The organism is Acinetobacter albensis, from assembly GCF_900095025.1.
GTDB lineage: Bacteria > Pseudomonadota > Gammaproteobacteria > Pseudomonadales > Moraxellaceae > Acinetobacter > Acinetobacter albensis.
In genome coordinates, this window is record NZ_FMBK01000011.1 from 57,672 (window position 1) to 115,342 (window position 57,671).

The following is a 57,671-nucleotide window of genomic DNA, read 5'->3' on the forward strand; positions in this document are numbered from 1 at the left end:
ACATGGTCAATTGGTTGCAGCTACAGATCAGGTAGATGAAATTATTGATGGTGATGGTAAATGGCTTATGCCAACCATGGTTGATTTGTGCGCACGATTACGTGAACCAGGACAACAACAGCATGGAACCTTGAAGTCTGAAGGAAAAGCGGCACTTGAAAACGGTATTTTGCATGTCTTTACTCCGCCAGATTCAAAACCGATTGTGCAAGACAATGGCGCCCTGATTCATGGCTTGGTTGACAAAGCGATGTTGGATGGCGGTATTTATTTACAAGTGATTGGTGCCCAAACACAAGGTTTGCAAGGTAAACAACCTGCCAATATGGCTGCTTTGAAAAAAGGCGGTTGTACTGCTGTGTCTAATGCTAACGCACCTTTTGCAGATGATGATGTGGTCTTAAGGACTCTAGAGTATGCAGCAGGTTTAGGGATGACGGTTGTGTTTTATGCTGAAGAACCTCAAATTGCAAAAGATGGTTGCGTGCATGAAGGTTTTATTGCATCACGACAGGGTTTACCCATGATTCCAGCTTTGGCAGAAACCGTGGCCATTGCAAAATATTTATTGATGGTCGAAGTGACCAAAGTACGTGCACATTTTGGTTTGTTGTCGTGTGGTGCTGCAGTTGAATTGATTCAAATTGCAAAAGCCAAAGGTCTGCCTGTAACTGCAGATGTGGCAATGCATCAATTACATTTAACTGAAAACTTAATTGATGGTTTTAATGCTTTAGCTCATGTACGCCCACCTTTACGTGCTGAAAAAGACAAACAACTTTTACGTCAAGGTTTAAAAGATGGCATCATTGATGCGATTTGTACGCATCACGAACCACTCAGCAGTTCCGCAAAATTGGCGCCGTTTGCTGAAACTGAGTCAGGTATTACCGCTTTTGATACTTATGTTGCATTTGGTATTCAGCTGGTGAATGAAGGTCTATTTGAGCCATTGGAATGGGTAGAAAAAGTTACGCTTGCACCAGCAAAAGTAGCCAATATGGTTGATCGTTGGGTGAAAGAGTCTGGTTGGGCTTTGGTTGATCCTAAACTAGAATGGTTAGTCACTAAAGAATCGCTTCTTTCTCAGGGTAAAAACACACCGTTGATTCATCAGAAAGTGGTTGGTAAGGTCATTCAAACATTTACAGCTTAATTGAGTTAAGTTTTTATCAAAGTCAGCTTCGGCTGACTTTTTTTATTGAAGAAAAATAATAGTATTCAAGTTATACAATTATTTACATTGTTTAAAAAATCACCCGATAAACTACAAATATCCATGAAAAAAACAGAATAAGAGGAATAATCAATGAATATTAATTTAATCGATTTACTTAAGCAGAAAGTTTCTGCGGTGGTGTTAGAAGGTGAAACCGAACACCTCAGTGAGAAAAGTCAGGCTTTAAGCAGTTTTTACCCGATATTGCTGTCTATTTTTAAATCTAAACCTGAACTAATTAGCAATGTACAAAATCAACTTAATCCCAGATTGTCAGATATTTTTAGCGCCAATCCTGCATTAAAAAATCAATTTTTAGAACAGATTTCAGGAACTGTTCCTACAGCCGTAATTGAATCTACTTTAAACAGATCGATTGCACCAACGCTTGGCGTTTTAGAAGAAGAGGCAGGGTCGAGTGAGCCGAATGCAATTGTTCATTTAATTGAAACGCATTGGAATGATGTGTCTAATGCTTTACCGCATTGGGCACTAGCATTGTTAAGTGCTTTAGGAATCAGCACAGCATCTGGACATTCTCTGCATCAAGCACCTGAAACAGAGCCTTATCCAGTTGTTGAAGAAAAAAAGAAAACTGGCTTTTTACTGCCATTAATTGCTTTAATTATTTTAGCCGCACTACTGGCTTTAATTTTTAGAGCGTGTTCAGATAAAAAAGAAACTGAACCGACAACGATGGCTACCCAAACGGCTGCCAGTGAACCTGCGAAATTACAATTAAGCACGGGTGCAACAGGGGATTTAACCACTTGCCAATTGTATTCGGGTAATGCAAGTTATGTTGATATTTTACAACAAAATATCAAGCAAATCTTTAATCATAATTTAGGCTGTGGTGCAGAAACGACTGCAAATTATCATACGGAATTTATTGATCAAGATGCTATTCCAAGTGTATTAAAACTCGTAAAAGGTGTGCCGAATGCTTCATTAACTTGGATAGGAAATCAACTTTCTATTCAAGCGGCTAATCCTACTGACGCTCAGCAATTGGCGGCAAAAATGCAACCGCTTGTTAGAAATATGACAGTGACTACACCTGCGGCAGATATGGCAGCCAGTATGCCTATGGATAACAATACGGCAATTACCAGTGGAAATAACAATGCTGAAAAAGCCTTAGCTGAAATTAATCCAGATAATATCCGTGCCTTAGATGTAGCAACGGCACTGAATTTACAAATTATTAATTTTGATACCGCCAGTGCTCAGATTCCAGATGCTAATAAAGCAATTTTAGATCAAGCTGCGGGATTAATGAAACGTGCCCCTCAGGTTAAATTAACAGTTAAAGGCCATACAGATGCGGTAGGAAATGCAAACTCAAATAAAACTTTATCGCAAAAACGCGCTCAAGCAGTGGTCGATTATTTGGTACAACAAGGTGTAGATCCTGCACAACTGCAACCAGTGGGTTATGGTCAAGAACAGCCTGTAGCGGATAATGCAACCCCTGAGGGTCAATTTAAAAATCGACGTATAGAGTTTGAGGTTTTAAATACTGAAACCGGTGTGGTCCGTGAAGTCAATGATGAAGGGATCAAGCAACAATAAATAAGAGATTTAAAAAAAACTCTGTTTAATAACAGAGTTTTTTTTAAAATATTACTTATGTTTTACGTTTTAAATTTATTTGTAGATGAATATGAGAATAGAAAACATTTATATTTTAAAGCTGCAAAGTTATTTCTAAATTGAAACAACGATGATTAAGATGCTGCCCTGCTTCAATCAGATGTAAAGAGGCTATACGCTCGTGTTTTAATCAAACGAGAGAAGTGATCAGTATTTAAAAAAGTAAATTATTAAAATAACAAACTTCTCTGATCCCAATGAAAGAATGTTAAAGAAAAGGAAGAATTGATTCGTAGTTTCTTTATTGGCATGCTGTGCTTAATCTGAAAGTGTGAAAACAATATGCATATTAGTTTTATTGGTGCAGGACGAGTTGCGAATCAACTTGCTTGTGCTCTAAATGTCCATCACCAAATTATTCAAATTTGTAGTCGAAGCCTTGAGTCTGCACAGACACTGGCGATTAAAGTAAATGCAACGGCTACGTCGAATATTACAGAACTTAATCCCGAAATTGATTTGCTGATTATTGCTGTGAGTGATTACGCGATTGCTTCGGTGATAGCAGATATAGCTCCACAATTGTCTGACGTTCTGATTGTGCATACATCAGGAAGTACAGATATTGAAATTTTAACCCAAGTGCATGCACGATCAGGTGTATTTTATCCGTTGCAAACTTTTAGTTTAGGGAGAGAGGTAGCTTGGTCCTTAACACCATTATTTATAGAAGCACAGCAGCCAAAGGATTTGATCCTATTACTGGATTTAGCAAATCAATTGAGTCAACGAGTTTATCCATATAATTCTGCACAACGTCTAAGTTTACATTTAGCAGCAGTATTTGCCTGTAATTTTACCAACTATTGTTACGATATGGCCAAGCAAATTGTAGATACTCAACACGTTGATTTTTCATTGCTTTATCCATTGATTTTAGAAACAGCCAATAAAGCACTCAGTAATGATCCTAAGCAAATGCAAACTGGGCCTGCCATGCGTGGTGATCTGAATATTTTGAATATGCATGAACATATGTTGAATGAAGAACAACGAGACGATTTAAAACAGGTTTATACATTGTTGAGTCAACAGATTTTGCAATCACATCAGAAATAATCTGAATTCTCAATTAAATCAAGCAATGTACATTCTGAATTTATCTGGAGAGCAAAATGGCAAAGGATTTTAAGAGTCAATCCGTGGTTGATGGTTATGATTTACATATTCGTAAACTCATTCCAGGTTATGAGGTGGTTCATCAGCAAATTCAAGCTTTATTAAAAACCTATGTGAAAGAACATGCGCATATTTTGATTGTGGGTTGTGGAACGGGCTATGAGCTGGGTTATTTATTGCAACTATTTCCGCACTGGACATTTACTGCGACTGATCTCTCTACAACTATGCTGGAGAAGGCAAAACAATATATTCAGCCCTTAAATGCCTCGCATCGAGCTCAATTCATTTTAAGTGATGTTACCGAGTTAAAAAATGAGCAATCTTATGATGCTGCTCTCTCTATTTTAGTCACACATTTTGTCAGCTTTCAGGATAAGTCAAATTTTTTTGAAGCCATTTATGAAAGTTTAAAATTGCAGGGCATTTTTATTACTTTTGATTTAACTCAAATGCAGTCAGAGCAAGAATTGGAAACGCTAAAAAATGTGGTCGAAATAAATGGCTTGAGTAGCGCGCAATCTACAGCCATGATTCGCCGTTTAACTGATGACTTCTATCCTCTTTCATCTCAGGAAACAAGTGATCAGCTCAATAAAAGCGGTTTCAATTCAATCATGCCGTTTACCCAAATATTGGCCTATCAAGGTTTTATTGCTTTTAAAAACTAAGTTTTTAAAAGCCAAGCAAATAAAAAATGGCTCATATTGAATGAGCCATTTTGATTAATTTTATTTATTTGATTTTCTTAAACAGAAAATCATTAATTTTATGACCTTCCTCTAAGCCACGTCGTTCAAATTTGGTTTGCGGACGCCAATCTGGACGTGGATAGCTATTGCCTTTACCTGCCATATTTTCAAGGTTCGGACGATTATCTAACACATCTAGCATCCATTCAGCATAGGGTTCCCAATCGGTAGCCGCGTGGAATGTACCACCCATTTCTAATTTTTGTTCAACCAGTGGCATACGTTCATGTGAAACAAAACGGCGTTTGAAATGACGTTTTTTTTGCCATGGATCAGGGAAATACAGTTGTACTGCGTTAATGCTGTCATCTGGCATTTCACGTAAGACTTGAATGGCATCGGCATCAAGCAAACGTAAATTGGTTAAATCCGCCATGCTTGCTTCATAAACACACTGGGCGATACCAGGAATATGCACCTCAATACCGAGGTAATTGCGTTCAGGGTTGGCTTTAGCCATCATGACTAATGAACGACCCATACCGAAACCAATTTCCACCGTTAAAGGGCGTTCTGGATGTTCAAAATGTTGGCGTACATCAGCGACAGGATATTCCAAAATTAAGTGAGCGTATTGTTCAAGCGCAGTACGTTGAGAGGTATTGAGCGGAGAAGAACGACGCATGAAAGTAACAATTTCACGATGTTCATTCAGGTTATCCAGCTCGACGACTTGCTGGTCTAATTGATCGTTCGACATAACTTTGGCAAATGTAAAAAATTTCAATGCGGTATTTTAAGTGTTAAGAGGTGTAAGTCAAATTTTTTACTTCACCGAATCGAATTAAATGAAGAAATCAGGGGTTAAAAAAAAGAGCCACGAGAGGCTCTTTTTAAAATCATTAAACTTAATTTGGATTATAACGGTCAATCAAGACATTGCTGGCTTCATTTAAACCAATGATATTCACTGTAATATTTTGATCTGCAAATTTCTTTGTCACATTATTTAGCATATTGACTGATGTAATATCCCAAATATGCGCATGCGTTAAATCAATTTCTACATGAGAAATATTTTCCTTAAAGTCAAAAAAATTAAAAAATTTGTCTGAACTACTAAAGAAAATTTGACCTGAAATCACATAATAACGTGTACTTGGATTTAAAAGGGTAGAGCTAACCTTGACTTCGCTTTCAAGTTTATTGACCAAAAATAGAGCTGAAAGTAAAACGCCTACTAATACGCCGAGTGCAAGATTATGCGTAGTGAGTACCATGATGACGACCGTGAATATGACGATATTACTTTGTTTCGGGTGCTTAGAAAAATTTCGTACTGAATCCCAATTAAAAGTGGTAAATGCCACCATGATCATAATTGCCACTAAAGCCGCCATAGGAATATAAGCCAGCCAGTCTTTCAGAAAAACCACTAAACACAATAAAAATACACCAGCAACCAACGTTGATAAGCGAGTACGTGCACCTGAAGATACATTAATAATCGATTGACCAATCATGGCACACCCTGCCATGCCACCCATAAAGCCACTGACAATATTGGCAAACCCTTGACCACGACATTCTTGATGACGGTCCCCCTCAGTTTCAGTGATTTCATTGACAATGGTTGTCGTCATCATGGTTTCTAATAAACCAACAGTTGCCAACGTTATAGAATAAGGAAAAATAATTTTCAGCGTTTCAAAATTGAGTGGAATTTCAGGAATCAGAAAAATAGGCAAGGTGTCAGGAAATGTGCCTAAGTCACTGACTGTACGCATATCTGAACCGATGAAAAGTGTAATCAGACTTAAAACAATAATACAAATCAGGGGAGAGGGAATCAGTTTGCCAATTTTAGGCACGTGCGGAAATAAATAAATCAGCAACAAGCCTAGAGCAACAAAAAAATAGCCTAAGCTATCCATTTTGCTTAATTCTGGAAGTTGTGCGACAAAAATTAAAATTGCCAGTGCATTTACAAAGCCATACACCACAGACTGAGATACAAAACGCATCAATTTGGCGACTTTAAAATATCCTACTATGACCTGAATGATCCCCGTTAAAACGGTTGCCGCGAGTAAATACTGTAAACCATGGTCTTTAACTAAAGTCACCATCAATAAAGCCATTGCACCCGTCGCAGCAGAAATCATGGCGGTGCGTCCACCAAAGAAAGCAATGCTTACTGCTATACAGAATGACGCATACAGACCAACTTGCGGATCGACCCCAGCTATTGCTGAGAAAGCGATAGACTCAGGAATAAGTGCTAAACCGACCACCAAGCCAGCCAATATATCGGTACGAATATTGGAAAACCATTCTTCTTTTTTCAGACTAATCACGAGATTAATTTTCATCAAACTTTAAAGTTAGGTATGTTAAAACATCTTTAGAGAAAAAAGCAGGGCAGATAGACTTGAAAAAACCTCAATTTTAGACAATATTCAAAAGGTAAATATTTTTTATTCATTGATGCTTTTTTGCAATTTACAGGTTCGATCACTTGAAAGTTTGTTAGAAGAGATTTAAAACAGTTAATAGTTAAATAACAAGGATCAAATATGAAGCTTTATTATGCCCCTGGCGCGTGTTCACTAGCATCACATATTATTTTAAATGAAATTAATGTCGATTTTGATTTAGAGCGTGTAGATTTAAAAACCCATAAAACAGAAAAAGGGGCTGACTATTACGCCATTAATCCCAAGGGCTATGTTCCAGCATTAGAAATTAATCCTGGCTTGATTCTCACCGAAAATGTAGCAATTTTACCCTTTTTGGCACAGCATGATCCTAAACAAGATTTGATTCCACCATCTGGCTTAGGTCGTGCCAAAGTTTTAGAATGGTTAGGGTACTTAAACTCAGAATTACATGATGCATATGCCGTTTTCTTTGGCGCACCGTTGTCTGCTGAAGCAAAAGAAAAAGCCTATGCAGAAATTGATCGTTTACTGACACACATTGATAAAACTATTAATGAATCAAATAACGATTATTTGGTTGATGATAATTTTGGTCCAGCCGATGCTTATCTATTTGTACTCACCAATTGGTCAAATCATATCGAACATGATTTAACACCCTATATTCATATTGTAGCTTTGCGCAATAAAGTTGCAGGGCGTCAATCTGTACAAATTGCAATGCGTGATGAAGGGCTTATTCCTTAATCCAGTTTTGATTGGAAAGCACCTGAGGGTGCTTTTTTATTTGATCTAATAAAAAATATTTGTATCTGCTTTCGGCATCATAATTTTAATTTTCTTCACTTTTTTTTAAATGTCTTTGAAGTTTCATAATCTATAAATTTAATATTATTGATTTTTAATCAATAATATTTTGCATTATTGAGAATTTTTATCAATAAAAAAATTGAGTATATTGACTGTCGAAACCAATTATTCAGAGTAAATCATGCTTAATATCTTGATTATTAATGGCGCAAAAAAATTTGCACATTCAAATGGAGAGTTAAATGACACTTTAACGACCTTAGCTCAACAGGTGTTGGTTGAATTAGGACACATGGTTCAAATTTCACGTGCAGATTCTAACTATGATATTCAAGAAGAAATACAAAAATATATTTGGGCAGATGTTGTCATTTATCAGATGCCGGGCTGGTGGATGGGTGCGCCTTGGACGGTCAAAAAATATATTGATGATATTTTTACGGAAGGACATGGGACTTTATATGCCAGTGATGGTCGATCACGAAGTGATACTTCTAAAAAATATGGTTCAGGTGGACTTATTCACGATAAAAAATACATGCTGTCACTCACGTGGAACGCACCTAAAGAAGCTTTTACCCAAGCCGATCAGTTTTTTGAAGGTGTGGGGGTAGATGGTGTTTATTTACCATTTCATAAGGCCAATCAATTTTTAGGAATGCAAGGTTTAAACACTTTCATTGTGCATGATGTGATTAAAATGCCAAATGTTGAGCAATATGAAAGTGAATATCGTCAACATCTTATAGATCTTTTTGCCTAGCGGATAAGCAATAGAGAATAAATTATGTTGACGATTATTGCTGAAATTCAGATTCGTTCTGGGGCGAAACATTATGAAAATGTATGTCAAGCATTTAAAAAAATAATGCCGATAGTATTGTTAGAGAAGGGGTGTTATGGCTATGAGTTATTGACAGATTATTTAACAGAGGTCGATTTTCAAACCAAAGTGCCTGACTCAATTACCCTGTTAGAGCATTGGGAAAGTATGCAACATTTGAATGCTCATTTAAAAACAGCGCACATGCAAGCTTATCAAGAACAGGTCAAAGGTGATGTGATAGGTGTGAAAATAAGGATTATGCAAAAGGGGTTGCATATATAAATTATTTTAAACACGAATTGAATGCTTAAATAAAAAGGCGAGATTAATCGCCTTTTTTATATTTACTTGAATTTACTTAAAGAAATAACCAGTTTCGGGTGAGCTCGCATTAGCCATGCGTTTACGTGGCATACGACCCGCTAAATAAGCTTCACGTCCAGCTTCAACCGCTTTTTTCATCGCAGATGCCATTAAAATAGGATTTCGTGCAGCAGCAATAGCCGTGTTCATGAGTACGCCGTCACAACCTAACTCCATGGCAATAGCAGCATCGCTAGCCGTTCCTACGCCAGCATCAACCAGTACAGGAACTTTAGCATTTTCTTTAATAATTGAAATGGTATGCGGATTTAATATGCCGAGTCCTGAACCAATTAAACTGCCTAAAGGCATAATTGCGACACAGCCCATGCTTTCTAACTCTTGAGCTACAATTGGATCATCCGACGTATAGACCATAATTTCAAAGCCATCGTCAATTAAAGTGCGTGCTGCTTTTAAGGTTTCGGTAATATTGGGGTAAAGTGTTTTTTCATCTCCCAGCACTTCCAGTTTAACCAAGTTATGACCGTCTAAAAGTTCACGTGCAAGCATGCAAGTACGGACTGCGCTATTGGCATCAAAACAGCCTGCCGTATTCGGTAAAATGGTATATTTTTCAGGGGGTACAACAGAGAGTAAATTCGGTTGATCAGGATGTTGTCCAATATTCACACGGCGTATTGCCACGGTTACAATTTCTGCGCCACTGGCTTGAATGGCTACATCAGTTTCAGTTAAATCTTTATATTTACCTGTACCGACTAGCAAGCGTGAATTAAAAGTACGAGAACCAATGATCAATGGGGTGTCTTGCATAAGAGCTCCGAATTAGCCGCCGCCGACGGCATGAATAATTTCAATATGATCTTCAGCGCAAATGAGAGTCTGTGCCAATTTGCTTTTAGAAATGATCATTTCATTGTGTTCAACTGCAAAGCGTTTTCCATCTAATGCCAATTCTTGAATCAAGTCTAAGAGGGTATGACACGTGGTATTTTTTGACTCTCCATTTAAATAAATATGCATGTGATTCTCCTGTTCCACTTCATTATTTTGCATATTTTAATGCATTCCAAGCCAATAATAACCAAGCTGCGAGCATGAAAGCGCCACCGATCGGTGTGATTGCACCGAGTATTCGAGGTAAACCCAAAGCCATCAGATAGAGTGAGCCACAAAAAAATAAAATGCCCAATTGCATTAAAATAAAACTGGTTTTGATCGGTAACTGCGGAATAATTTTAGCTAAAAGAGCCAGCGCAAATATTCCAAGCGCATGATAGAAAAAATAGTCGGTTGCTGTATGCCACCAACTCAATTGCACCTCAGTTGCATGTGCTTTTAACCCATGTGCTCCAAATGCACCTAATAGCACAGCTACAGCTAAATTAAGAGCGGCAATTGCAATCCACATAAGCAATAATCGTAAGAGTAAATTTGCGACCAACCTTAGCATATTTTAGGTTTTACTCAAAAGACAAAAGCGAACTTTAACTAAAGCTCAAATATTAAAAAAAGGGCACGCAGCCCTTTCTTAAAATGTATTTAAACTATTAATTGGAAGACATAGCGACTTTAATTTTTTCCATCGCATTTTTTTCTAACTGACGAATACGTTCAGCAGAAACATTATATTCAGCAGCTAGTTCGTGCAAGGTAGATTTTTCATCATCTAACCAACGACGTTGTAAAATATTGCGTGACCGATCATCCAGCTGATCCATTGCACTATGAAGTGCAGAGCTACTCTGTTCTTCATAGTCTTCCTCTTCAGCTAAGCGTGCAGGATCATAACGGTTGTCTTCTAAATATAAAGCAGGTGCTAAATGCGTTGAACCTTCATCATCGTCATCACCTTGTGCTTCAAAAGCAGCATCGTATGCAGTTAAACGTCCTTCCATTTCCAAGACTTGTTCTGGCGTGACATTTAAGTCATTGGCAATCGATTTGGCTTCTTCAAGGGTGAGTTTTTTACTCGATTTTTTCAAACTACGCAGATTAAAAAATAATTTACGTTGCGCTTTCGTCGTTGCAATTTTAACAATACGCCAGTTGCGAATGACGTACTCATGAATTTCAGCTTTAATCCAATGCACAGCAAAAGACACTAAACGAACACCCATGTTGGGGTCAAAACGTTTAACGGCTTTCATTAGGCCCAAGTTACCTTCTTGAATTAAATCACCCTGTGGTAAACCATAACCCGCATAACTACGTGCAATATGTGCGACAAAACGTAAATGCGACATCACAAGCATTTTTGCAGCATCTAAATCTTGATCGTAATAATAGCGTTCAGCCAATTCTTTTTCTTGATCAGCCGTTAAAATCGGAATTTGGTTAACAGTACTTATATAAGCACCGAGATTTACCCCTGGCGCCGATAATGACAGGGGCATCAATCGATTGCTGCTGTCACTCATGTGTTCTCCTTGAGAGCTGGATGACATAATCATTTAATTTTATCTTACATCCAATATTTAACTAAATTGAGAAAGATTGGGTATAAAAATGTAATTTTTTTTACAGATTTGAAAAGGATAGTTTAATTGAAAATAATTAAGATTCAATTAAGTAGTGGTATTCAAAATCAGAAATTTTGCTCATATCACATTTAAGTTCATGAATTTGGCAATAGCGTAGAACGTCTTGCTGACTATGGGGGTCGGAAGACTTAAGAAGAAATAAACGCTCTAAGTTGTTCTTGAAGGCTCGTTTCAACATCAATAAAGGCATTGGGCAGGGTTTGCCCATCGCATCAATAATAACTGCTAGCTCTGATCTATTATTCATCGCTTTAAAATCAAAATCATTTAAACAAATGTTAGCAAATTTAATGCCAAACAGAAATAAATTTATTGAATAACAACATAAAGATACTTTTAGAAAAAAAGTGATACTTAAACCAAAAAGGAAGCTGAATTAAAAGGAAAATTAATCAAAAAAAACAGTATGAATTGTCAGAAACCCATGTTAAGCTCGTTGCGTATTCAGATTAAAGACATGACTAAAAACGTCTTAAAAATGAATACTGCAATGGATATAACCGGGATTTTGTTAATAGTAATACAGAATGATTACAAGCTTAGAAATAATAAATATTTTTAAACCTTGTTTACTCTGCTGTTTGCAACACCGGGTGGTCCTTCTATTAAATACAATGAGGATTAACTTATGACAGCTCGTGAACAAGGCGTAGTTAAATGGTTCAACGACACTAAAGGCTTCGGCTTTATTCAACGTAACGGCGGCGATGACGTTTTTGTTCATTTCCGTGCCATCCAAGGTGACGGTCACCGTTCACTTCGTGACGGTCAACGCGTTGAATTCAGCGTAGTTAAAGGTCAAAAAGGCTTCCAAGCTGAAGAAGTACAACCTTTAGACTAATCGCCTGATTATTCATGAGAACGCCCCAATGTAATTTGGGGCGTTTTTGTTTATAATAGACGTCTATTTTAGTGATTATTAAGTTAGAGCATCTTTTATGTCATCTGGTTTTGAAACCTTAAATTTACATCCGAAACTTAAACAAGCTATTGACGCTTTAGGTTTTAAAGAAATGACGCCCATTCAGGAAAAGGTTTTAAAATTCACATTGGCTGGACATGATGCTATTGGTCGTGCTCAAACAGGAACGGGGAAAACTGCTGCATTTTTAGTCAGTGTCATTAATGATTTGCTTAATAATCCAATCAAGGAACAACGTTTTCGCGGTGAAGCACGTGCGCTTATTCTTGCTCCAACACGCGAGTTGGCTTTGCAAATTGAAAATGATGTTAAAGACTTAACCAAATTTACTGACTTGCATTTCGTGACCTTATTAGGTGGCGTGGACTTTGATAAACAAAAGACCCAGCTTAATAAACAATTTGTCGATATTATTGTGGCAACTCCTGGTCGTTTAATCGATTTCGTTGAGCAGAAAGAAGTTTGGTTAGATCAAATCGAATTTTTGGTGATTGACGAAGCAGATCGTTTATTGGATATGGGGTTTATTCCTTCTGTTAAGCGAATCGTGCGTTATTCACCACGCAAAGAACAGCGCCAGACGTTGATGTTTTCTGCAACATTTAGCTACGATGTTTTAAATTTAGCGCAGCAATGGTTATTTGAACCAGTAACAGTGGAAATTGAGCCTGAAAAGAAAACCAATGCAGATGTAGAGCAACGTGTTTATATGGTTGCGAAAACAGATAAATATAAATTGCTACAAGAAATATTGCGTGATGAACCGATTGAAAAAGTCATGATTTTTGCGAATCGTCGTGATCAAGTGCGTAAATTATATGATCATTTAAAAAGAGACGGTTATAAAGTCGTGATGTTATCGGGTGAAATTGCCCAAGATAAACGGACCAAAATGCTAGATCAATTTAAAAATGGTCAGCATAATATTATGATTGCGACCGATGTTGCGGGTCGAGGCATTCATGTCGATGGTGTTTCACATGTGATTAACTTTACATTACCTGAACAATCAGATGATTATGTACATCGTATAGGTCGTACAGGTCGTGCGGGTGCAAGTGGTGTAAGTATTAGTTTCTTATCTGAAGATGATGCATTCTATCTTCCAGAAATTGAAAAAGCGATTGGGCAGAAGTTACCATTGACCCGATTAGATGGTTATTGTTAATTGTCGTTAAAACATACATAGAAACTAAAAAGCCGCTTGGTAATATAAGCGGCTTTTTTGATGATATTTTTAATATTATCGAATATGGATACGATAAAATTAATTCGCTCGACAAGTAAAAGTTAACACAGTCTGGTAGTCTTCATCACGTGCGATGCTGGTGTTTTTGCCTGCTAAAGTACCAATGACGCTTGCTGCAGCTTGAATCATTTGTCCAGTTTGTTCATCCACGACATTTTTCAATGCACCGTTATATTCTGTTTTTTCATCGACCACCACAACCGTTGCTTTTTTCCCACAGGTCGTATTTGCAGCACTGATTGCATTATTTTTAGCAATTAAATTGCTTTTGCCTATACCTGTAACTTCGTACTGGTTATTTTCTTTTTGAATGGCTAAAGAATTGGTCGGATTTGATGCACAAGCAGTAAGTGCTAAGGTCATCGCGACTGTAGAAGAAAGTACAAAAAATTTATTCATTTTTTTCTCTGCTTTGTTTTAAAAAAGATTAAAGAGTATTTGAGCATAACTTTTCAAATGAATTTTGGAAAAGTTGTATGAAATATGCAGTTTTATAATAACGCTTTGTGATTTCAGGATTTCAGGATTTCAGGATTTCAGGATTTCAGGATTTCAGGATTTCAGGATTTCAGGATTTCAGGATTTCAGGATTTCAGGATTTCAGGATTTCAGGATTTCAGGATTTCAGGATTTCAGCATGTAAGATAAAACGGACATTGCTGAAATGCGCTAGAGTATCTAAATCATAATATGCTAATCTTGCTAAAATATTTTTAAGATATACAAGCCAATGACGGATTTAGCGGTAGATATAGTTCATCAAAATATTCATCAACGTCAGTCGATTGGTCATTTAATTGAACCTGCTCCGAGTGCAGCACAACTTGAAAAAGCTTTTCAAGCTGCATTGACTGCACCAGATCACCATCGTATAAAACCCACCCGTTTTTTAGTGGTTTCTGCTGATCAGCGAGAGGCTTTTGGCAACTTGCTTTCAGAGGCCCTGATGGATTTGGGTGAGACAGACCATTTTCAATTAGAACGCGTAAAAAACCATCCATTTCGTGCTCCAATATTGGTGTTGGCTTTAACTTCTTTCCAGCCTCACCCTAAAGTTCCATATTTTGAACAGACTTTAAGTACAGGGGCGTCGATCCAAAATTTTCTTTTATCATTGCAAGCTCAAGGTTTTTCAACCATATGGCGCAGTGGAGCTGTCGTTGAATCCACTTTATTGAAGCAAAATTTGGGTTTAACCAAAGATGATTTAATTTCTGGAATTATTTATATTGGTACAGCAGCAAAAGTGATTTCTGCACGTGCAGAAGTGGCAACAGAAAATTATGTGAGTTACTGGAATCAGTAATTTTTTTGAACAATGAGTTGAGATATAAAAAGAATGTCAGAATTGAAGTTTACAGATCTTGTTGAGTCGGTTCCAGTTGCCGATAAAACAGCATTACGTGTCACAGTTTTAGGTGGTGGAAGTTTTGGTACTGCAATGGCAAATACAGCAGTACGAAATGGTTGCGATACTATTATCTGGATTCGCGATCAGGCAGCTGCAGACGAAATAAATAATACGCATATTAATCAACGCTATTTGCCTGATTTTACTTTGGAGTCAGGTTTAAAGGCAGTTTCTGATTTGGAAGCTGCTGTTTGTAATCGTGATATTATTTTGGTGGCTATTCCAAGCCATTCCTTTCGCGATGTCTTGAAACAGATTAAACCTTTTATTAGCTCGCAAGCCATCGTTTCTTTAACCAAAGGAATTGAAGCGAAAACGTTTAATTTTATGAGCGATATTATTCGTGAGGAATTACCCGAGGTTCCTTATGGTGTACTTTCAGGCCCAAATTTAGCCAAAGAAATTATGGCCGGACAACCTGCGGGTACGGTTATTGCGAGCGAATCAGATTTGGTTCGTTATGCAGTTCAGCAGGCTTTACACAGTGCATTATTTCGTGTATTTGCGAGTGATGATGTGCATGGCGTAGAACTAGGTGGTGCATTAAAAAATATTTATGCTGTGGCGATGGGAATGGCAGCGGCTTATAAAGTTGGTGAAAACACCAAAAGTATGATTTTAACACGTGCTTTAGCAGAAATGAGTCGCTTTGCCGTGAAATTAGGCGCAAATCCTTTAACCTTCTTGGGGTTATCGGGTGTGGGTGATTTATTTGCTACTTGTAGTAGTCCATTAAGCCGTAATTATCAGGTTGGTTTCGCATTGGGTTCAGGCAAAACTTTGGAGCAGGCCACTCAGGAATTGGGTCAGACCGCAGAAGGCATTAATACCATTGTACAAGTGCGAAGTCGTTCTGAGGAGTTAGACGTCTACATGCCGATTACTGCTGCATTATATGATGTGATTTTTGAGGGAGCTCCACCATTAACGATTGCACTTTCATTGATGAAAAATGGTCATCGTAGTGATGTAGAGTTTGTTTTACCCCATCATGAAGTTTAATTTGGATTGAGAGCTGGCACCGATATCATTGTCATAAAGCTTGGTTATACTCACGGCATATCCATTAGTTAGATAGAAAGGAATTTTATGCAACTTACTCTGGTTCGACATGGAGAGGCTTCTCCCGCCATTAATGGGAATGATGACAAGCGTCCATTAACCGAGCGCGGACATCATCAAGCGCAACAAACAGCAGACTATTTAAAAACGCTGATCCAGCCCGATGTGTTTGTCGTGAGTCCTTTGTTACGGGCACAAGAAACTTTGGCCCATATACAACATTATTTTAAAGATGTGCCCGTGATGTTGTGTAATCACATCAAGCCAGAAGATGATGCAAAAGTAGCAGTCGAATGGTTATCACAATTGCCTTATGAGTCGATTGTGGTGGTATGTCATATGAATGTTGTGGCTCATATTTCAGCTTTGTTGACATTAGAACCTTTTCAGCCCTATGCTCTGGCTGAAGTACGTTTGTATGAACAATCTGTCATTGCAGCGGGCTTATCTACAGAATTTAGCAATTTTATTCCAAATATCTAAAAAATTAATTAAAACGGCAGAAAAATATTAATGTTGTACTTATGGATGCCTGAAACCAGTGGGGTTTGGCAGTGGTCAACTGGTGAGAGCTGGTATCAGGCCTCTAGTCTTGAACATTTAATTCAAGAGACACAAATATATCACGGGGAAGAAGCAGTTGTTTTTTTCCCCAGCCGTGATGTGCAAATCCTTCAACAAACCTTAGCCAAGTCGCAATATAAAAAATTGGGTGTGGAAGGGGTTAAATATTTATTAGAAGAATTTGTGGTTTTACCTATAGATTCCATGAAGGTGTTGCATCAATTTCAGCATCCAGATCAATTGTTTATTTTGGGTGTCGCACAGCATAAAGTTGAAACCTTACAACACGCGTTAACCTTGATTCCTGTTAAGGTTATTTCTTTATTACCTGATTTTTTGATTTTACCGATACCCGAAGCTGGTGAAACGGTAATAGCTAATGTTTCGGGGCGTTTATTGGTTCGTGAGAATGAGTTTATAGGAAATTCAGTTGATGACCTTGCGCTATATTTAGATTTTCAGCCGCTCGAACAAGAATATCGAATTAGCAATTTGACTGCTGAGCAAATGCACACTTTAGAAGCGCGAGCAACACATGAACAGATAACATCTTTTCATTATGCATTACCAGCGCTAAAAAAAGCCAAAGCTCATCCTTTTAATATCTTACCTAAAGCTAAAAATAACACTGCAGTTTCAGGTTACTGGAAGGCATGTATGGTTCTATTTTTTGCAGCTCTAATGGTACAGTTTATTTATGATGCAACTCGATGGTACAAATATAAAAAAGTAGCAGATCAGACTGCAATACAAGCAGTAGATCAATATAAATATTGGTTTGGGCAAAGTAGTCGAGTGACTGAGCAAAACTTGAAAAGCCAGTTTGAAAGTCAGATGCGTTTAAATAAAGTTGCCAATACTCAAGCTTTACAGTTAATCAGTCGCGTGGGGCCTGTTTTAATGCAAAATCAGATTGTTGCCCAGCGTATTCAATATGATGCTTCAGTATTAAGTATGGAGCTAAAAGCAAATTCTGCTGCGACTTTACAAAATTTGACAGAACAGTTAAATCAACAAGGATTTAAGGTTGAATTAGGTAATATTCAACCAGATGCTGCGGGTGCAATTGGATTGGTGAAAATACAATAATGAAAACATCAGAAAAAATGCAAAATGTGATTGATCAAAATATTGAAAAAATAACCGACTATTTAGAGCAATTATCTAGCCGTGAACGCTATATGGTTATTTTTACCACGCTCTTTGTGCTGGTGGTTGCTGTGGGTGCTGCGCTGTGGTTTATGCATGCGGCAGCCAATAAACAGCAAAACCGTGTCAATGATCTGAAAGATATGATCGTGTGGATGCAAAGCAATGCAGTGACGATGAAACCTGCCAGTGACTTACAATTAAGTGCAGTAGATAAAGTACAGCATGTGGCCCAGCAACAAGGTTTATCGGTCGTATCACAGCAAGCAGGTGAGCAAATCCAAATTGTGGTTGCACATGAAAATTATGCAATTTTAGCCAACTTTTTAACACAACTTGCACAAATGGGGCTAAGTCTCGAAAAATTAGAATTAAGTTCTGAAGCAGGACAGATCAAATTAACCGCATTAGTGCAATAAAGTAGAAAAATAAAGCATAGTGAAGCATGGTGTTTTCGATAGCCTATGCCTATAATATGGCGACTTAAAAAGCAGTAGACTTTTACAGATATGTTGTATTCTCTTGCACGTCCTTTGTTGTTTTCTTTAGCACCAGAACGTGCACATGAGCTGACATTATCGTTATTGAAATCAGCTCATCGCTTGGGCATGATGCGTCAAAGCATCGCCTCTAAACCTGTTACATGTATGGGTATTGAATTCCCAAACCCTGTAGGTTTGGCCGCAGGTCTGGATAAAAATGGTGCCTATATTGATGCTTTAGCAGGTTTGGGTTTTGGTTTTATAGAAATTGGAACCATTACACCGCGTCCACAGATTGGGAATCCGCATCCACGCTTGTTCCGTTTGCCTGAAGCCAAAGCGATTATCAACCGTATGGGTTTTAATAACGATGGGGTCGATCAGCTGATTGAGAATGTTAAAGCTGCAAAATTTAAAGGGATTTTAGGGATTAATATCGGTAAAAATGCTGATACACCTGTTGAGCAAGCAGTCGATGATTACTTGATCTGTCTTGAAAAAGTCTATAATTATGCTTCTTATATCACGGTCAATATTTCATCTCCAAATACCAAAAATTTACGTAGCTTACAAAGTGGCGATGCTCTGACTGAATTGTTAGAAACTTTGAAAAAGCGTCAACTTGAATTGGCTGAAGAACATCAACATTATGTACCTTTAGTGCTTAAAGTAGCGCCAGATTTAAGTTCTGAAGATGTTCATTTTATAGCAAAACAATTAATTCAATTTAAAATTGACGGCTTAATTGTCACCAATACTACGCTATCACGTGAAGGTGTAGAAAATTTACCTCATGCAGATGAAGCGGGTGGGTTGTCTGGCGCACCAGTATTTGAAAAAAGTACAGCATGTCTTGCTGAATTTTCAAAAGTATTACAAGGTCAAATTCCATTGATTGGTGTTGGGGGGATTTTGGTAGGCGAGCAAGCAGTCGCAAAACAAAATGCGGGTGCAAACCTTGTACAAATTTATAGTGGCCTCATATATACAGGCCCAACACTCATTAAAGATTGTGTTGATGCGTTAAAAACAGCATGAATGTCTTAGATATCTTTATACTGATTATTTTGCTCATTGGAGGGCTCAACGGTTTGCGACAAGGATTTGTTAAAGCCTTTGCGAACTTGGTAGGATGGATTTTTGCACTGATTCTTGGTGCAAAATATGCGACCATTCTGGCACCTTCGATGGTCTCGTTAAGTGAAGATCCGGTCGTACAAAAAATCGCGGCTTTTGCATTTATTGTTTTGTTAATTGTCGTGTTCACATGGATCGTCACTGCTTTCCTGAATAAGATACTCAAAAGTTTAAAACTTGGGCCACTGAATCGATTGGCAGGTGGTGCATTTGGCTCTTTAAAAGGGCTCTTGATTGTATTGATTACTATGCAAGGACTAGGTCCTTGGGTGGAAAGTTCTCCCCACTGGAAACAATCTAAACTGATACATATGCTGATGCCTTACGCACCATGGGCAACACAACTTTCTAAAGATGCTGCGCATGGTGCCCTCGAACATATCAAGTCTGAAGATGCTCAGAAATCTTCAAACTCATCATCTGATCAATCGCGGAAAACAGAAACGCGTACAGATGAATCAACAAATAATCCTTTTTATTAATCCTAGCTTGTTTGCGAGGTTGCTATGTGTGGAGTAGTTGGTATAGCTGGTAAATCACCTGTTAACCAAATGTTGTTTGATGCATTAACGATGTTACAACATCGTGGTCAGGATGCAGCCGGAATAGTGACTAGTCATGAAGGACGCCTGTTTTTGCGCAAAGACAACGGGATGGTGCGAGATGTTTTTCATACGCGACACATGCGTGCATTGCTAGGAAATTATGGTATTGGACATGTCCGTTATCCTACTGCAGGTTCTTCGAGTAGTGCTGAAGCACAGCCATTTTATGTGAATTCACCTTATGGAATTACTTTGGCACATAATGGTAATTTGACCAATGCTGAAGAAATTCATGAAGATTTGTTTAAAACAGATCTTCGTCATATGAATACCGATTCAGACTCTGAAGTCCTTTTAAATGTATTCGCTCATGAAATGCAAAAAAGTGGCAAGTTAAATCCGACACCTGAAGACATTTTTCAGTGTGTATCAAGCGTACATGATCGTTGTAAAGGCGCTTATGGTGTTGTAGCTATGATTACGGGTCATGGTTTGGTGGGTTTTCGTGACCCAAATGGTATTCGTCCACTCATTTATGGTTCGCGTGAAACTGAAAAAGGCATGGAGTATATTATTGCCTCTGAATCTGTTGCAATTACTGCATTGGGATTCAAAGTTGAGCGTGATATTGAGCCAGGTGAAGCAATTTTTATTACTTCTGAAGGCGAATTGTTTAGCAAACAATGTGCGGCTAATCCTGAATATCGTCCATGCATTTTTGAATATGTGTATTTTGCACGTCCAGATGCGACCATTGATGGTATTTCAGTTTATAAAGCACGTTTGAAAATGGGTGAGAAACTTGCCTATAAAATTTCGCGTGAGTGGGGTGAGGAACATGATATTGATGTGGTCATTCCTATTCCAGATACGTCGCGTACCTCTGCTTTAGAGTTGGCAAAAATTTTGGGTGTTAAATTCCGTGAAGGGTTTATGAAGAACCGTTATATCGGACGTACCTTTATTATGCCGGGTCAGAAGCAACGAGAAAAATCGGTTCGTCAAAAACTCAATCCTGTTGAGCTTGAATTTAAAGATAAAAATGTATTGCTGGTGGATGACTCGATTGTTCGTGGCACGACATGTAATGAAATTATTCAAATGGCGCGAGATGCAGGTGCAAAAAAAGTATTTTTTGCTTCAGCTGCACCAATGGTTAAATACCCAAATGTATATGGTATTGATATGCCGGCTAAAGATGAACTGATTGCATCTGGACGTAGTGTTGAAGAAATTCGTGAAATTATTGGTGCTGATCGTTTGATTTTCCAAGATTTGGAAGACTTAAAAGGTGCAGTACGTACCAGTAAAGTTCCTGCGGTACAAGACTTTGATTGCTCAGTTTTTGATGGCGTCTATGTGGCAGGCGGTATCGATGATGCTTATTTAGATGAACTTGAACGCAAGCGTAATGACTCAGCAAAGAAAGCAGTGGGTGGTTATATTGATGTAAATATTGATGCTGCATCAGTAGATTTAACTGGCGTAAGAGAAGAATAAAATTTTCTTTAATGTAAGGAAAAGCGGGTAATTCCCGCTTTTTTAATTTATGATAGTTCAACAAATACAATGTAATAAAGGGTCTTTACATTGAAGAGTGTAAGTTATTCTTTTATTCAAAATAAAAATATGGTCTGGTCTGCGAGCGTGTGTATTCTGGCGGTATTATTCACACTCTTTATTTTAAATATCATCTTAGGCCTCTTGGTTTTTTATATTGATCAGACACAGTCTATTTTTTGGCATGTATTAAGTCCGTATTGTATTTTGCTGATATTAAGTGTCATGTTGACTTCCATCCTTTATGAATTTTACGTGTTCAGGTCAGGTGGACATTCATTAGCAAAACAATTGGGCGCACGCCAGTTAAGTCTAATAGAAAGTATTCCTGAAGAAAGTATTGTCTTAAAAATTACTGAACAATTGGCCAATACTTTTCGAATTGAAACCCCGACTGTTTATGTTCTGCCAGATGAAGTGGGCGTTAATGCATTAACAGCAGGATTTTACCCGCGTGATATTGTAGTTATTCTGACGTGGGGAGCGTTGCAAAACTTAGATGAAATGGAATTATATGGATTATTAAGCCATGAATTCAATAAAATTTTATCAGGTCAAACTGCTGAAAATACGCGCTTAAAAATTCTCTACAGTAGCTTAAGTACATTTAGTCAATGGGGCGGTAAAATTGCTAAGCTCGGGTTTACCAAACACGGGCAAGTACAAAGACATAAATTTGCTACATCGTTTGTAGCGATGGGTGGCGTGATTTGGCTGATTGGCAGTCTTGGAATTTTAATTACTCGTTTCATTAAATACATTACGCTGGGCGGTCGAACTTACAAAAATGATCAGAAGACCAAACGCTTGATACAAAATGATGCCAACATACAGACTTTACTCAGAATTTATGTGCATCACTCTGGTTCACAAATTCATAGTGAATACGCAGAGTCTATTTCACATATGTGCTTTGCCAATTCGTTGAGTCCACAAAATTGGATGAATATTCATCCGAGTATAGAGCAGCGAATTTATGAATTAAACCCGAGTTTAGTCCAAGATTTACAACTTGAAAATTTAAGAAAAATTCAAAATCAGCCACTATTTAGCTTATTTAGATCACTGGATGAGATGAATGGAGAGCTTAATTCTCCTTGGAATTCTCCACAACCATTACCTTTGTTGCGTCTATCACCAATCAGTTTTGCTATAAATGATGCGATAAAACCTTTAAAACCAGAAATTCGAAATAAAATTCCACGTCCAGAATTAATTAAAAGAGCTTTACAAACTTCAACCGGGTCTAGGGAAGTAATGGTGGCGATTTTGATGATTCGCCAATACCGTGAATTTATTCCTGCTGAAGCAGAAGTGAGCCGAGCAATTGTGGATTCATTGCTAAATTTGGATGGCCGTATTCATATTGCAATATTTCATGATGCTTATAAAAATATTGGTTCAATGCCAGCAAGCATAGCACGCCAATTTGTAATGAAATTGGCACGCATTATTCAAGAAGATGGAGAAATTGGACTTCTAGATGCTTTGTTAATTGAATGTGTGAAATTTGAATTAAATTTACTCCCTTTACATGCACCAACTGCTTTAGAAGAAGTGAAACCACAAATTGTGCGCTTGATTGATGCTTTACTGCATGTCCAGCAAATTAATAGTTTGCAACAGATTGATGTCCGTGAAAAAATTCTAAAACGAGTTCTAACGTCTAAAGAAATAGAAATGTATACCGAGATTTCAGATGAACCCATTGATTTGTCTGAAATTTTAAATGATATTGCAGGTCTATTGCTTCGAGATCGCTTAAGTATTTTAAGTGTGGCAGAAATATGTTTATGGAATGATCGGATTATTACTCAAGATGAACTGGACGTACTAGAGTTGCTCTATTGGCGTTTAGGTTTTCAGACGGAAGACATCATTGATGAAATGCAAAAGAAAAATAGTTTAATCATTGTATAGATCCAAAGATAAAAGACAGAGTTGGATGATGATTAAACTAATTCTTTAGAAAAGGTCAGCAAATTATTGGTATTCTCGTTAGAATATGAAATATTCAATTAATGATGAAAAAAGATGATAGGGCATCAGCGTGACATATTGGCTACCTTGGGAATTGATATTTGGATTCCTAAAGATGTAGTGTGTCAAAGTGTGTCCACTCATTCTATTTGGAGAGATCAGGCTGCTTTAGAGGAATATCCAACCGAAATTGTGATTGAGCACAAGCATTCAGCAGTGCCGATTATTTCTCAAATCGACTCTATTCAGGTAGAAGATTTTCATTCACTTAAGTCAGAACAAGGTGTTATTGCACCATCGGTGATTAAAGAAACTCAATCTGAGCCTTTGGCTGCTGTATTATTGGATGATATTCCAGTCGTTCAGATTGCACCCTTTCAGTTTCAGGCTTTGGGGTTGCCAAATTGTGTCATTGTGGCGGATGTAACCGAAATTAGCTCCGGACAACAGCAACTTTGGCATAATATTCAACAAGCATTTCAGTCTGAATATTACGAATTACAATGGCCATTTCCTTTTATAAATTTTCAAGATGGACGCGGTGCTGAAAGTTATATCAAAGGTTTTATAGATACCATTGCGGTAGAGAAAGCGATTATTTGTTTGGGATCTCATGCTTATATGAAGGAGATAGCAATCATTGAACTTTCAAGCCTAGAAGAAATGTTAGAACATCCCTTATTGAAAAAAAATCTTTGGCAAAAAATTGATGAACTTAAAAAAGATATGAGTGGAACATGAAAAAAGTTATTGTTTTTAGTCAACTAGATCAAGATATATTGCAACGTTTGCAGGCTCAATATGAAGTTGTCATGATTAATCCTAAACAGGGTGACGTGAATGAGCAAATACGTGAACAGGTTAAAAATGCCGATGCAATGATTGGCGCAGGACGGTTATTGAATCAAAGTAATTTGGCACCTGCGGAGCAGCTTAAAATTATTTCAAGTGTGAGTGTCGGTTATGATAATTATGACCTTGCCTTTTTAAATCAGAAAAAAATCTGGTTATCAAATACGCCTCATGTGTTGACGGAAACTACCGCTGACTTGGCTTTCACCTTATTAATGAGTGCTGCACGTAAGGTGCCCCACTTAGATCAATGGACAAAACAGGGACAGTGGAAACGCACGGCCAGTGAGGCTCAATTTGGACAAGATATTTTTGGAAAAACTCTAGGAATTATTGGTTTAGGCCATATTGGCGCAGCAGTTGCACGTCGAGGTTTTTATGGTTTTAACATGAATATTCTTTATCATAATCGAACGGAAAAATTAGCCGCGGCCCAACCCTTGAATGCACAATATTGTGGTTTAGATGAGTTATTACAACAATCTGATTTTGTGGTGGTGGCAGTTGATTTAAATGCACAATCTCAAGCCTTAATTGGGCAGCGTGAATTCGAGCAAATGCAGACACATGCTGTTTTTGTGAATATAGCCCGAGGTTCAGTCGTGGATGAGCAAGCCCTAATTGAGGCATTAAAATCAAAGCAAATCTTTGCTGCTGGCTTGGATGTCTACGCGAAAGAGCCGTTGCAGAATTCAGAATTGTTCGATTTAAACAACGTGGTGACTTTGCCACATATCGGCTCGGCAACCGCAGAAACACGTAAAAAAATGGCTGAATTGGCTTATGTTAATTTGGTTGACGCATTAGAAGGACGTACACCAGCTTATTTGGTTAACCCGTTTAATTCTTAAAATTTAATAACACTTCATTGCAAATTCCTTCAATTTTCAATGTTATAGTCTTATAAATTAAACAATTAATTTGAGCATATAGCATTGAAACGTTTATTTTGGGCGAGTAGTATCAGTTTGATTTTATTCATGAATCAGGCACACAGCGCTAATTTAAACACCCCCCAATTTAATGTTCCTGAAATTGGGAGTGGGGTAGGACTGATTGATCAACAAAAAGAAAAAATGATTGGTGAAAAAGTCTTTCGTGAAGTTCAAAAGCAAATGCCTGTATTACAAAACCCATGGTTAGAAGATCAGTTATTTAATGTTTTTTCACATATCTTAAGTCAAACTCAGCTTGGGCAACCGATTGGTTTGGTGATCATCAATGATGCACAAATTAATGCTTTTGCTGTGCCAGGTGGTTTATTTGCGATTAATACAGGTTTAGTGAATTCTGCACGGAATATGGATGAATTGGCGGGGGTGATGGCACATGAGGTCGCGCATGTGTCACAACGTCATTACAGTCGGTCAAATGAAGCTTTCAAAGGCCAAGGATTACTGACTTTAGCAGGATTATTGGTAGGTGCTTTGGTTGCTTCCCAAGCAGATAGTGATGTTGGTACAGCTGTCATGCTGGGTTCACAGGCTGCATTAATCGATAAACAGCTTAATTATAGTCGCAATCAAGAGCGTGAAGCCGACCGAATAGGCATGCAGTATATGTATGCAGCAGGATATAACCCACAAAGTATGGCGGACTTTTTTGAGGTCATGCACCGCGCAACAAGTCGAATCAGCTTTTTACCGGATTTTTGGTTTACGCATCCTTTGACCACAGAGCGGATGAGCGAAGCTCGATTACGAGCAAATCAGCTGCCTAAAGTAAAATCGAACTTATATGATGAGAATTTTGAAATACTCAAATGGTACAGTATGGTCATTTCTCATCAAGCGACTGAACAACAATTAAAAATTTTAGCTGAACGAGGAAGTTTTGCTGGGCAATTGGCTTTATCGAGTTTTTATCTTCAACAAGGGGATTATGTTTTAGCTCAGCAAATTTTAGATCAAGCGAAGGCGAAACAACGTTTGAATAATTTGATGCTTTTAATTCAAACTGATATTTATTTAGGACAAAATAAAACTGAAGAGGCTTATACCGCAATTCAGTCTGCTGTCAGAATTATGCCAGAAAATCGTGCGTTGTCTTTGAAGCTCGCAGAAGTTTTTATACGTCAAAATAAGGCAGCCCAAGCAAATGCATTGATCCAGCGTTTTAACCAGAAAAATCCGCGTGATATTTATGCATGGCGCTTAATGCAGCAAGTCGCCAATCTTGATCGGCAGTCCTCTTTTCGAGCCGTGAATGTATTGCGTTATCGTGCAGAAGTTGAATATTGGTCGGGTTGGGAGGAAAATGCGATTAAATCTTTGTTACATGCACAACGTTTAACTAAAAATAATGAATTACTTTCTGCAAAAATAAAAATACGTCTCAATGAAATGCAGCAGGAACGTCAGTTAAAAATTTAATTTATACATTAAAAATCATAAGAAAAGGAATGATCTATGATAGAAGGGCAATGTTTATGTGGAATAGTTAAGTATCAGTACCACGGAGAAATTGAGAAAACGATCATTTGCTATTGTAAAGATTGTCAAATGGCTCAAGGCTCTTTGTTTGGCTGGAATAGTGCACTACAAAAATCTAAATTCGAAATTCTAAATGGGATTAAATTTTTAAAGGAATATTTTCATAGCTCAAACAAAGCTCGAGTTTTTTGTCAAGAATGTGGTAGTCCTATTTACTCTTATCGCATAGATTTACCAAACGTTATCCGTCTGCGTTTAGGGACGGTTACACATGGAAAGTTACCTAGTCCCGATGAACAGGCATATGTTGAGTATAAGCCTGATTTTTTATTGATAAGACCAGTAAATCTATCCACAGAATGAAGATACTTATGCTAATCTTCATTTGAGATTTGAGTGTTTACCATTAGATATCTTGATTAATTGTATGAAAAAATTATGAAAAAAATAGTATTAAGCCTATTTATTTTGAGTGTTGCTGCATCCATGGAAACTTGGGCAAGTGTCGAGCAATATGTTGCCTCTGTAGAAAAAATTTCGAGTACTTATAAACAAGATACGAGAACTTTTTTTAATCGTTTAGATGCACATCAAACGCGTTTTACGCCTGATCAGCAATTTCAATTTTGCGGAATTGTGAATCGTTATATCGAGCAACTTTATCAAGCTGCTGATCAAAATCGGACGTCACTGGATCAAAAATATAGACAAATGACCAAACAGGATGTGATTCATCAGGTCATGTCATCCAAAGAAATGCTCATTTTGAAAAAGTATGATATTCAATGTGATGTAAAATAAGGCAGGGTTACAGATGAACTGTCTTAGAAAAAGGCAGTTCAACAATAAAGAAAAGATTATTAGATGTTGGGTTTATGCAAGTTTGGCTTTAATTTTTGCTGAAACTTGTGCAGGATCGGCGCGCCCGGCTATGAGCGGACGCAGAGAATTCATCACCTTACCCATATCTTTCATGCTAGTAGCTTCTTGCGCAGTAATTGCCTGTGCAATGATAGAATCAAGCTCTTCCTCAGTCATAGCTTCTGGTAGAAATTGAGATAAAATCTCAAGTTCAGCTTGTTCCTTACTAGCTAAATCATCACGGCCAGCGCCTTCAAAGGCTTTGACCGATTCTTTACGTTGCTTAATTTGCTTTTCAATGACCGCAAGAACCTGAGTATCATCAAGCTCAATGCGTTCATCGATTTCGATTTGCTTAATTGCTGCCTGTAGACCACGAATTACCGTTAACTTCGACATTTCTTTAGCACGCATAGTTGCTTTCAAAACTTCAGTTATTTGGTTCTTTAAAGTAGTCATTTATTTAGTCCAGACAGTCAATCACAAATTAATCTTAGTAAAGGCGAGTAGTACGTACTGATTCACGCGCCAATTTCTTTTGGTAGCGTTTAACAGCAGCAGCTTTTTTACGTTTACGTTCTTGAGTTGGTTTCTCATAGAATTCACGTTTACGAACATCAGCTAAAACACCCGCTTTTTCGCAAGAGCGTTTAAAACGACGGATAGCGACGTCTACTGGCTCGCCTTCTTTCAATTTAACTTGTGGCATGAAGAATCCTCATAAGTTATGGATAAGATCTAAGGCACGATTGCCCGAGATCACAAGTGAAGGACAGTATTTTACTCATTTACATCTCATACCACAAGCCTATAATAGCTTTGGTAATATTTAGATACGGGTAAAAGGCAATTTAATGATCGTTCTTGGCTTAGAAACTTCATGTGATGAAACAGGTTTAGCACTTTATGACAGTGAAGTTGGTTTAAGAGGTCAGGTGTTATATAGCCAAATTAAACTGCATGCTGAGTATGGTGGTGTCGTCCCCGAATTGGCCTCGCGTGACCATGTGCGTAAGTTAATTCCTCTAATGAATCAATTGCTTGAAGAAAGTCAGGTCAAAAAATCTGAGATTGATGCGATTGCTTATACGCGTGGTCCTGGTCTCATGGGTGCACTCATGACTGGGGCATTATTTGGTCGCACATTGGCTTTTTCTTTGAATAAGCCGGCGATTGGGGTGCATCATATGGAAGGTCATATGTTGGCGCCATTATTATCTGAAACACCTCCAGAATTTCCATTTGTCGCCTTGTTGGTTTCAGGTGGCCATACACAATTGATGGCAGCACATGGAATCGGTCAGTACGAATTATTGGGTGAGTCAATTGATGATGCCGCGGGTGAAGCTTTTGATAAAGTGGCGAAAATGATGGGCTTGGCTTATCCTGGTGGACCAAATATTGCCAAGCTTGCGCTACAAGGTGATGCAAAAGCTTTTGATTTTCCACGACCTATGTTACATCAAGGTCTAGACTTTTCATTCAGTGGTTTAAAAACTGCGGTGTCTATTCAACTGAAAAAAGTGGCAGGACAAAAGCGCGAAGCTGATATTGCGGCTTCTTTTCAAGAAGCCTTGGTGGATACGTTAGTCAAAAAGTCAATTAAAGCCTTGAAACAGTCCGGTTTAAAACGCTTAGTGATTGCAGGAGGAGTAAGTGCAAATCACCGTCTACGCGAACGATTAGAAGCCGATTTAGTCAAAATTCAAGCGCAAGTGTATTATGCTGAACCCGCTTTATGTACCGATAATGGCGCAATGATTGCTTTTGCAGGCTATCAGCGTTTGAAAGCTGGGCAATGTGATGGACTATCGGTAACCACTACGCCACGTTGGCCGATGACAGAGCTCACCAACCCTTTAGCGGAATAATGAGATAAAAATTTGGCAAAGGAAGAGGGGTAGAAGCCTCTTTTCTATTTCACCCACAATACAATATAAATATAATGAAAAAATTGAACCGCATGATGGTATTAAAAAAATATGCTTTACAACACCAGATCAATTGATGGATCAAAATCAGAAAAGAGCATCTTGAACAACTGAATATTAAAATTATTTAAAAAGATACGGCTTGATCAAATAAAAATTACGAATTTCTAGCACTTGAATTTTATTTGTTTGAAGCCAACACTATTAAAGTTATGTAACTCAAACATGAAATGAATTGTTCAATCCATGGATGACAAAAATTAAAAAAATAAATAAGAGTAAGGAAATGAAGAAATCTATCCATAAAACCATGTCTTATATTCCTCTTAGGGATGGGGAGAAGATGAATGTCATCTGTATTGGTCAGGGAGAACCAGTGGTGTTGGTACATGGTTTTGGTTCATGTGCTGCACATTGGTTAGCTAATATTCTACCCTTTATTCATCAATATCGTTTTTATCTTCCCGATTTACGTGGTTTTGCAGGTTCACACGCCAGTAAAATTCCACAGGGCAGTGTGTTTGAAACCTATGCACATGACCTAGAAGATTTATTTAATCATTTTCAATTAGAAAATATTAGTTTAGGGGGGATTTCTACGGGTGCTTACACTTGTTTAACCTATAATCAAATTTATGGTTTTGATCGAATTAAAAAGTATTTAAATATTGAACATGGGCCTGACAGTAAAAATTCTTTGGGTAAATCGGATGGATTATTTGGTGCTCAACAAGAAAGAATATTCACTGGTTTTAAACATTTAAGAACCATAACTGCACCTTATACAGAATCTACACCTTATTGGGAGTTACCTGCCCATATCAGGCTTGAACTTAGAAATACTTTTATGGCGCTCATTCGCAGAGCTTTAAACCGTTCATTTTCCCGACGTGTCGTGGAATTTTCTGCCCAGTATGGGGAGCCGTTACTCACACAATATATGTTTGCCGTAGAAAACTGGCATACATATTTAGATATTATGGATTCTTTTGTTGAAGGTGGCGATCGACGTCCATCTTTGTCTAAAATTCAAGTCCCGACGACTTTGATGATTGGTCAACATTCCCGTTATTTTGAACCTGAAACACAACTCGAAATGGCAAAGTACATTCCAAATTCAAAAGTAGTGATGTTTGAAAAGTCGGGGCATATCTTGCCTGTCGATCAACCGGTGAAATTTCAGCGCGAGTTTGCGCAATTTCTTTTGACGAAATAAATAGGATTGTATTTTTAGAACTATTTTTGAGGAAATGACATAAAACTCAATAAATGAGCGATCAAGATATTTTGACGGCTCAAGCATTCAGTTTTTATAACGATTTTAATTGCTGTGAACCAATCCAGTGCTTTGAAAACTGGTAAGCCGCACGACCAGAACGTTGTCCTCGGAGTTGACACCATCTTAAGGCTTCAGCCCGAACTTCATTGCTAAGTAGTATCTGTGTTTTTGCCAAATAATGCTCGACAATTTCCAAATATAAAGTTTGATCCATCGGATAAAAAGACAACCATAATCCAAATCGGTCAGACAGTGAAATTTTTTCTTCAATGGCTTCTTGTGGATGCAGTTCGGTATATTGTGGTACATCAACGCGTTTTATAGGCGTATTTTCATGCATAAATTCGGGCAATAAATGACGACGATTACTGGTGGCATAAATAATAAAATTACTTGAACCTGACTGTAATGAACCATCTAGGACACTTTTTAAACTGCGATAATTTTCATCTTCTGCGTTAAAAGCCAAATCATCACAATAGACAATAAACTTTTCAGGACGATGCTGAATTTGTTGTTGAATCATGGGTAAATCTGATAAATCATCACGTTCAATTTCAATTAAACGTAATCCTTGCGTCTCATATTCTGTCAGTAAAGCACGCACAATAGATGATTTACCTGTACCACGTGAACCTGTCAGTAAGACATCATTTGCGGGAAGATTATTCAGAAATTGCAGTGTATTTTGAATCACTTTTTCTTTCTGTTTTTCAATACCCTTTAAGTCATCTAAGTAGATTTTTTTGGGCTCTAGAATTGCTTTAAGCTGTTGATCTTGCCATTTATAGGCGGAAGCAGAGAAATCAGTTTGCTGTTTCAGTGGGGGTAAGTTTTGTTGTAGTTGCTGGAGTACAGCAGAAAGAGCGTTTAAAATGTTGTCAGGTAAATCGATTGTTGCCATGATTGCTCAACTTGTTCACACAAAAAATTGAAATAAGTTTTATTTTCGCTACGACTGTATCTCAATTTTTGAGGATTTACTAATGCAATTGTTTTTTGCAAAGAGAATGTTCTCAATTTTTGTCCATGTTGAGCTAGATATTGCTATGATGAATCATAAATAAAAATGAATAAAAGTTTGAGGGTTACATATGCTATTTAAAGATTTTTCACGAGATATTAATCCCCATCAGGCTTATCGTATTAAAAAATTAAAGAATCGCTTGAGAACGGCCGAGTCTTATGAAGAGTGGAAAAGTATCGCATTTAGAGTTGATGAGGAGTCAGGTGCTCAAGAATGGAAATTTGACAATAGTTCACCTTATTTTGATGCCGAGATTATTTCCCATCGTCTCAGTCTTTTGAAGAGATATCGTTTTCAAAAACGCATTCAGGACTTGATGTATTTGGTGCGTGAAGGTTTAACTTATGATATTGCCAATATTGCCCATCCGATGCTATTTGCAGCAACGTATGTGGGTACAAAAAAAATTATTGAAGATTATGTGGCAGAAGTCAGTGAAAGTTTAGCTTATATAGCTTCAGCAGAATGTGATTGTCTATCCATTACCGAAAAAATAGATTTTTTTAATCACTGTAAAACAGCCTATGGTCAGCCTGCCTTAATGTTTTCAGGTGGTGCAACACTTGGTTTATTTCATACAGGTGTATGTAAGGCACTGACTGAACAAGATTTATTGCCGAGCGTATTGTCTGGTTCAAGTGCAGGTGCAATCATGACGGCAATGCTTGGAACTTCAAAACCCTCGGATATTTTACCCCTTTTAAAAGGTGAGAATTTTTTCAGTGAAGCCTTTCATTTTCGTAAATTAAGTGAGATTTTAAAAGGGAATGGGGGGCTTGCAGATGTTAAACATCTTAAAAATTTCCTGATAGAAAATTTAGGTAATATTACCTTTGAAGAAGCGTTTAAAATATCTGGCTTACATATTAATGTGGCGGTAGCGCCGTATGAGGCTTCACAAGAAGCGCGTATTATGAATGCGTATACTTCTCCTGATTTGTTGGTTTGGAGTGCAGTATTGGCTTCATGTGCAGTTCCCATATTATTTCCACCTGTCAGACTAACCAGTAAGCGACACGACGGTAAATTGACCCCTTATATGGCATCCACTCGATGGGTGGATGGCAGTGTACGTAGTGATTTTCCACAAGAAAAAATGGCCAGACTGTATAATTTAAATTACACCATCGCCAGTCAAGCCAATCCACATATTGTGCCGTTCATTCAAAGTGATATACAGCGCTACAGGCAAGATATGTTGAGCTGGCCAGAACGAATTATTCGCGGTCAGGGGAAAATAATTACCAAAGGAGTCATGGATTTTACTCGAGGACGAGTAGGCAACCTGCCCCCAGTAAGACGGTTGCTAGATCATGGTTTTGGAGTGGTCAATCAAGGTTATTACGGTGACTTAAATATTGTTGGCAATTACAGTTTGCGCCACTATACATATATGTTACAAAATCCACGCCCACATTTATTTAAAATATTGCAGCGTGAAGGTGAGCGTGCCACATGGCCTAAAATTTCTTCAATTGAAATACATGCTCGGGTAGGTAAAACTATTCAACATTGTCTGGAACTCTTAAATTATCAACATGATCCAAAGAAAAAAGCCACAGAATTTATTACAGTTTAGTGCTCAAGATCTCGATGGGATTAAATTGCATTTAAATATCAAGGCTAAAAGTTTAACTTTGGGGCGTTTGATCCATACGTTTGAAAAAGATCAACAACAATATTGGTTGAAAACGCAAGCAATAGATATGAATGAAAATAATCAGCACGGTTTTGTAAATGAAATAGGGTTTTACCAGCAATTTGTTGATCAAACTGAACCTATTGATTTTTTATTGCCTTTTCAAATTGTGACTGATGTAAACAAAATTATTGCTCAAGAATCTTCAAATACAGCATTGATCATCAGTCATGGTCAGACTTTACTGGGCGATATAAGAAGTAGTTCGATAGATAGGATTAAAGCAACTTTCTTTAAGATGTTGGATGCTGTAGAGCAGATGCATTGTTTGGGTTGGATTCATGGTGACTTGAAAGGTGAGCATTTTCTTGAGTTTGAACAGCGTGTTTGTTTAATTGATTTTGAACAGGTAGAAAAAATATCGTCGACTCAACTCATACCGTATTTAACTGCTACACCGCGTTATATGGCGCCTGAACTTTTTCATGGAGAAGCAAAAACTGTACACTCTGATATCTATGCATTAGGCATTATTTTTTATGAATGGTTGACTGGACAACGATTAGTTGCAAAAAACTATGAGGAGTGGGCTTATTTACATTGTCAGCACTTAATTATTGAGCTTCCTCAGCATTTTTATATGTTTGAGAAACTCATTCAGCGTATGTTGGCAAAGCAAAAAAATAGCAGAGAGCATAATATTTTTAAGCTAAAACACTGCTTACTCACTGAAAATGCTTAAGAAAAATACAAAAAAACGACTTTTGTTTTTTATTTAAACAAACAAGTGAGTTTTTCATAAAAAGGTCTTGTCATCAGGAAACGATCTCTATAATATACACAGCCATTGGGGACGTGGCGAAATTGGTAGACGCACTGGATTTAGGTTCCAGCGCCGCAAGGTGTGAGAGTTCGAGTCTCTCCGTCCCCACCACTTAAATATCGACAATATAGTTTGTTGATGTTTTAGTTACAGAGGATTGGTGTAATGGTAGCATGACGGTCTCCAAAACCGTTCGTCAAGGTTCGAGTCCTTGATCCTCTGCCAAATTTAAAATCCAACACAGCGTTGGTACCCTGATGGGGACGTGGCGAAATTGGTAGACGCACTGGATTTAGGTTCCAGCGCCGCAAGGTGTGAGAGTTCGAGTCTCTCCGTCCCCACCATCATATTAAAGCAAGGTTAATGACCTTGCTTTTTTATTGCCTAAAAATTAATACATCCAATGAAAAAAGCCCTCGAAAGGGCTACTCAAATAAGTTCAATTCTATATTTTTACTGTTAACTTAAAAGTGTCATAAAATTTAGGCTTTTAAATGATCTTCAAATTCTTCCCCAAGTTGCATGGCAAGTGAATTACCTGCCAAATCGCAAGTGACAAGCCCATATTGTTTTTTAAAACTAAAGGTAAAACCACGGTTATCAGTTAAAGTTTTGACAGAATACCCAAGTTTTTCTAACCAAATACGAAATGCGATCAAATTTTTTGCTTTAACAACTTTCTTCACGATAGAACTCCTTGTGTAATATATTTTTGCTCAGTATTAAATAATTAATAGGGATGAATCTATTTTTTTTAAAGGGCAAGTTGAAATAGTTTTTCTCTATAGGCCTATAATTGTTGTTTTTTTATTCAAAAAAGAGTCATTAATACTGTGATTACTCATCTTTTTCTTCTTAATTTAATGAATTAAATATTTGATTAGTAATATTTAATTAAATTATTTTACTGGTACTAAAAGTTAGAAATATTTATATACAATTTGTGGAACTATACTGAAGGATTATTTATACATGATGCAGGTTTAAGCGTTTTGCGCTTGAATTTAATTTGCGTGATGATTAATCTGACGCGCTATCTCTACATTTAAAATGAAAATGTAGATATAGCGCATATCAATTCGAATTTATTTTATTATTACCTGATGAATCTGACGCTGAGTTTAAAATAGGGCACATAAAGAAAATTGACTTCAGATCATTGCATCCATCGTTCAAGAAAGATGAATGATGTTAAATGAATGAAATAAATGGAAGTTAATTTCTTGTTTAAATATCTAGAATTGATCTTTGAGTTCACGCAAGTATTGAAACTCTTCCACGTTCTCAGCTCTTAAAAATGGATTTGTCTGTAATTCCAGTTCAATATTACTGGGTAGGGTACATTGGCCAAGCATGCGCTTAACTTCTACATCATCAAAACGTTGTTGAATCGCGACATTGTCGGGCTCTACATGCAACGCAAATTTTGCATTGGACAGTGTATATTCATGGGTGCAGTAGACTTGAGTTTGTGGAGGTAAGGCAGCTAAACGATTGAGTGAGTGATACATTTGTGTATACGTCCCTTCGAAGACTCGACCACATCCCATCGCAAAAAGTGTATCGCCGCAGAAAACAAGATTTAATTCTTCTATAAAATAAACAATATGTCCTAAGGTGTGACCAGGTACAGCAATTACATGAATATCAAGTTCATGAAAACTTAAACTTTCTTGGTGTTGCAAAGGATGTGTAATAAATGGAATCTTACTTAATTCTTCACGTGGCCCGTAAACCGGAATATTATGATTAAGCAAAAGCTCAGGCACACCGCCAATGTGATCTTTATGCCAATGTGTCAGCCAGATTTGACTCAGTTTTAAATTGTGCTCTGTACAATAGGTTTCAACCAAATGGGCTTCTGTGGGATCAATGGCAATGACTTCACTGCTTGTGATGTGTTCAAGTAACCAAATATAATTCTGTAATTGATTTTTGACATCAATCATATGGACTTTAAAATTCATAATATGTAAATCAAAAATATCGTAATGAATAACTTAGCGTTAAAGTTATATTTTTACCAGTGCTTCAGTTTAAAAACCAAAAATACTGTATTTTGAAAACCATGCTAGAAATAACCATAATATCTTGAATTAAAAAATTATTTATTTTTTGTTTTACAATATAAATAACGTATTCTAAAACAGAAAATGAGTATGCACTTTATGTTAAGTGTCATCTTTTTTTGTCCTATTTTATTGAACAGAACTCAAAAACGGATTGTAGCTATGAAAATGTATCAGGTAGATGCGTTTACCACCGAATTATTTAAGGGAAATCCTGCTGCAGTGATTGTGACAGATTTATGGTTGGAAGATGGATTGATGCAAAATCTAGCCTTAGAAAATAATTTATCTGAAACTGCTTTCGTAAAAAAGATGGATAGTGAAAATTATGAAATTCGTTGGTTTACCCCTACGACAGAAGTTGATTTCTGTGGACATGCGACTTTAGCCAGCAGTTTTGTGCTGTTTAAAGATTTTACTTCTGCAAAAACGATTCAATTTCATGTAAAAAATTTAGGCATTTTTGTGGTGCAACAAGAGTCAGATGGAAAAATTAAAATGAATTTCCCGACTCGTCTTGCAGAAAAAGTAAATGAGTATCCTAAAATACTTGATCAGGCGCTAACCAAGCCTTTTAAGAATGTATACCTAAATAGCCAAGCTTATATTGTGGAGTATGAAAACCCGCAAGATGTTCTGGATGAGATGCCTGATTTAGCTTTACTGAAACAGTTGGGTAAAATTCGTACTGCAATTACAGCTCAAGGGACAGTTTTAGCTTTGGCTTTAACTTCAACCTCACATACTGAGCAATATGATTGTATTTCACGTTATTTTGCACCAGCCAATGGCATTGATGAAGACCCAGTGACAGGTTCTATTCACACGGCTATTGCACCACTGTGGGCTGATAAACTGGCTAAGCGTCAAATATTAGCGTATCAAGCTTCATCGCGTGGAGGAGTATTACATTGTGTGGTGCTTGAAAATGATCGCATTGAGATATCAGGTTATGCCAAGTTATACATGCAGGCAGAACTTTATCTCTAAAGCTTAGCTTTGAAAGCAATGTCGAAAAGATAAATTTGGCTTCAGATCTAGCTGTTGAAATAAACAGCTATTTTTTCAAAAAGAATCTATGAATAATGAACAGCCTTTTTTATGATGTTGAGGAATAAAAATTCATTCTGCTGAATAAATTGGAATAATTATGCGCATGTGTTTTAAACAACTTACTCTTTCCTTATTTTTTGTGGGCTTGAGTGCTACTGCTTGGTCGCAGCCTGTTTTGGTTAAATCACAACAAAAAATTGAAGAATATAAACTCGCGAATGGTTTTCGCATCATCCTTGCGCAAAATGATAAAGAAAATAAAGTGTTTATGAACACTATTTATTTAACGGGTTCATTAAACGATCCTCAGGGTAAAGGTGGTTTGGCCCACTTACTTGAACATTTGGCTTTTAAAGGCACAGAAAATATTCAAGGTGAAGAGTTTCAACGCCGTCTAGATCAGTACACTTTAATGACGAATGCCAGTACAGATTATTATTCAACCAAATATACCAATATTATTCGCCCTGAACAGAATTCAATTAATCAAGTCATTCATCTTGAAGCTGAACGGATGGATAAATTGGTGCTGCAAGAAAAATTTGTGCCTTCTGAAATTTCAATTGTAAAACGTGAGCGAGAAGTGCGGATGGATCAGCCTTTTTCAGTGCTGATGGATCAGATGTGGAAATCGGCTTATGGTAATCAATATTTAGGTCGACTACCGATTGGAGATTTAAAAGAATTACAGTCGATTAAAATGGATGAATTAAACAAATTTTATCGTACATGGTATGCACCGAATAATGCAGTCATGGTGATTTCAGGAAAATTTGATAAAACTGAAGTTTTAAAACAGATTGATCAAAATTTTAGTTCGATTTCAGCTCGTCAAATTCCAGCACAAACTCAAGTTCCAGTACTTGATTCTTCTCAAATAAAACAGCGTAATTTTTTGGTTCAAAAGGGCAGCGAATTTGCCAAATTTAATATTTATTTAAATGGTCGAAATGAAAAAATAAAATCAGCATTGGCATTATCACCTGCTTTATATAGCATGCAGCCGAGCGGACATCTTTATCAAAGTATTGTTGAAACGGGTTTGAGTACAGGCGTTCAAGCAACTACGTGGTTGGATCAAGATTTTAATTTGGTTTTTATCGGGGCAATTTACGCGCCAAATCATGATCCTAAAAAAGTTAAAGCGGCTTTAATTTCAGGTGTAGAAAAGGGTCAAGCGTTTAATGAAACGGAATTAAATCGGGTCAAAAACCTGATTCAAAATCAAGCCGACAGTATTTTGAGTAATGCCGCAGCATTAGGCGGGCGTTTAAGTGATTATTATGTCTCTTATCAGGGAGATTGGACCCAATATTTTAGCGATCTACAGCGTGTAAAGAATTTAAAGTTAGATGAAGTCAATCGTACGTTGACTGAATTTTTAGTGCCAGAGCATCGTATTTCAGGTGATATTCAACCCACACCAGAAGATCAAAAGAAAGCCTTGCAACAACAGGCCACTGAACCTGCGAAAACGCTGGATCAAACAGATTCAAAAGAAGAACCTTTAAAAGATAAAGTTGAGTATCAATACGAAGTTGTAGAATATGTGAAGACTTCAAAAAATTACTTGCTTGCGACTGAGAAAAAAATTCAACGTGGCAAATTAAAGAATGGTATTCAGTACGCATTTTATCCCACTTCGACGCGTGATGATAAAACCTATGCCACCATTTCTGTTGATTTTGGTACAGAAAAATCATTATTTAATCAAGGTGAAGTCTTAGATTTGATGGCGTATTTGATGTTGCGTGGTTCAGATCAATACACCTTACAAGAGATTGCAGATAAATCGATTGCAGCAGGTGGAGGTGCGACAGCGATCGCATCAGGGAATGGGATAACCATTCAAATCGTTGCAAAAAAAGACAAATTTGAAGATTTTTTTAAATTTATGTTAGCCGTGTTGAAAAATCCAAAATTTGAGCAATCACAATTTGATTTGATTAAATCACAAAGCCTATCGGTTTTAGACCGTCCTTATACTGAACCAGAAACTGTTGCTGCACTGACCATCAGTCGTATATTAGAAACTTATCAACCGGGAGATTTACGTTATCACTTTGAACCTGATCTTGCTAAACAGCAAATGCAAGCGACCACTGTTGAAAAAGTAAAGCAATTGTATCAGAATTTTTTTATCAGTAATCATGCCCAAATCGCGATTACAGGCGATTATCAAGCAGCAACGATGCTGCAATTGATGCAACAGGAATTGGGATCGTGGAAGGCGAAATTGCCGTATCAGCGTCTGAGATCAGATTATCAAGCATATTCTGCACAGAAAATTCATGCTTTGTCCGAACAGCGTGAATTTGGAAACTATCAAGCGATTTTAACGTTTCCTGCGGGTGCGGATCATCCAGATGCACCCGCATTAATCGTGTTTAGTTATATTTTAGGTGACTCACAATTATCCTCACGTTTAGCGCAAGAGTTACGTGAAAAAAATGCATTGGTGTATAGTTTTGGAAGTGGATTAAACTTAGATGATTGGGTTAATTCAGGCGCGCTGACCATTGAAGCCAATTACACTGCGGGAAAATCGACTCAAGTTTCGCAAGGCGTTTATAAAGTTCTGAATGATTTGCTGAGTCAAGGTGTGACTGAGCAAGAGTTGGAAGCAGCCAAAGCCAATATTTTAAAAAAACGAGTTACAGCTTTAGAAGATGAACGGAATATCCATCAAATGTTGACTCCGCAGTTGGAACGCAACCGTGATTTATTATTTCGGGAAAAACGCGATCAAGCATTGGAAAAACTCACCAAAGCGGATGTTGATGCTGTGATTAAAAAATATATAAAACTAGATCAACTGGTTGAAGTAATGGCAGATCAGTATGGTAAACCACAGAGCAAAAGATAAAACAGGATATTTTACAATCAAGCTGTAAGATTTACTTATTCTAAATGCGAATATTTAAAAAAGCCCTAAACGGGCTTTTTTGTTGATCATGTTCTTTGTGATCAAGGTCAAAATTTAATGTTTGTGGCTAGTATCATGCTTATTCGCATGAAATTCTTCGTTATGACGGAAGCGTAGATAGTTTTCAAACTGCTCACAATATTCATCATAGTTGTCTTCCAGCATCATTTGAAACTGTTGCATGACATAGGACATCACTTGATCTTTGGCATCACGCATTTCATTGCCATCTTTGAAATTGTTGGCTGCAACCCAAGTATTAAAACGGGCAGTACCAAACAACATCGCAGCGCTGACTTGCCCACGCATTTCAGTAGGTTTAACGCTTGAGCCTTTTTCAATTCGACAAAAATCATTGGCTTGCTTGATAAATTCATCGGCGCGTTCAAAAAAAGCAGCATTTAATGCTTCTTCATCGGTTACATCTGTGGCTTCAATTTTTTGAACCATGGAATTTTCCTGCAAAAACGAACGAATCGCATATTATAGGCAAAGGCTTGCAGAAACTAAACCTTTAGCTTAATCTAAAAATAGCCTAAGTATTTAAAATGGATCGTTCATGCAAGATGCGATTGCAGTACAAAGTTTAAAAAGTGATATTGCGTTATTGCGTCAAAATATATGGCCACCAGCAAATTTGGCCAATGTTGAGGGATTACCCATCTATTATGGGTCTAAAGCAGAAGTAGAGGACTATTACCACGCTTGGACTGGCTTAATTGAAAGGGCACAGGATCTATTTCAGCCTTTTATGCAAGATGACGTTGTTGATGCAATACATTTACCCAGCCATTTGAATTTACCTTTGTTTTATTTTCATGTGGATCGTATTCGAATTAATAAAACACGAGCGAAAGAATCAAAAACTTTCCGTGGTATTGCCAATTTAATTGAAAAATGTGGACAGTATGAATCTGATCAAATTCAGGCCATGCGAGCGTGGTTAGAACATGATGATACTGCGGCTTTGGTGGCACATCGTGAATTTATTGATTTGCGTACCTATGTATTCCAGCATGGCGCGAGTGACTATACTCGAACTCGTTTTTATGTAAATGGAATCGTGTTAAGTACAGAATCCCATTTTGAGTTGGTTGATGCACGTGACAAACCGCGTAAACAACGCAATGACAGTTATAGCGATCCATTGGCGGATAATGATACGTGGAAAATTTTTGGTAAATATCGTTGATTTACAATGTGTCAGTAAACTGATGAATGATTCATGACCAAAAAGTTTGTGTTTCAGAAAAAGCCTCTAAATCTTGTCGAGCTTGTTCTAGAACAGATTTCTTTTCATTGGCAATCCAGCCCAAAGCAAACCATAGCTTTTGTTTACGTTTCACCATATCTTGAAATAGGGTTTCAGCCACGATCAAGTCATTGTATTGTCCTAAACTTTCTTGTGCGGGTTTTAAAGCATTTAGGTATTGTTTAACATCTTTTTTAGAATAGAGAGAAGCGACAAACTCGACTGAGTAACGTAAGCGTTTTATTCGTTTACGGGTTCGATGTCGTGCTTTTATGTCCAGTTCTAAAAACTGTTGAGCATCTTTGTAAATCTGTTGATGCAGCTTTTGAAGTTTTTTAGCACTCTGTTTTTTAAGATTTATTTTTTTATTTTTTTTAGTCGGTTGGTGTACAAATTGTAGTAAAGCCAGTATCAAATGGACCGAATCTCCTGCCTTTAAAATGTGTTCAATGGAGTGACTATTTTCATCTTTAATTGTTGGAAGTTGTACGAACGGTGCTCCGTCTGCTTCTAATTGAGGCAACAGACCTTCACTTAAAGCATCACGGTCGCGGGTTGCACCTAACTGACGAAATATGGTCGCCAACTGTGCTTCCCAGTGGGGTTCGACAGAATCTGACCAATTTGAAAAGATACGTAATGCTGTTCTTAAACGGCGAATTGCAACGCGCGTTTGATGCACATGTTCAGTGGTATATTGTTCAGCGGAAATGGCAGTCATATTTGGTAAAAGATGTTGTAAAGCATTATTAACCATAAGCTTTAATACATGGTCTGGTGTGTCTTTTTGATTTAATTCTAAAGGTAGTACATGTTGAACAGCAGATATTGTTAAATGTTGTGCCAGTAAATCTCCGCGTTGGGCTTTACTCCGAACATCTAACCACAAATGATATTGTTTTACCCAAGGCTGTATACATTTAATTAAATCTTCCACACAACCTTGTTTGAGTTCAAATTCAATTTCATAAATTGCTAAAGTTTGGTCATCTTGACGAATTTCACCACGATCTAAACTGATTTCAATTTCTGAATGATTAAAATGTACCACATGAATCAGTCGATTGACCGCAGTCTCAAATTGTAAACTGAGGTTTTTAGTTTCTTGACCCAGCGTATTTTTGAATAATTTTTTGGCATGTGGGTGACAATCATAAATATCTAAATCTAATGCGGGATTATCCAGTTCACCTAAATCAATCTCTAATTCAAAACGTTCTAAATGATTTTGGCTAGGGGCTTTTAAAGTTTGAATCCAATGCGCATTTTCAAGACGTTGACGCAATGAAATTTTCTGTCGAGCTAAATGTCGATCTGGCGTGTCATAGTATTTCGCATATAAAGAGACCGCACGTGCATTTTTAGCCACAAAGACTTGATAAAGTGGTTCTTGATCAGCAATCGGAATCTGAAACTTCAATTCTATTTCAAGCATGTCACAACTCCTAGAACATGAATATTTCTATGGTGAGGACATTTGATTGTATGCCAAATATAGAAAAAGAGCAGTGTACGCTTGTAAGTAAATCAAACACATGGTGGCACTATAATCTTCAAGAGATAATCTTCAAGTTATAATGCCTGACAAGCTAAGATATTTGTTTTTTAAAATGCGCTCAAGCTCTAAATCTATTATTTAATAAATTTACGACTCACTAAAAATTGCTCAGTTGCTTCGAGTAAATTCTGTGCATAGACTTCTTGTTTAGCCGTGAGCCAACCCAAAACAAACCAGTCACTGGCTTCAAGTTCAGTTTGCTGAATATACTCAGCAGAAGAAGCCAAAATTTGGTATTCGCTTGCGGCAAGTTGTGCATCATTCAAAGCTTTACTGTATTTCTGCAAATTTTTAACATCATAAATTGAGGTTAAAATGGGAAAGCTAAACTTTAAGGCATGAATTTTAGTGGCCAGTTTATCTAAGCTTTCAAAATGAGTAATATCTGCACCAGTTAAACTGTCTTGCAAATTCTTATACTGATTTTGCAACGTGTTCTGTGCGAACCATTTTAAATCTTGCGATTGTACTTTTTCTTCCTGCTCTAAGCTAAACATCAATAATTCTAGGTAGTGATGTACATTTTGAGTAGAACGAACCAAATTGAACAATTTTTCTTTGGCATACAAAATATCTTTAGTCAAATTCGATGATGTATTGGGGTTTTGTAAAAATGCACCCAAAGTCGTTTGCATGTGTTGTAAGTGTTGCAAATGATCAAACTGTTGTTTAAAAGCACCAATTTGTGTGGCCCATTTGTCTGAAACTGCATCGTTCCAATCTTTAAACAGCGAAATACTCAAATACAAATGGTCTAAAGCCATTTGAGCCTGTTGTATATGCTCTTGTTCTGAAACCCCAGCAGAAATAGCCGCAATATTAGGCAGTAGGTGTTGTAATTGTTGAGCGATGAGTAAGCGTAGGTTTTTACTGGCAGGATCTTTTTTACTCAAACTTAATTCTTTGGCAAGTTTTGCTGCACTCACTTTTTGCTGCGTGACTAAAAGATGACCAAATTCAGCTTTACTGCGAACATCTAGCCAAAGTTGGTATTTTTTGACCCATTCAAAACTAAATGCCAAAAGAGTCTGCACAGAACCTGTTTTAAGTTCAAATTCGACTTCATGTATTTCGTGTTGTGCTGTATCTGTTCTTACCTCGCCAATATCTAGACTTACTTCAATGTCCGTTTCTTCAAATTGAATAACCCGAAATGTGCGTTGAATATCGGTTTCAAATTGAAGCTTTAATATGTCTTGGGAATCACCTAATGCATTTTTTAAAATTTGCTGTGCTTCAGCATCTTGCTGATAAAGGCTTAAATCAAGCTCAGGTGGCTGCTCAAGTTCACCCAAATCATAGTTATGTTCAAAACGATGTAAATGGCTTTTACCTGCTGCTTTTAAGGTTTGAATCCAGCGATTTCCTTCCAGTCTTTGCCGTAAAGCAATGCCGTGTTGAGCAAGCAGACGCTGTTCAGTGTCATAATATTTTGCTTTAAGTTGAATAATTTCTGATTTTTTAGGATCTAAGGCTTTAAGCAGTGCATGACGTCGTGCTTCAGGAATTTGAAATTTTAATTCAACTTCAATCATAATTTTTCATCCTAGTTTTTGTTGCTATTTCTAAAACCAAATTCAGCATAAACATGCGTTCAAATCTATTTTCTTGTATCAAGCACAATTTGCACGATTCATTTAAAGTTTTCGATTGTAACGAAAATGGCGTTGCATGTAAGACTTGTGGGAAAGTTTATCGGCTAATCGTCTTTGAAATGAACTAAATTTAGTTATCACAGTCCTTTTATTTGCATAAAATATAAGCTAGTGTGAATAAAAATAACGGGATTAGGGAAAATGAATACAGCAATTAAGTTAGATTTTGAACATCTTCCAGAGCGAAAATTTCAGCTTCCAATTCAAAATTATCATGAGTTTTATCGGTTTTATTTGACTGAGCACCGTAACATTATGAGTCGACGGTTACATGTAGTGGGTAGTAGCGTCGGTTTATATTTTTTTAGCAAAGCCATTCGTCAACGAAAAGCCCAATATTTTGTCTATGGACTATTATCTGGCTATGCCTGTGCTTGGATAGGACATTTTATCTTTGAAAAAAATAAACCTGCCAGTTTCAAGCAGCCTTTGTATAGTTTTATTTCAGATTGGCGCATGTTTTCTGATGTATTGCGTGGCAATTTAAGTCTAATAGATCGTACCTTAGATAAGGTTGAAAGCTAATTAAAATTTAGTTTTTGAAGAAAAATAGATATCTCCACTTTGTTTTATCTTAAATTGGAACTGTTTGTACATTTTGAAGCTAAATTTAAACTCATCAGTACTTGCAAAAATAACTCAGTATTTTACTATTAAGTGAATGATGAATCATTTATTTCATTTTGAATGAATAAACGAAATTATGTTGCAAGTTTTCCAAGCCTAGAGAGACCTTCTCTAGGCTTTTTTTTTATACTGCTTATTTTTAGAATAGTGATTAAAGTATGAATTGATTTATCTCTTGATTCATTTTAAGTACATAGTGGAATGTAGAGATCATATCGGAGGCATCAGACATTGGTATTGATTATTTTAAAATAAATTGAATGTTAATGGATGGCTTCATATTTTAGATTGTTATGAACTGACTTTTACTGCTTAAATAATAAAATAGAAAATCTTAAATTTTTTAACACTAGTTCTAACAGTAATTTTTATAAATTGAACTAAAGGATTAAAGAAGTCTCAGCAGATGCGCTGAATCTTAGGCGTGATATGCCTATAATAGGCAAAATTTTAGTTTTGGCAGTTTTTATGCGCGGTTTATATTTGATTACCAATGATGATCCTATTGAATTGCTTTTAGCGAAGCTGGAAGGAGCAATGGCGACTTATGAAGTTGCTATATTGCAATATCGTCGTAAAAAAGTTGCTAAAGAAGATCAGGCATATGAAATTGAGTACATGAAATCGATGTGTGCACAATATAACGTACCTTTTGTCATTAATGATGATCTTGACGTTGCAGTGCAATATGGTGTGGGCGTGCATTTAGGGCAGAGCGATGGTTCGATTGCTGAAGCTGTTTCGCGTTTACCTAAGAATGTAGTCATTGGCTGTAGTTGTAATAATTCGATAGAACTTGCTGAACGCGCTATTGCAGAAGGTACAACTTATGTGGCATTTGGGGCAATTTATGCAACAGGGACAAAACCTGAAGCAGGTCATATTGGTTTAGAGACTTTAAAGCAAGCCAAAGCAGAACTTAACGTACCCATTTGTGCAATTGGTGGTTTAACCGTTGAAAATGCAGGTGATGTGATCGAAGCGGGTGCAGATTTGTGTGCCGTAATTAGTGATATATTAGGCCGATCTATGTCTGCAGTTCCTGCAAGAATCGAAGAGTGGTCTGATTTATTTGCATCAAAAGCATAATTTTTTTGATAGAGCACGTTTTAATTTAAGTCGAGTATATTCATGAGCTTATCTCCAAAGCAAGAACAACTTTTTAAACAAGCCAGCAAGCATATTCCCGGTGGTGTGAACTCACCAGTACGTGCTTTCAACGGAGTGGGCGGTACACCTGTATTTATTGAAAAAGCCAAAGGGGCATATTTATATGATGTCGATGGTAAACGCTATGTCGATTATGTCGGTTCATGGGGCCCGATGATTTTAGGACATGCACATCCAGCCATCATCAAAGCAGTTCAAGAAGCTGCTGTTGACGGTTTGAGTTTTGGTGCGCCAACGGTGCATGAAACCACTTTGGCAGATATTATTTGTGAAATTATGCCGTCGATTGAATTGGTTCGTATGACCAACTCGGGGACTGAGGCAACCATGACCGCTATTCGTTTAGCACGTGGTTATACGGGTCGTGACAAGATTGTCAAGTTTGAAGGTTGTTATCATGGTCATTCAGACTCACTTTTGGTCAAAGCAGGCTCAGGAATGTTGACCAGTGGAGAAGGCGAAGCGACTTCCGCTGGTGTACCTGCCGATTTTGCTAAGCATACGCTTACATTGCCATACAACGATATTGCACTGCTAAAAGAATGCTTTACCAAATTTGGTCATGAAATTGCAGGGGTCATTGTCGAACCTGTAGCAGGCAACATGAATTTGGTAAAACCGATTGATGGTTTCTTACAAGCGATTCGTGATGTCTGTGATGAACATGGTTCAGTGTTTATTATTGATGAAGTCATGACGGGTTTCCGTGTCGGTCTGGGCGGTGCACAAGCCCACTATGGCGTAACACCAGATTTAACCACTTTAGGTAAAATTATTGGTGCAGGCTTACCAGTTGGTGCATTCGGTGGTAAACGTGAAGTGATGGAATGTATTGCACCGCTGGGTAAAGTTTATCAAGCGGGGACTTTGTCTGGTAATCCTTTAGCGATGCGTGCGGGTATCGAAATGTTTAAACATTTACGTGCTGACGGTTTCTATGAAAACCTCACTGGGCAACTTGAAAAACTGCTTGTCGGTTTACAGGCTGCTGCGGATGAAGCGGGCATTCCCTTTAAAACCCAACAAGTCGGCGGAATGTTTGGTTTGTACTTTACCAATCAGACAGACATCACCAGTTTTGACTCAATGTTAAAATGTGATGTTGGCGCGTTTCGTAAATTCTTCCACGGCATGTTGAAACGTGGCATAAATCTAGCACCATCTGCATTCGAGGCAGGATTCATCTCAGCTGCGCATTCTGATGAAGATATTGCTTATACAATTCAGTCGGCGCGTGAAACTTTTGCTGACATGAAATTATCTTAAGTTTTTGGATTTAATCCAATAAAGTAAAAATAAATTGTTTCCCTATCAAGCCTGTGGTTGAAGGACAATGGGCTTGATAGGTTCAAATTATTCATTAGGATATCGATGTGAAAACCAAAAACTATTTAATGCTTGAAGATGCTGAATTTCTATTGCATCAAGCGCATCAATACGCTATTAAAAATCAGTTTAATGTGAGTATTGCTGTGGTAGATGAAACGGGTACTTTACTGTGCATGAAACGTATGGATGGCGTAGCCCCGATGACCGCAAATTTAGCTGTCGAAAAAGCCAAATGTTCAGCCATGAGTCGCAGTCCGTCTAAATTATTTGAAGATATTATTAGGAACGGTCAAATGGGTTTTTTGACCATGGAAAGTTTCTCAGGAATGCTGGAAGGTGGTGAGCCGATTTTGTATCAAGGTCAACTGGTAGGTGCAGTAGGTGTATCTGGAGTGAAATCATTTGAAGATGCAGAAATTGCACAGCATGCTATTCAGATATTTTTGACACATGTTTCTAATCAATTGAATTCTTAAATTTGATAATAAAAATGTAATGATTCAGTTCTGAAGATGGAAACTATGTTTGTTATTAGGCTAAAAATATAATGCAGTCATACGCAATTTATGGTTCAGGTTTTTATCCATGACATTCAGTCCTCTTTGATTTTTCAATCAATTGAAATAATTTTTAGTCAAAATCGGAAAAAACGTCGTCAAATTGAGTGTTGTGCATTGTAATTCTGCGTCAAGCTTTCTATCATGGCCGGCTTGTTTTCGCGATCAGCTTGGAATTTGAACATTGAGTAATTTTCTAATCGAACATCTGATACATCGTGATGAGGATTTTATGGTGATCCATAAACCTGCAGGTGTACTGACCGTTCCAGGTAAAACTGAAGATTTACAAGACTGTGTCATCAACCGATTACTAAAAATAGAACCTAAAACATTATTGATTCATCGTTTAGACCGTGATACTTCAGGTATCTTGGTTTTTGGCTTGACCAAATGGGGACAAAAAACCATTTCCCGTCAATTTCAAGAACGTCAAACCTCAAAAAATTATCAAGCTATTGTCGCAGGTCATCTTAAAGGAGAAGGTACGATAGATGTACCTGTTATTTACGATCCTGAACATCCACCTTTACATATTGCCGATCCTAAGCATAACAAGCCTGCTTTAACATATTGGCATGTGCTTGAACATTTTGAAATTCAAGGACAGGCAGTCACGCGTGTCAAACTCACACCTATTACAGGCCGCTCACATCAACTTCGGGTACATATGCAATATTTGGGTCATCCTATTGTTGGGGATACTCTATACGCTGCACCAGAGCAGCAGAAGCTTATTCCAAGATTATGTTTGCATGCTGAACGTTTAAGTTTTCATCATCCACAAAGTCAGGCATTGCTGGAGTTTTATTGTCCTGTGCCTTTTTAAATTAAAAAGTTCTAATCGTTATTAAATCTGCTCACATTTTAGTGAGCTTTATGTCAAAATATATTGCTTAAAGACCTATTTTTTTGCTCAAATACTACTCAAGTTTTGGGCTTGATAATAAGTGTCCTCATTTTTAGATAAAGGTGGAAAAATTGCATCAGTTTGCTATTGGTCAGCGTTGGTTATCAGACACAGAAACAGAGCTTGGTCTAGGAGTTCTGATTGATGTTGATGAACGATCGGTTAGCATATTATTCCCGAAAAGTGATGAAACACGTGTTTATGCACGTAATAATGCACCTTTGTCGCGTATTGTTTTTAACATTAAAGATGAATTACAAGATCAAGAAGGCATCAAGTGGTTGGTGGAGTCTTTTGAAGATCGTCATGGGGTGGTTCGTTATAATGTGATTCGTACTTTAGAAGATGGTACTGAAGAACGAAAATCACTCAATGAAACTCGTTTGGGTGCGCATATTCAGTTGTCTAAACCATTAGACCGTTTGCTTGCCAGTCAGGTGGACTATAAAGAATGGTATGACTTACGTATTGAAGCGTTGCTGATGCAAGCCAATATGAAAGCTAGTCCATTACGTGGCATGGTTGGTGCGCGCGTGGGTCTGATTCCACATCAGCTTTATATCGCCCATGAAGTCGGGCAGCGTTTTGCACCGCGTGTTTTGCTTGCCGATGAAGTCGGTTTAGGTAAAACCATTGAAGCGGGGTTGATTATTCATCAGCAACTAAAAACGGGTCGTTCTGATCGTATTTTAATTTTAATGCCAGATTCACTGCAATATCAGTGGATGATTGAAATGCGCCGTCGTTTTAATCTCCAATTTTCTTTGTTTGACTTGACCCGAACAGCCTCTATTAAAGAACATGATCCCGATTTAAATCCGTTCTTAACTGAGCAATGCATAATTGCCAGTGTTGATTTAATGGTTGATCATGATGACTTGCGTGAACAAGCCCTAGATGCTGGTTTCGATCTGCTGGTGGTCGATGAAGCACATCACTTGATGTGGAGCGAAGAGCAGGGCGGAAATGACCGTTACGACTTGATTGAAGAACTTGCTGAAAAAACGCCAGGGGTGTTGTTATTGACAGCAACGCCTGAACAATTGGGTGTAGAAAGCCATTTTGCGCGTTTACGTTTGCTTGACCCACAACGCTTCAGTTCACTTGAGCGTTTCTTAGATGAAGAAGTGCAATATCATCATACTGCAAAAATTGCAGAAGTGTTGATGTCAGATTTGCCTTTAGAACCAGAACATTTAGCAGCAATTGAAAGTTTACTGGGTCATAGCATTCAAGATGTGCCAGAACAACGTTTCCGTGCGATTCATGAATTGTTAGACCGTCATGGAACAGGTCGAATTTTGTTCCGAAATACCCGTGAAGCGATTCAAGGTTTTCCAGGGCGTGACTGTCAGCCTGCTGCATTACCTGCACCAGAGCATTGGTCGAAAGATGGTAAATTACGTGAGCAAATGTGGCCTGAAGAAGCTCAGCTAGATGGGTCTTGGATGGAACACGACCCACGTGTCATGTGGCTCATGGAAATGCTCCGCACTGGCTTGAAACACAAGAAAGTCTTATTGATTGCACGTACTGGCCCAGTGGTTGAAGCTTTAGAAAATGTGTTGCGTTTACATGCGGGTATTCGTACAACTATGTTCCATGAAGGCATGAGTTTATTGGAGCGTGACCAAGCTGCTGCTTATTTTGCTGAAGATTCTTATGGTGCACAAATTTTATTATGTTCTGAAATTGGTTCCGAAGGACGTAACTTTCAGTTTGCTTCAGATTTAATTTTATTTGATTTGCCTGCAAATCCTGATGTTTTAGAACAGCGAATTGGTCGTTTAGATCGGATTGGTCAAGAAAATCGGATTCAGATTCATGTACCTTATCTAATCGGGACAGCGCAAGAACGTATGTTCCGTTGGTATAATGAAGGGTTAAATATTTTTACCAATATTTCACCAACAGCTCAAACACTGCAAGAAAACTTCCTTGTTCAATTAAAAGAATGTTTATTGGCAGATGTAGGTCAACAGTTCGAAGATTTACTCGAAGAAGTCAGTGTGCAACGTGAAGCTTTAGAAAGCGAGTTGCAAGCAGGGCGTGACCGTTTGCTTGAATACAATTCTTGCCGTCCAATTGTGGCGCAAGAAATTGTGAAAGCACTTGAAGATTATGATGACAACACCACCTTGCCGATGTTTATGAAGCGATTCATGGCATCGACCAATATTGACTTTGATGAGCAAAGTAATGGTACAGTCATTATTAAGCCAACAGACCAAATGCAAGTTCAAGGTTTATCTCTTGATGAAGAAGGGATGACCGCGACATTCTACCGTGATCAAGCACAAGTTCGTGAAGATGCACAGTATTTGACTTTAGAACATCCTTTCACTGAAAGTGTCATGGAAATGATTAATACCCAATCATTTGGTAGCACCAATGTTTCAGTTTTAAAATCTGCGGCTTTACCGCAAGGTTCAGTATTACTTGAAGTTTGGTTTAAAGTGGATGTTGTTGCTCCAAAAGCGTTAAATTTACCTTCAAGCTTACCGCAACAGTTAATTCGGGTATTACTCAGTGAAAAAGGTCAGGATTTATCAGATAAAATTGCACCTGAAATTTTAAAACCTTACTTGCATCACCTTGATGGTAATAGCTGTCGTCAAGTGGTTAAAGCGCGTCGTGATGTGATTGAACAACGTTATACTCAAGCATTAGAAATTGCGAAAACGGCTTTGCCTAACTTTAAGCAACAGGCAAAAGAGATTTACGGCAATAAGTGGCAATATGAAATTGATCGCTTAACGTATTTAAAGCAATTTAATCCAAGTATCCGTGAAGATGAAATTGCACGGTTACAAAAATTGCAGAAAGAAGGCATTGGTTTACTTGATAGCTTATCTGTCACACCAGAAGCCATTCAAGTTTTAGTGGTGGTTAAGCCGTAATTTTTCATGAGTATTTTTTAATTAAAGTCTGGTTATGAATGGATAAAAGCATCTTCGGATGCTTTTTTTTATATGCATTGATTGAAGCGGGAGATATAACTTAAAAATAAAGTCGATATAAAATTGAAAATTTCTACATCAAATGATTAAAGATGATGACTGAGTCATGAGGGTTTAATCAGGATAAATAAATAAATTAACTCTCATCGCTAGAATATTTTGATGATACATCGTCTGGAATAAAACATGATGACTCAAAATGCTCATCTACAATAGTTATATTTTAGCTTCATCCAGATGACGCGCACCCTCTAAAATCATTCGAATCATGATCATCGTTTGCTCTGCGATTTCTTTACGTTCATTTGCTGGGATATCGATGACTTTCGCTCCCATATTAAACACCAATTGGGTGATCGCTTTTGCAACCAAATTGGGGTGGTAAAGTTTGCTATGATTTAACCTTTCTAACACAATCAAATCATCTTTAAGTTCTTGTTGAAAGTAATTTAATTGACGTTCAACAGCTAATTTATAAGATGCCGATCCCGTATACGCTTCACGCAATAATAAACTTAAATTTCCTTCATCTGCATCTAACTGTGTAATAAAAACCTCAACAGAACTTCGAATAATACTATTTTGTTTGGAGGCTTTTAATCGGGCTTCAAGAAAAATTTGACGCAAGACAAGCCCAGAACGGTCAATCAATTCAATCGCGAGTTCATCAATATCTTTAAAATGCCGATAAAAACTATTGGGTGCAATTCCAGCTTCGCGAGCCACTTCGCGTAAACTTAAAGATGCAATACTTTTTTGGGGGCCAATCAAATTAAGTGCTGCTTGAAACAGTTCTTCTTTGGTAATGGTTGCTTTACGACCGACTGTACGTACGATGACTGGCTCATGAGGATGATTTTGAGCTTCAGTTTGAATCGTAATATTTTTTCTGACAGAAGAGTGGGTCATATTTTTCAAAGCATTAGAGATACTTAAACAGTATAACGGTTGCGGCTGGACTTGTGAAATGAATAAAAACAGTACAAGTGTATATACAAATATATATACATGTGTATAATAATATAAATTCAATCGCGTGGTCTTTGCTATGCATGTTTTAGAAAAAATTAAATCTCCCCTAGGTTCATTAGCTGAAAGTGTTATTGATCAGCATGCAGCTAATTTTTGGTTGCAGAAATTTAATCCGCTTTGGTCATTTAGTGAAGCACTGGGTAAAATTGTTAAAAAAGAAACACCCGCTCAGCATATGGTGAGTTTAACTATTCAGTTCAATCGTCATTTTGATGTCGGCCAAGCAGGTCAGCATCATCCTTTGTTTATCAATGTGAAAGGGATTCGATATGAGCGCAGCTATAGTCTGACGCAAATTGATGCACAACATGTTTTATTGACTGTGAAAAAAGTTGATCAGGGTAAAGTCAGTTCTTGGCTGGTAGAACAGTCTCAAGTCGGTGATGTACTTGAGTTTGGACAACCTTATGGTGATATGTTGTTACCAGAATATGCTCAACCTATGATTTTGCTGGCTGCGGGGAGTGGAATTACTCCTATGCTAAGTTTGTTGAAAGCTTTATCGAAAACACAGCGAATCACTCAAGCACCGATTCATTTGATGTATTGGGTCAGCAAGTATCATGATTTTGCTTTCAAAGCGCGCTTTGAAGCTCTAGCAGCACAGTATCCTAATTTTTCATTTCAGGTGTTTTATACCCAAGAGAGTGATGCAGGCGATCGTCTTAGTCAGCAACATGTAGCTTTAGTATCTGATATTGAAAGTAGTGTGGTGTATGCTTGTGGGCCATCGGGATTTGTAACTCAGGCCGAGCAATTATTTACTCATGCACACAGCTTTAAAAGTGAAGCTTTTAGCATGACTCCAGTTGAAAATTCTGAGCTTGGTTTTGTCAATATCACCTTATTGAAATCCAAAAAAATACTGACCATTCCAAAAGGTCAATCTATTTTAACCAGTCTTGAACAGCAAAATATTAAACCGACCCATGGTTGTCGAATGGGAATTTGTAATAAATGTGTTTGTTCTAAAGCTGAAGGATCGACCAAAAACTTGGTCAACGGTAGCCGAAACTCAGAACCCGGCAATATGCTGAAAATCTGCGTGAATTCTGCACAATCTGATCTTGTTATTGATTTATAAGTGAGTCCAATACGATGAATATGCCCGTTAAAATGCAATATTTTAAAAATCCAAAAAATGTTGAACTCACTGCTTCTCAATTAGACAATTTGGCGCGTGAGTTGGATGCAATTAAGCAAGAACAATTAGATGATATTGGCGAAAAAGATGCAAAATACATTCGCCGTGTTTATTCAACTGTTCGCTACAGCTCGATTGCTGGTCGTGCTTGTTTATTTGCAGGTTGGTTTCCGCCAGCATGGGTGTTAGGCACAGGTTTACTTAGCTTTGCCAAAATTATGGAAAATATGGAGTTGGGTCATAATGTCATGCACGGTCAATATGACTGGATGAATGATCCAAAATTCAATGGTTCAACCTACGACTGGGATATTGTGGGGACAGCCGATGACTGGCGTCAAACCCATAACTATCGACATCATACCTATACCAATATTAAAGGGATGGATGATGATATTGGATATGGTTTACTTCGCCTTTTTCCAGAGCAGCGTTGGAAACCAGGTTTCCTGTTGCAACCGCTTTATGCCATTCCATTTTGTTTGTTATTCCAATGGGGCGTAGCTGTTCAAAATTTGGAAATTGGTAAGGTTTGGTTTGGACGTAAAAGTAAGCAAGAGCTTAAGGAACAATGGAAACCATTACAGAAGAAAATTACCAAGCAATTGTTTAAAGATTATGTATTTTTCCCTTTAATTGCAGGTCCAGCAGCATTGCCTGTATTGGCGGGTAATTTTGTGGCAAATGGTATTCGTAATATTTGGACTTTTAGTATTATTTTCTGTGGACACTTCACTAAAGATGTTGAGGTTTTTCCAAAAACTGTACTTGAAAATGAAAGTCGTGGTCATTGGTATATGCGTCAAATCCGTGGTTCTTCTAACTTAACAGGTTCAGAAGCTTTCCATATTTTGACTGGACATTTAAGTCATCAGATTGAACATCATTTATTTCCTGATATTCCGGCGCGTCGTTATCGTAAAATGGCACCAAAAGTACAAGCAGTATGTGAAAAATATGGTTTGAACTATAACAATGCCAGTTTAGTTAAGCAGTATGGTAGTGTACTTAAACGGATTGTAAAGTTTGCTTTCCCATTTAAAAAGTAACTGCTCATTAGATGAAAACAAACGAAAAACCACTTTAAATGAAGTGGTTTTTTATACGATTAATATTGGATAGATGCTCTGAGTGTTTTAATTAGATTTAAATAATTCTGAGTGTTACGCGATTTATTATATTTAATTTTGCATAATTCGAGTTTTGGTTTGAAGCATTTAAAGGAAATAAGCAAATTGGGGATGTTGAGGTGTTGGATTTTCACTAAAGCAAATATTGATATCTTTCAAGCATTTCATGGGAATCAATAAGTTTATATTCTATTTATGATTCATAGTTTGATGATCGATGATAAACAGCGAATCTAAAATCTTAGAAATCGCTTTGAATAACCATTATCCTTATTTAAATAGTCATTCATGTTTCTATAATTTTATTTAGCACAGCGTAAACATTATAAATATTAAATTGCAATTTGAATATTTGGAGAGAGTGGTGGAAGTGTTTTATTAACGCCCATCATATAAGGATAATCGGCAAGTGCAAGCATTTCATGATCTTCAACACTATTGCCATAGGCGTAAATTACAGCATAATCATCCAAATTGTATTGGTCTAAAATACGCTGTTTTTTTTGTTCAGAACTACAGTCTGGAGTGGTGTATTGCCCTGTGTAAAGCTGATTGATTTTTTCGGTTTCAGTACAAATCAAATCAATTTCTAATAACTCACAAACTGATTTTAAATAAACATCAATTGATGCTGAAACCAGTACTACATCATCACCTAAAGCTTGATGCTGTTTTAATTGTTTCAATAGTGCAGGATTTAATTGCGACATCAAACTACTGGCATATTGTTGTGCAAGTTGTTGAAGTTGTAAAGCATCCGCATTGCTAAACATGGCACGAAATAATTTAGAACGCATTGCATGCGCGGGATAAGCTTTTAAATAATAAGCCTGTATCCACGGTAAAATTTTAATCGTTTTTTTGACAATATGACGTTTCGAGAGCGCATGAAAAATAAAACCTGTGAAACTATCCTTGCTACACAGAGTTCCATCAAAATCGAAGAGCGCTAGATTTTTATTCTTTTTGCTCGTTGCATACATGATTGATATCTTCCATTTACCCGTGTTGCAAACCAGTTGGTGTTATAGTCGCGGCTGAGTTTAGGTCCCGAAATGACGACTTCAGGCATCATAGCATAAATTGGCTCTTTGCCAGTTTTCTCTTGATAGAGTTTAGCTACAGCGCGGTAGGTAGCTGTATCTTCAAATTTTTTCTCTTTTTCTTTTTTTAAGTCGGTACGAATTTGTCGTGGTGTAACCAAAATATTATGACTGGCAAATACACTAATCAGTTCACGTTCAGATTGGCTGCTGGCAGAACGAATAGAACCTTCTTTGTTATAGAGTAACAAATCACCATCTAAATCCAGTTCAGCCACTGTTAAATCATTCAACATACTTTGAAAAGCCGCATTACGACTAGAGTACATACCCGAATTATAATCGGCAAAACGATAAATCGCTTTATCATATTCGGCTGAGTACATCATTAAACGATGAATACCATAATATAAGCCACCATACTGGCTATACAAATCAGTACGTAACTCGGCAACATTGCCACCTTGACGTTTATGTTCTTTAGCATAGCCAATATGGACTTGCATTGAACCTAAAGTAGTGACTGGATTCAATTTTTCAGCCAGATCTTGTCCCACCATTTTGGCAGCACCTGTCAGCACACTGACATGGTAATGTTTAGACATATAGTCAAAAATTTCACGATAAAGTTCATCCAGTTGACGCTCTGTTTTAACGCGGCGCATCTGACTTAAATAATTATCTGCGGGACTGGGTTGATTTTTTAAAACATCTTGAA

The 57,671-nt window shown here is 37.4% G+C and carries 57 protein-coding genes and 3 tRNA genes (2 of these 60 cut by a window edge); 41 read left to right on the forward strand and 19 right to left on the reverse strand.

The window, feature by feature from the left end; genetic code table 11:
- From GA0116959_RS10170 to GA0116959_RS10185, 4 genes are all read left to right on the forward strand, one after another.
- Nucleotides 1–1,156, forward strand: the 3' portion of a protein-coding gene (locus GA0116959_RS10170; protein WP_092720605.1) for a dihydroorotase. The gene continues 80 nt to the left of window position 1, outside the view; only the last 1,156 of its 1,236 coding nucleotides appear in the window; the start codon falls outside the window, past its left edge; it ends in the stop codon at nucleotides 1,154–1,156.
- A gap of 153 nt (nucleotides 1,157–1,309) precedes the next feature.
- Nucleotides 1,310–2,794 (forward strand): OmpA family protein, encoded by a 1,485-nt coding sequence (locus GA0116959_RS10175; RefSeq protein ID WP_092720606.1) that lies wholly within the window; start codon nucleotides 1,310–1,312, stop codon nucleotides 2,792–2,794.
- Between the two features lie 363 nt (nucleotides 2,795–3,157).
- Nucleotides 3,158–3,934, forward strand: a complete 777-nt coding sequence (locus GA0116959_RS10180; RefSeq protein WP_092720607.1) for a Rossmann-like and DUF2520 domain-containing protein — start codon at nucleotides 3,158–3,160, stop codon at nucleotides 3,932–3,934.
- Between the two features lie 56 nt (nucleotides 3,935–3,990).
- A complete protein-coding gene (locus GA0116959_RS10185; protein WP_092720608.1) occupies nucleotides 3,991–4,665 on the forward strand; it encodes a class I SAM-dependent methyltransferase in 675 nt (224 codons plus the stop codon).
- 64 nt (nucleotides 4,666–4,729) lie between these two features.
- Here the strand turns inward: GA0116959_RS10185 and trmB are convergent, their stop codons facing one another.
- Nucleotides 4,730–5,446, reverse strand: a complete 717-nt coding sequence (trmB, locus tag GA0116959_RS10190; protein WP_092720609.1) for a tRNA (guanosine(46)-N7)-methyltransferase TrmB — start codon at nucleotides 5,444–5,446, stop codon at nucleotides 4,730–4,732.
- A 148-nt stretch (nucleotides 5,447–5,594) separates the two neighbouring features.
- A complete protein-coding gene (locus GA0116959_RS10195) occupies nucleotides 5,595–7,043 on the reverse strand; it encodes a SulP family inorganic anion transporter (protein WP_092720659.1) in 1,449 nt (482 codons plus the stop codon).
- A 219-nt stretch (nucleotides 7,044–7,262) separates the two neighbouring features.
- Here GA0116959_RS10195 and GA0116959_RS10200 point away from each other — a divergent pair, with 219 nt between their 5' ends.
- From GA0116959_RS10200 to GA0116959_RS10210, 3 genes are all read left to right on the forward strand, one after another.
- Complete coding sequence (locus GA0116959_RS10200; protein WP_092720610.1) at nucleotides 7,263–7,874, forward strand: glutathione binding-like protein; 612 nt, start codon at nucleotides 7,263–7,265, stop codon at nucleotides 7,872–7,874.
- Nucleotides 7,875–8,118: 244 nt separating this feature from the next.
- Nucleotides 8,119–8,700 carry an NAD(P)H-dependent oxidoreductase gene (locus tag GA0116959_RS10205; RefSeq protein ID WP_092720611.1) on the forward strand — a complete coding sequence of 194 codons (582 nt, stop codon included), beginning with the start codon at nucleotides 8,119–8,121 and terminating at the stop codon, nucleotides 8,698–8,700.
- 24 nt (nucleotides 8,701–8,724) lie between these two features.
- Nucleotides 8,725–9,045: a putative quinol monooxygenase gene (locus GA0116959_RS10210; protein ID WP_092720612.1), complete on the forward strand. Its 321-nt coding sequence runs from the start codon at nucleotides 8,725–8,727 to the stop codon at nucleotides 9,043–9,045.
- Between the two features lie 72 nt (nucleotides 9,046–9,117).
- Here the strand turns inward: GA0116959_RS10210 and GA0116959_RS10215 are convergent, their stop codons facing one another.
- From GA0116959_RS10215 to GA0116959_RS10235, 5 genes are all read right to left on the reverse strand, one after another.
- Nucleotides 9,118–9,903, reverse strand: a complete 786-nt coding sequence (locus GA0116959_RS10215) for a thiazole synthase (protein ID WP_092720613.1) — start codon at nucleotides 9,901–9,903, stop codon at nucleotides 9,118–9,120.
- A gap of 12 nt (nucleotides 9,904–9,915) precedes the next feature.
- Entirely contained in the window at nucleotides 9,916–10,113 is a 198-nt protein-coding gene (gene thiS, locus GA0116959_RS10220; RefSeq protein WP_053580222.1) for a sulfur carrier protein ThiS, read from the reverse strand.
- Nucleotides 10,114–10,135: 22 nt separating this feature from the next.
- Nucleotides 10,136–10,501, reverse strand: coding sequence for a DUF423 domain-containing protein (locus tag GA0116959_RS10225; RefSeq protein WP_092720614.1), 366 nt, complete (start codon nucleotides 10,499–10,501; stop codon nucleotides 10,136–10,138).
- Nucleotides 10,502–10,640: 139 nt separating this feature from the next.
- The gene (gene rpoH, locus GA0116959_RS10230; RefSeq protein WP_053578168.1) at nucleotides 10,641–11,510 is read right to left on the reverse strand and encodes an RNA polymerase sigma factor RpoH; all 870 of its coding nucleotides are present in this window, start codon (nucleotides 11,508–11,510) and stop codon (nucleotides 10,641–10,643) included.
- 136 nt (nucleotides 11,511–11,646) lie between these two features.
- On the reverse strand, nucleotides 11,647–11,880 hold the full coding sequence (locus tag GA0116959_RS10235) for a sulfurtransferase TusA family protein (RefSeq protein WP_081405726.1): 234 nt from the start codon (nucleotides 11,878–11,880) through the stop codon (nucleotides 11,647–11,649).
- 381 nt (nucleotides 11,881–12,261) lie between these two features.
- Here GA0116959_RS10235 and GA0116959_RS10240 point away from each other — a divergent pair, with 381 nt between their 5' ends.
- Together GA0116959_RS10240 and rhlB are read left to right on the forward strand one after the other, a co-directional pair.
- Complete coding sequence (locus tag GA0116959_RS10240) at nucleotides 12,262–12,474, forward strand: cold-shock protein (RefSeq protein ID WP_004648643.1); 213 nt, start codon at nucleotides 12,262–12,264, stop codon at nucleotides 12,472–12,474.
- Nucleotides 12,475–12,571: 97 nt separating this feature from the next.
- On the forward strand, nucleotides 12,572–13,723 hold the full coding sequence (gene rhlB / locus GA0116959_RS10245; protein ID WP_053578167.1) for an ATP-dependent RNA helicase RhlB: 1,152 nt from the start codon (nucleotides 12,572–12,574) through the stop codon (nucleotides 13,721–13,723).
- A 99-nt stretch (nucleotides 13,724–13,822) separates the two neighbouring features.
- Here rhlB and GA0116959_RS10250 read toward each other — a convergent pair whose 3' ends face one another.
- On the reverse strand, nucleotides 13,823–14,203 hold the full coding sequence (locus tag GA0116959_RS10250; protein ID WP_053578166.1) for a hypothetical protein: 381 nt from the start codon (nucleotides 14,201–14,203) through the stop codon (nucleotides 13,823–13,825).
- Between the two features lie 331 nt (nucleotides 14,204–14,534).
- Here GA0116959_RS10250 and GA0116959_RS10260 point away from each other — a divergent pair, with 331 nt between their 5' ends.
- The 14 genes from GA0116959_RS10260 (at nucleotide 14,535) to GA0116959_RS10325 (ending at nucleotide 27,779) form a co-directional block, all read left to right on the forward strand.
- Nucleotides 14,535–15,110, forward strand: a complete 576-nt coding sequence (locus GA0116959_RS10260; RefSeq protein WP_092720616.1) for a nitroreductase family protein — start codon at nucleotides 14,535–14,537, stop codon at nucleotides 15,108–15,110.
- A gap of 33 nt (nucleotides 15,111–15,143) precedes the next feature.
- Entirely contained in the window at nucleotides 15,144–16,217 is a 1,074-nt protein-coding gene (locus tag GA0116959_RS10265; protein ID WP_092720617.1) for an NAD(P)H-dependent glycerol-3-phosphate dehydrogenase, read from the forward strand.
- A gap of 87 nt (nucleotides 16,218–16,304) precedes the next feature.
- Nucleotides 16,305–16,760: a SixA phosphatase family protein gene (locus tag GA0116959_RS10270; protein WP_092720618.1), complete on the forward strand. Its 456-nt coding sequence runs from the start codon at nucleotides 16,305–16,307 to the stop codon at nucleotides 16,758–16,760.
- A 30-nt stretch (nucleotides 16,761–16,790) separates the two neighbouring features.
- Nucleotides 16,791–17,930, forward strand: coding sequence for a type II secretion system protein GspL (gene gspL / locus GA0116959_RS10275; RefSeq protein ID WP_092720619.1), 1,140 nt, complete (start codon nucleotides 16,791–16,793; stop codon nucleotides 17,928–17,930).
- Nucleotides 17,930–18,409, forward strand: coding sequence for a type II secretion system protein GspM (gene gspM / locus GA0116959_RS10280; RefSeq protein ID WP_092720620.1), 480 nt, complete (start codon nucleotides 17,930–17,932; stop codon nucleotides 18,407–18,409). Before gspL ends, gspM begins: the two co-directional genes overlap by 1 nt.
- Before the next feature lie 90 nt (nucleotides 18,410–18,499).
- Nucleotides 18,500–19,510, forward strand: a complete 1,011-nt coding sequence (locus GA0116959_RS10285; protein WP_092720621.1) for a quinone-dependent dihydroorotate dehydrogenase — start codon at nucleotides 18,500–18,502, stop codon at nucleotides 19,508–19,510.
- Nucleotides 19,507–20,091, forward strand: coding sequence for a CvpA family protein (locus tag GA0116959_RS10290; RefSeq protein WP_053578159.1), 585 nt, complete (start codon nucleotides 19,507–19,509; stop codon nucleotides 20,089–20,091). Before GA0116959_RS10285 ends, GA0116959_RS10290 begins: the two co-directional genes overlap by 4 nt.
- Nucleotides 20,092–20,115: 24 nt before the next feature.
- Entirely contained in the window at nucleotides 20,116–21,654 is a 1,539-nt protein-coding gene (gene purF, locus GA0116959_RS10295; RefSeq protein WP_053578158.1) for an amidophosphoribosyltransferase, read from the forward strand.
- Nucleotides 21,655–21,744: 90 nt separating this feature from the next.
- On the forward strand, nucleotides 21,745–23,634 hold the full coding sequence (locus GA0116959_RS10300; RefSeq protein WP_092720622.1) for a M48 family metalloprotease: 1,890 nt from the start codon (nucleotides 21,745–21,747) through the stop codon (nucleotides 23,632–23,634).
- A 114-nt stretch (nucleotides 23,635–23,748) separates the two neighbouring features.
- Nucleotides 23,749–24,435, forward strand: a complete 687-nt coding sequence (locus GA0116959_RS10305) for a hypothetical protein (RefSeq protein WP_092720623.1) — start codon at nucleotides 23,749–23,751, stop codon at nucleotides 24,433–24,435.
- Nucleotides 24,432–25,397 (forward strand): 2-hydroxyacid dehydrogenase, encoded by a 966-nt coding sequence (locus tag GA0116959_RS10310; protein ID WP_092720624.1) that lies wholly within the window; start codon nucleotides 24,432–24,434, stop codon nucleotides 25,395–25,397. The genes GA0116959_RS10305 and GA0116959_RS10310 overlap by 4 nt, the downstream gene beginning before the upstream one ends.
- 129 nt (nucleotides 25,398–25,526) lie before the next feature.
- Nucleotides 25,527–26,918, forward strand: coding sequence for a M48 family metalloprotease (locus GA0116959_RS10315; protein WP_092720660.1), 1,392 nt, complete (start codon nucleotides 25,527–25,529; stop codon nucleotides 26,916–26,918).
- 36 nt (nucleotides 26,919–26,954) lie between these two features.
- Nucleotides 26,955–27,341, forward strand: a complete 387-nt coding sequence (locus tag GA0116959_RS10320; RefSeq protein WP_092720625.1) for a GFA family protein — start codon at nucleotides 26,955–26,957, stop codon at nucleotides 27,339–27,341.
- A gap of 75 nt (nucleotides 27,342–27,416) precedes the next feature.
- Entirely contained in the window at nucleotides 27,417–27,779 is a 363-nt protein-coding gene (locus GA0116959_RS10325; RefSeq protein ID WP_092720626.1) for a hypothetical protein, read from the forward strand.
- Nucleotides 27,780–27,851: 72 nt separating this feature from the next.
- On the opposite strand, the gene GA0116959_RS10330 is transcribed toward GA0116959_RS10325, so the two are convergent.
- Together GA0116959_RS10330 and rpsU are read right to left on the reverse strand one after the other, a co-directional pair.
- The gene (locus GA0116959_RS10330; protein WP_053578151.1) at nucleotides 27,852–28,298 is read right to left on the reverse strand and encodes a GatB/YqeY domain-containing protein; all 447 of its coding nucleotides are present in this window, start codon (nucleotides 28,296–28,298) and stop codon (nucleotides 27,852–27,854) included.
- A gap of 34 nt (nucleotides 28,299–28,332) precedes the next feature.
- The gene (rpsU, locus tag GA0116959_RS10335; protein ID WP_001136722.1) at nucleotides 28,333–28,548 is read right to left on the reverse strand and encodes a 30S ribosomal protein S21; all 216 of its coding nucleotides are present in this window, start codon (nucleotides 28,546–28,548) and stop codon (nucleotides 28,333–28,335) included.
- Nucleotides 28,549–28,693: 145 nt separating this feature from the next.
- Here rpsU and tsaD point away from each other — a divergent pair, with 145 nt between their 5' ends.
- On the forward strand, nucleotides 28,694–29,710 hold the full coding sequence (tsaD, locus tag GA0116959_RS10340; protein WP_092720627.1) for a tRNA (adenosine(37)-N6)-threonylcarbamoyltransferase complex transferase subunit TsaD: 1,017 nt from the start codon (nucleotides 28,694–28,696) through the stop codon (nucleotides 29,708–29,710).
- Nucleotides 29,711–30,056: 346 nt separating this feature from the next.
- The gene (locus tag GA0116959_RS10345) at nucleotides 30,057–30,986 is read left to right on the forward strand and encodes an alpha/beta fold hydrolase (RefSeq protein ID WP_171256906.1); all 930 of its coding nucleotides are present in this window, start codon (nucleotides 30,057–30,059) and stop codon (nucleotides 30,984–30,986) included.
- Between the two features lie 94 nt (nucleotides 30,987–31,080).
- On the opposite strand, the gene GA0116959_RS10350 is transcribed toward GA0116959_RS10345, so the two are convergent.
- Nucleotides 31,081–31,953, reverse strand: a complete 873-nt coding sequence (locus tag GA0116959_RS10350) for an ATP-binding protein (RefSeq protein ID WP_092720629.1) — start codon at nucleotides 31,951–31,953, stop codon at nucleotides 31,081–31,083.
- Nucleotides 31,954–32,143: 190 nt separating this feature from the next.
- Here GA0116959_RS10350 and GA0116959_RS10355 point away from each other — a divergent pair, with 190 nt between their 5' ends.
- From GA0116959_RS10355 to GA0116959_RS10375, 5 genes are all read left to right on the forward strand, one after another.
- Nucleotides 32,144–33,655 carry a DUF3336 domain-containing protein gene (locus GA0116959_RS10355; RefSeq protein ID WP_092720630.1) on the forward strand — a complete coding sequence of 504 codons (1,512 nt, stop codon included), beginning with the start codon at nucleotides 32,144–32,146 and terminating at the stop codon, nucleotides 33,653–33,655.
- 25 nt (nucleotides 33,656–33,680) lie between these two features.
- On the forward strand, nucleotides 33,681–34,457 hold the full coding sequence (locus GA0116959_RS10360; protein ID WP_213030765.1) for a protein kinase domain-containing protein: 777 nt from the start codon (nucleotides 33,681–33,683) through the stop codon (nucleotides 34,455–34,457).
- 107 nt (nucleotides 34,458–34,564) lie between these two features.
- Nucleotides 34,565–34,649: transfer RNA gene (locus tag GA0116959_RS10365), tRNA-Leu, on the forward strand.
- A 40-nt stretch (nucleotides 34,650–34,689) separates the two neighbouring features.
- Nucleotides 34,690–34,763: transfer RNA gene (locus GA0116959_RS10370), tRNA-Trp, on the forward strand.
- A gap of 34 nt (nucleotides 34,764–34,797) precedes the next feature.
- Nucleotides 34,798–34,882 (forward strand) — tRNA-Leu (locus tag GA0116959_RS10375).
- Between the two features lie 138 nt (nucleotides 34,883–35,020).
- Here the strand turns inward: GA0116959_RS10375 and GA0116959_RS10380 are convergent.
- Nucleotides 35,021–35,224, reverse strand: coding sequence for a hypothetical protein (locus GA0116959_RS10380; protein WP_053578145.1), 204 nt, complete (start codon nucleotides 35,222–35,224; stop codon nucleotides 35,021–35,023).
- Between the two features lie 549 nt (nucleotides 35,225–35,773).
- Nucleotides 35,774–36,505, reverse strand: coding sequence for a hydroxyacylglutathione hydrolase (gene gloB / locus GA0116959_RS10385; RefSeq protein WP_092720632.1), 732 nt, complete (start codon nucleotides 36,503–36,505; stop codon nucleotides 35,774–35,776).
- A 264-nt stretch (nucleotides 36,506–36,769) separates the two neighbouring features.
- Between gloB and GA0116959_RS10390 the strand changes: the two genes are divergently transcribed.
- Nucleotides 36,770–37,597, forward strand: a complete 828-nt coding sequence (locus tag GA0116959_RS10390) for a PhzF family phenazine biosynthesis protein (RefSeq protein WP_092720661.1) — start codon at nucleotides 36,770–36,772, stop codon at nucleotides 37,595–37,597.
- A gap of 160 nt (nucleotides 37,598–37,757) precedes the next feature.
- A complete protein-coding gene (locus GA0116959_RS10395) occupies nucleotides 37,758–40,526 on the forward strand; it encodes a M16 family metallopeptidase (protein WP_092720633.1) in 2,769 nt (922 codons plus the stop codon).
- A gap of 114 nt (nucleotides 40,527–40,640) precedes the next feature.
- On the opposite strand, the gene GA0116959_RS10400 is transcribed toward GA0116959_RS10395, so the two are convergent.
- The gene (locus tag GA0116959_RS10400) at nucleotides 40,641–41,036 is read right to left on the reverse strand and encodes a DUF3144 domain-containing protein (protein ID WP_092720634.1); all 396 of its coding nucleotides are present in this window, start codon (nucleotides 41,034–41,036) and stop codon (nucleotides 40,641–40,643) included.
- A gap of 109 nt (nucleotides 41,037–41,145) precedes the next feature.
- Here GA0116959_RS10400 and GA0116959_RS10405 point away from each other — a divergent pair, with 109 nt between their 5' ends.
- On the forward strand, nucleotides 41,146–41,778 hold the full coding sequence (locus tag GA0116959_RS10405; protein ID WP_092720635.1) for a hypothetical protein: 633 nt from the start codon (nucleotides 41,146–41,148) through the stop codon (nucleotides 41,776–41,778).
- A 31-nt stretch (nucleotides 41,779–41,809) separates the two neighbouring features.
- Here the strand turns inward: GA0116959_RS10405 and GA0116959_RS10410 are convergent, their stop codons facing one another.
- Nucleotides 41,810–43,273, reverse strand: a complete 1,464-nt coding sequence (locus GA0116959_RS10410; RefSeq protein ID WP_092720636.1) for a CYTH and CHAD domain-containing protein — start codon at nucleotides 43,271–43,273, stop codon at nucleotides 41,810–41,812.
- A 197-nt stretch (nucleotides 43,274–43,470) separates the two neighbouring features.
- Nucleotides 43,471–44,931 carry a CYTH domain-containing protein gene (locus GA0116959_RS10415; RefSeq protein ID WP_092720637.1) on the reverse strand — a complete coding sequence of 487 codons (1,461 nt, stop codon included), beginning with the start codon at nucleotides 44,929–44,931 and terminating at the stop codon, nucleotides 43,471–43,473.
- Nucleotides 44,932–45,192: 261 nt separating this feature from the next.
- Here GA0116959_RS10415 and GA0116959_RS10420 point away from each other — a divergent pair, with 261 nt between their 5' ends.
- From GA0116959_RS10420 to rapA, 6 genes are all read left to right on the forward strand, one after another.
- Nucleotides 45,193–45,576, forward strand: coding sequence for an Mpo1-like protein (locus GA0116959_RS10420; RefSeq protein ID WP_092720638.1), 384 nt, complete (start codon nucleotides 45,193–45,195; stop codon nucleotides 45,574–45,576).
- Between the two features lie 570 nt (nucleotides 45,577–46,146).
- Nucleotides 46,147–46,767 carry a thiamine phosphate synthase gene (thiE, locus tag GA0116959_RS10425; RefSeq protein ID WP_092720662.1) on the forward strand — a complete coding sequence of 207 codons (621 nt, stop codon included), beginning with the start codon at nucleotides 46,147–46,149 and terminating at the stop codon, nucleotides 46,765–46,767.
- Nucleotides 46,768–46,809: 42 nt separating this feature from the next.
- A complete protein-coding gene (hemL, locus tag GA0116959_RS10430) occupies nucleotides 46,810–48,114 on the forward strand; it encodes a glutamate-1-semialdehyde 2,1-aminomutase (RefSeq protein ID WP_092720639.1) in 1,305 nt (434 codons plus the stop codon).
- A gap of 107 nt (nucleotides 48,115–48,221) precedes the next feature.
- Nucleotides 48,222–48,653: a GlcG/HbpS family heme-binding protein gene (locus GA0116959_RS10435; protein WP_092720640.1), complete on the forward strand. Its 432-nt coding sequence runs from the start codon at nucleotides 48,222–48,224 to the stop codon at nucleotides 48,651–48,653.
- A 265-nt stretch (nucleotides 48,654–48,918) separates the two neighbouring features.
- On the forward strand, nucleotides 48,919–49,563 hold the full coding sequence (locus GA0116959_RS10440) for an RluA family pseudouridine synthase (protein ID WP_092720641.1): 645 nt from the start codon (nucleotides 48,919–48,921) through the stop codon (nucleotides 49,561–49,563).
- Between the two features lie 143 nt (nucleotides 49,564–49,706).
- Complete coding sequence (gene rapA, locus GA0116959_RS10445) at nucleotides 49,707–52,544, forward strand: RNA polymerase-associated protein RapA (protein ID WP_092720642.1); 2,838 nt, start codon at nucleotides 49,707–49,709, stop codon at nucleotides 52,542–52,544.
- Between the two features lie 276 nt (nucleotides 52,545–52,820).
- Here the strand turns inward: rapA and fabR are convergent, their stop codons facing one another.
- A complete protein-coding gene (fabR, locus tag GA0116959_RS10450; protein ID WP_053578128.1) occupies nucleotides 52,821–53,513 on the reverse strand; it encodes an HTH-type transcriptional repressor FabR in 693 nt (230 codons plus the stop codon).
- A 139-nt stretch (nucleotides 53,514–53,652) separates the two neighbouring features.
- On the opposite strand from fabR, the gene GA0116959_RS10455 reads away from it, so the two are divergent.
- Complete coding sequence (locus GA0116959_RS10455) at nucleotides 53,653–54,720, forward strand: ferredoxin reductase (protein ID WP_053578127.1); 1,068 nt, start codon at nucleotides 53,653–53,655, stop codon at nucleotides 54,718–54,720.
- Nucleotides 54,721–54,734: 14 nt separating this feature from the next.
- Nucleotides 54,735–55,829, forward strand: a complete 1,095-nt coding sequence (locus tag GA0116959_RS10460; RefSeq protein WP_092720643.1) for a fatty acid desaturase family protein — start codon at nucleotides 54,735–54,737, stop codon at nucleotides 55,827–55,829.
- Nucleotides 55,830–56,242: 413 nt separating this feature from the next.
- Here the strand turns inward: GA0116959_RS10460 and GA0116959_RS10465 are convergent, their stop codons facing one another.
- Together GA0116959_RS10465 and GA0116959_RS10470 are read right to left on the reverse strand one after the other, a co-directional pair.
- Nucleotides 56,243–56,893: an HAD-IB family hydrolase gene (locus GA0116959_RS10465; RefSeq protein WP_053578125.1), complete on the reverse strand. Its 651-nt coding sequence runs from the start codon at nucleotides 56,891–56,893 to the stop codon at nucleotides 56,243–56,245.
- On the reverse strand, nucleotides 56,860–57,671 hold the 3' portion of the coding sequence (locus tag GA0116959_RS10470; RefSeq protein WP_092720644.1) for a DUF1615 family protein. The gene runs 397 nt beyond the window's last position; the window shows 812 of its 1,209 coding nt (coding positions 398–1,209); its start codon lies beyond the right edge, outside the window — the gene reads right to left on this strand; it ends in the stop codon at nucleotides 56,860–56,862. Before GA0116959_RS10470 ends, GA0116959_RS10465 begins: the two co-directional genes overlap by 34 nt.

Excerpts from the sequence above, each read along its gene's own strand:
- GA0116959_RS10175 (WP_092720606.1), top strand. The coding sequence starts at position 1,310 with ATGAATATTAATTTAATCGATTTACTTAAGCAGAAAGTTTCTGCGGTG.
- GA0116959_RS10180 (WP_092720607.1), top strand. The coding sequence starts at position 3,158 with ATGCATATTAGTTTTATTGGTGCAGGACGAGTTGCGAATCAACTTGCT.
- GA0116959_RS10185 (WP_092720608.1), top strand. The coding sequence starts at position 3,991 with ATGGCAAAGGATTTTAAGAGTCAATCCGTGGTTGATGGTTATGATTTA.
- trmB (WP_092720609.1), bottom strand. The coding sequence starts at position 5,446 with ATGTCGAACGATCAATTAGACCAGCAAGTCGTCGAGCTGGATAACCTG.
- GA0116959_RS10200 (WP_092720610.1), top strand. The coding sequence starts at position 7,263 with ATGAAGCTTTATTATGCCCCTGGCGCGTGTTCACTAGCATCACATATT.
- GA0116959_RS10205 (WP_092720611.1), top strand. The coding sequence starts at position 8,119 with ATGCTTAATATCTTGATTATTAATGGCGCAAAAAAATTTGCACATTCA.
- GA0116959_RS10210 (WP_092720612.1), top strand. The coding sequence starts at position 8,725 with ATGTTGACGATTATTGCTGAAATTCAGATTCGTTCTGGGGCGAAACAT.
- GA0116959_RS10215 (WP_092720613.1), bottom strand. The coding sequence starts at position 9,903 with ATGCAAGACACCCCATTGATCATTGGTTCTCGTACTTTTAATTCACGC.
- thiS (WP_053580222.1), bottom strand. The coding sequence starts at position 10,113 with ATGCATATTTATTTAAATGGAGAGTCAAAAAATACCACGTGTCATACC.
- GA0116959_RS10225 (WP_092720614.1), bottom strand. The coding sequence starts at position 10,501 with ATGTGGATTGCAATTGCCGCTCTTAATTTAGCTGTAGCTGTGCTATTA.
- rpoH (WP_053578168.1), bottom strand. The coding sequence starts at position 11,510 with ATGAGTGACAGCAGCAATCGATTGATGCCCCTGTCATTATCGGCGCCA.
- GA0116959_RS10235 (WP_081405726.1), bottom strand. The coding sequence starts at position 11,880 with ATGAATAATAGATCAGAGCTAGCAGTTATTATTGATGCGATGGGCAAA.
- GA0116959_RS10240 (WP_004648643.1), top strand. The coding sequence starts at position 12,262 with ATGACAGCTCGTGAACAAGGCGTAGTTAAATGGTTCAACGACACTAAA.
- rhlB (WP_053578167.1), top strand. The coding sequence starts at position 12,572 with ATGTCATCTGGTTTTGAAACCTTAAATTTACATCCGAAACTTAAACAA.
- GA0116959_RS10250 (WP_053578166.1), bottom strand. The coding sequence starts at position 14,203 with ATGAATAAATTTTTTGTACTTTCTTCTACAGTCGCGATGACCTTAGCA.
- GA0116959_RS10260 (WP_092720616.1), top strand. The coding sequence starts at position 14,535 with ATGACGGATTTAGCGGTAGATATAGTTCATCAAAATATTCATCAACGT.
- GA0116959_RS10265 (WP_092720617.1), top strand. The coding sequence starts at position 15,144 with ATGTCAGAATTGAAGTTTACAGATCTTGTTGAGTCGGTTCCAGTTGCC.
- GA0116959_RS10270 (WP_092720618.1), top strand. The coding sequence starts at position 16,305 with ATGCAACTTACTCTGGTTCGACATGGAGAGGCTTCTCCCGCCATTAAT.
- gspL (WP_092720619.1), top strand. The coding sequence starts at position 16,791 with ATGTTGTACTTATGGATGCCTGAAACCAGTGGGGTTTGGCAGTGGTCA.
- gspM (WP_092720620.1), top strand. The coding sequence starts at position 17,930 with ATGAAAACATCAGAAAAAATGCAAAATGTGATTGATCAAAATATTGAA.
- GA0116959_RS10285 (WP_092720621.1), top strand. The coding sequence starts at position 18,500 with ATGTTGTATTCTCTTGCACGTCCTTTGTTGTTTTCTTTAGCACCAGAA.
- GA0116959_RS10290 (WP_053578159.1), top strand. The coding sequence starts at position 19,507 with ATGAATGTCTTAGATATCTTTATACTGATTATTTTGCTCATTGGAGGG.
- purF (WP_053578158.1), top strand. The coding sequence starts at position 20,116 with ATGTGTGGAGTAGTTGGTATAGCTGGTAAATCACCTGTTAACCAAATG.
- GA0116959_RS10305 (WP_092720623.1), top strand. The coding sequence starts at position 23,749 with ATGATAGGGCATCAGCGTGACATATTGGCTACCTTGGGAATTGATATT.
- GA0116959_RS10310 (WP_092720624.1), top strand. The coding sequence starts at position 24,432 with ATGAAAAAAGTTATTGTTTTTAGTCAACTAGATCAAGATATATTGCAA.
- GA0116959_RS10315 (WP_092720660.1), top strand. The coding sequence starts at position 25,527 with ATGAATCAGGCACACAGCGCTAATTTAAACACCCCCCAATTTAATGTT.
- GA0116959_RS10320 (WP_092720625.1), top strand. The coding sequence starts at position 26,955 with ATGATAGAAGGGCAATGTTTATGTGGAATAGTTAAGTATCAGTACCAC.
- GA0116959_RS10325 (WP_092720626.1), top strand. The coding sequence starts at position 27,417 with ATGAAAAAAATAGTATTAAGCCTATTTATTTTGAGTGTTGCTGCATCC.
- GA0116959_RS10330 (WP_053578151.1), bottom strand. The coding sequence starts at position 28,298 with ATGACTACTTTAAAGAACCAAATAACTGAAGTTTTGAAAGCAACTATG.
- rpsU (WP_001136722.1), bottom strand. The coding sequence starts at position 28,548 with ATGCCACAAGTTAAATTGAAAGAAGGCGAGCCAGTAGACGTCGCTATC.
- tsaD (WP_092720627.1), top strand. The coding sequence starts at position 28,694 with ATGATCGTTCTTGGCTTAGAAACTTCATGTGATGAAACAGGTTTAGCA.
- GA0116959_RS10345 (WP_171256906.1), top strand. The coding sequence starts at position 30,057 with ATGAAGAAATCTATCCATAAAACCATGTCTTATATTCCTCTTAGGGAT.
- GA0116959_RS10350 (WP_092720629.1), bottom strand. The coding sequence starts at position 31,953 with ATGGCAACAATCGATTTACCTGACAACATTTTAAACGCTCTTTCTGCT.
- GA0116959_RS10355 (WP_092720630.1), top strand. The coding sequence starts at position 32,144 with ATGCTATTTAAAGATTTTTCACGAGATATTAATCCCCATCAGGCTTAT.
- gloB (WP_092720632.1), bottom strand. The coding sequence starts at position 36,505 with ATGAATTTTAAAGTCCATATGATTGATGTCAAAAATCAATTACAGAAT.
- GA0116959_RS10390 (WP_092720661.1), top strand. The coding sequence starts at position 36,770 with ATGAAAATGTATCAGGTAGATGCGTTTACCACCGAATTATTTAAGGGA.
- GA0116959_RS10395 (WP_092720633.1), top strand. The coding sequence starts at position 37,758 with ATGCGCATGTGTTTTAAACAACTTACTCTTTCCTTATTTTTTGTGGGC.
- GA0116959_RS10400 (WP_092720634.1), bottom strand. The coding sequence starts at position 41,036 with ATGGTTCAAAAAATTGAAGCCACAGATGTAACCGATGAAGAAGCATTA.
- GA0116959_RS10405 (WP_092720635.1), top strand. The coding sequence starts at position 41,146 with ATGCAAGATGCGATTGCAGTACAAAGTTTAAAAAGTGATATTGCGTTA.
- GA0116959_RS10410 (WP_092720636.1), bottom strand. The coding sequence starts at position 43,273 with ATGCTTGAAATAGAATTGAAGTTTCAGATTCCGATTGCTGATCAAGAA.
- GA0116959_RS10415 (WP_092720637.1), bottom strand. The coding sequence starts at position 44,931 with ATGATTGAAGTTGAATTAAAATTTCAAATTCCTGAAGCACGACGTCAT.
- GA0116959_RS10420 (WP_092720638.1), top strand. The coding sequence starts at position 45,193 with ATGAATACAGCAATTAAGTTAGATTTTGAACATCTTCCAGAGCGAAAA.
- thiE (WP_092720662.1), top strand. The coding sequence starts at position 46,147 with ATGCGCGGTTTATATTTGATTACCAATGATGATCCTATTGAATTGCTT.
- hemL (WP_092720639.1), top strand. The coding sequence starts at position 46,810 with ATGAGCTTATCTCCAAAGCAAGAACAACTTTTTAAACAAGCCAGCAAG.
- fabR (WP_053578128.1), bottom strand. The coding sequence starts at position 53,513 with ATGACCCACTCTTCTGTCAGAAAAAATATTACGATTCAAACTGAAGCT.
- GA0116959_RS10455 (WP_053578127.1), top strand. The coding sequence starts at position 53,653 with ATGCATGTTTTAGAAAAAATTAAATCTCCCCTAGGTTCATTAGCTGAA.
- GA0116959_RS10460 (WP_092720643.1), top strand. The coding sequence starts at position 54,735 with ATGAATATGCCCGTTAAAATGCAATATTTTAAAAATCCAAAAAATGTT.
- GA0116959_RS10465 (WP_053578125.1), bottom strand. The coding sequence starts at position 56,893 with ATGTATGCAACGAGCAAAAAGAATAAAAATCTAGCGCTCTTCGATTTT.